The 55,750-nt window shown below is 70.4% G+C and carries 54 protein-coding genes, 2 tRNA genes and 1 riboswitch (2 of these 57 running past the window's edge); of the genes, 25 read left to right on the forward strand and 31 right to left on the reverse strand.

The genetic code is table 11. The features are described from left to right. The 3 genes from GA0070561_RS06415 to GA0070561_RS06425 all read right to left on the reverse strand — a co-directional run. Positions 1–277, reverse strand: the beginning of a protein-coding gene (locus GA0070561_RS06415) for an acyl-CoA dehydrogenase (RefSeq protein ID WP_091396277.1). It extends 1,580 nt beyond the left edge of the window; the window shows 277 of its 1,857 coding nt (coding positions 1–277); it begins with the start codon at positions 275–277; its stop codon lies beyond the left edge, outside the window. Between the two features lie 129 nt (positions 278–406). After that, positions 407–1,531, reverse strand: a complete 1,125-nt coding sequence (locus GA0070561_RS06420) for a PP2C family protein-serine/threonine phosphatase (protein ID WP_091397489.1) — start codon at positions 1,529–1,531, stop codon at positions 407–409. A 104-nt stretch (positions 1,532–1,635) separates the two neighbouring features. Then, positions 1,636–2,274 (reverse strand): septal ring lytic transglycosylase RlpA family protein, encoded by a 639-nt coding sequence (locus GA0070561_RS06425; RefSeq protein ID WP_208603690.1) that lies wholly within the window; start codon positions 2,272–2,274, stop codon positions 1,636–1,638. 187 nt (positions 2,275–2,461) lie between these two features. On the opposite strand from GA0070561_RS06425, the gene GA0070561_RS06430 reads away from it, so the two are divergent. The 3 genes from GA0070561_RS06430 to GA0070561_RS06440 are packed head-to-tail and all read left to right on the forward strand — an operon-like array spanning position 2,462 to position 4,582. Next, positions 2,462–3,013 carry a phosphoribosyltransferase family protein gene (locus GA0070561_RS06430; protein WP_091396280.1) on the forward strand — a complete coding sequence of 184 codons (552 nt, stop codon included), beginning with the start codon at positions 2,462–2,464 and terminating at the stop codon, positions 3,011–3,013. A 33-nt stretch (positions 3,014–3,046) separates the two neighbouring features. Further along, a complete protein-coding gene (locus GA0070561_RS06435; protein WP_091396284.1) occupies positions 3,047–4,093 on the forward strand; it encodes a questin oxidase family protein in 1,047 nt (348 codons plus the stop codon). A gap of 57 nt (positions 4,094–4,150) precedes the next feature. Beyond that, positions 4,151–4,582: an ASCH domain-containing protein gene (locus GA0070561_RS06440; protein WP_091396287.1), complete on the forward strand. Its 432-nt coding sequence runs from the start codon at positions 4,151–4,153 to the stop codon at positions 4,580–4,582. A 19-nt stretch (positions 4,583–4,601) separates the two neighbouring features. On the opposite strand, the gene GA0070561_RS06445 is transcribed toward GA0070561_RS06440, so the two are convergent. Continuing rightward, positions 4,602–5,483 carry an LLM class flavin-dependent oxidoreductase gene (locus GA0070561_RS06445; protein ID WP_091396288.1) on the reverse strand — a complete coding sequence of 294 codons (882 nt, stop codon included), beginning with the start codon at positions 5,481–5,483 and terminating at the stop codon, positions 4,602–4,604. 56 nt (positions 5,484–5,539) lie between these two features. Between GA0070561_RS06445 and GA0070561_RS06450 the strand changes: the two genes are divergently transcribed. The 5 genes from GA0070561_RS06450 (at position 5,540) to GA0070561_RS06470 (ending at position 9,014) form a co-directional block, all read left to right on the forward strand. Then, entirely contained in the window at positions 5,540–5,734 is a 195-nt protein-coding gene (locus GA0070561_RS06450) for a hypothetical protein (protein WP_091396291.1), read from the forward strand. A gap of 34 nt (positions 5,735–5,768) precedes the next feature. Next, complete coding sequence (locus tag GA0070561_RS06455; protein WP_208603691.1) at positions 5,769–6,197, forward strand: hypothetical protein; 429 nt, start codon at positions 5,769–5,771, stop codon at positions 6,195–6,197. Between the two features lie 77 nt (positions 6,198–6,274). Then, positions 6,275–6,979, forward strand: a complete 705-nt coding sequence (locus GA0070561_RS06460) for a dihydrofolate reductase family protein (RefSeq protein ID WP_091396298.1) — start codon at positions 6,275–6,277, stop codon at positions 6,977–6,979. Positions 6,980–7,011: 32 nt separating this feature from the next. Then, positions 7,012–7,656, forward strand: a complete 645-nt coding sequence (locus tag GA0070561_RS06465; RefSeq protein ID WP_091396301.1) for a dihydrofolate reductase family protein — start codon at positions 7,012–7,014, stop codon at positions 7,654–7,656. A gap of 416 nt (positions 7,657–8,072) precedes the next feature. After that, complete coding sequence (locus GA0070561_RS06470) at positions 8,073–9,014, forward strand: hypothetical protein (RefSeq protein WP_091396304.1); 942 nt, start codon at positions 8,073–8,075, stop codon at positions 9,012–9,014. 50 nt (positions 9,015–9,064) lie between these two features. Here GA0070561_RS06470 and GA0070561_RS06475 read toward each other — a convergent pair whose 3' ends face one another. Then, complete coding sequence (locus GA0070561_RS06475) at positions 9,065–9,409, reverse strand: VOC family protein (protein WP_244166075.1); 345 nt, start codon at positions 9,407–9,409, stop codon at positions 9,065–9,067. Positions 9,410–9,946: 537 nt separating this feature from the next. On the opposite strand from GA0070561_RS06475, the gene GA0070561_RS06480 reads away from it, so the two are divergent. After that, the gene (locus GA0070561_RS06480; protein WP_091396306.1) at positions 9,947–10,891 is read left to right on the forward strand and encodes an ATP-binding cassette domain-containing protein; all 945 of its coding nucleotides are present in this window, start codon (positions 9,947–9,949) and stop codon (positions 10,889–10,891) included. Further along, a complete protein-coding gene (locus GA0070561_RS06485) occupies positions 10,888–11,637 on the forward strand; it encodes an ABC transporter permease (protein WP_091396309.1) in 750 nt (249 codons plus the stop codon). The genes GA0070561_RS06480 and GA0070561_RS06485 overlap by 4 nt, the downstream gene beginning before the upstream one ends. Here GA0070561_RS06485 and GA0070561_RS06490 read toward each other — a convergent pair. Next, a complete protein-coding gene (locus tag GA0070561_RS06490; RefSeq protein WP_091396312.1) occupies positions 11,621–14,758 on the reverse strand; it encodes an ATP-binding protein in 3,138 nt (1,045 codons plus the stop codon). The two genes, GA0070561_RS06485 and GA0070561_RS06490, sit on opposite strands and share 17 nt — an antisense overlap. 208 nt (positions 14,759–14,966) lie before the next feature. Here GA0070561_RS06490 and GA0070561_RS06495 point away from each other — a divergent pair, with 208 nt between their 5' ends. Together GA0070561_RS06495 and GA0070561_RS06500 are read left to right on the forward strand one after the other, a co-directional pair. Beyond that, on the forward strand, positions 14,967–15,905 hold the full coding sequence (locus tag GA0070561_RS06495) for an LD-carboxypeptidase (protein WP_244166108.1): 939 nt from the start codon (positions 14,967–14,969) through the stop codon (positions 15,903–15,905). A gap of 13 nt (positions 15,906–15,918) precedes the next feature. Then, on the forward strand, positions 15,919–16,488 hold the full coding sequence (locus GA0070561_RS06500; protein ID WP_091396316.1) for a 2'-5' RNA ligase family protein: 570 nt from the start codon (positions 15,919–15,921) through the stop codon (positions 16,486–16,488). Positions 16,489–16,539: 51 nt separating this feature from the next. Here GA0070561_RS06500 and GA0070561_RS06505 read toward each other — a convergent pair whose 3' ends face one another. From GA0070561_RS06505 to GA0070561_RS06520, 4 genes are all read right to left on the reverse strand, one after another. After that, positions 16,540–17,640, reverse strand: a complete 1,101-nt coding sequence (locus GA0070561_RS06505) for a hypothetical protein (protein WP_141710325.1) — start codon at positions 17,638–17,640, stop codon at positions 16,540–16,542. Continuing rightward, the gene (locus GA0070561_RS06510) at positions 17,630–18,163 is read right to left on the reverse strand and encodes a SigE family RNA polymerase sigma factor (RefSeq protein ID WP_091396323.1); all 534 of its coding nucleotides are present in this window, start codon (positions 18,161–18,163) and stop codon (positions 17,630–17,632) included. The genes GA0070561_RS06505 and GA0070561_RS06510 overlap by 11 nt, the downstream gene beginning before the upstream one ends. A 166-nt stretch (positions 18,164–18,329) precedes the next feature. Next, positions 18,330–18,403, reverse strand: a tRNA-Gly gene (locus tag GA0070561_RS06515). 231 nt (positions 18,404–18,634) lie between these two features. Next, positions 18,635–19,192 carry a pyridoxamine 5'-phosphate oxidase family protein gene (locus GA0070561_RS06520; RefSeq protein ID WP_091396326.1) on the reverse strand — a complete coding sequence of 186 codons (558 nt, stop codon included), beginning with the start codon at positions 19,190–19,192 and terminating at the stop codon, positions 18,635–18,637. 99 nt (positions 19,193–19,291) lie between these two features. Between GA0070561_RS06520 and dcd the strand changes: the two genes are divergently transcribed. Beyond that, the gene (gene dcd / locus GA0070561_RS06525; protein WP_030332009.1) at positions 19,292–19,870 is read left to right on the forward strand and encodes a dCTP deaminase; all 579 of its coding nucleotides are present in this window, start codon (positions 19,292–19,294) and stop codon (positions 19,868–19,870) included. A gap of 73 nt (positions 19,871–19,943) precedes the next feature. Here the strand turns inward: dcd and GA0070561_RS06530 are convergent, their stop codons facing one another. Further along, positions 19,944–20,921 (reverse strand): C40 family peptidase, encoded by a 978-nt coding sequence (locus tag GA0070561_RS06530; RefSeq protein WP_244166076.1) that lies wholly within the window; start codon positions 20,919–20,921, stop codon positions 19,944–19,946. A 76-nt stretch (positions 20,922–20,997) separates the two neighbouring features. Continuing rightward, positions 20,998–21,133: riboswitch (cyclic di-AMP (ydaO/yuaA leader) on the reverse strand. Positions 21,134–21,368: 235 nt separating this feature from the next. On the opposite strand from GA0070561_RS06530, the gene GA0070561_RS06535 reads away from it, so the two are divergent. Beyond that, complete coding sequence (locus tag GA0070561_RS06535; protein WP_091396331.1) at positions 21,369–23,351, forward strand: N-acetylmuramoyl-L-alanine amidase; 1,983 nt, start codon at positions 21,369–21,371, stop codon at positions 23,349–23,351. Positions 23,352–23,406: 55 nt separating this feature from the next. On the opposite strand, the gene GA0070561_RS06540 is transcribed toward GA0070561_RS06535, so the two are convergent. The 5 genes from GA0070561_RS06540 to GA0070561_RS06560 all read right to left on the reverse strand — a co-directional run bounded on the left by GA0070561_RS06540 (position 23,407) and on the right by GA0070561_RS06560 (position 29,682). After that, entirely contained in the window at positions 23,407–24,420 is a 1,014-nt protein-coding gene (locus GA0070561_RS06540; protein ID WP_181539496.1) for a C40 family peptidase, read from the reverse strand. 167 nt (positions 24,421–24,587) lie between these two features. Continuing rightward, entirely contained in the window at positions 24,588–25,589 is a 1,002-nt protein-coding gene (locus tag GA0070561_RS06545; RefSeq protein WP_091396333.1) for a hemolysin family protein, read from the reverse strand. Next, positions 25,582–26,907, reverse strand: coding sequence for a hemolysin family protein (locus tag GA0070561_RS06550; protein ID WP_244166077.1), 1,326 nt, complete (start codon positions 26,905–26,907; stop codon positions 25,582–25,584). The genes GA0070561_RS06545 and GA0070561_RS06550 overlap by 8 nt, the downstream gene beginning before the upstream one ends. Before the next feature lie 103 nt (positions 26,908–27,010). Further along, positions 27,011–29,209, reverse strand: a complete 2,199-nt coding sequence (locus GA0070561_RS06555) for a (Fe-S)-binding protein (RefSeq protein ID WP_091397508.1) — start codon at positions 29,207–29,209, stop codon at positions 27,011–27,013. A 206-nt stretch (positions 29,210–29,415) separates the two neighbouring features. Further along, a complete protein-coding gene (locus GA0070561_RS06560; RefSeq protein ID WP_091396337.1) occupies positions 29,416–29,682 on the reverse strand; it encodes a cell division protein CrgA in 267 nt (88 codons plus the stop codon). 221 nt (positions 29,683–29,903) lie between these two features. On the opposite strand from GA0070561_RS06560, the gene GA0070561_RS06565 reads away from it, so the two are divergent. The 4 genes from GA0070561_RS06565 to GA0070561_RS06580 are packed head-to-tail and all read left to right on the forward strand — an operon-like array spanning position 29,904 to position 33,427. Beyond that, positions 29,904–30,704 carry a DUF881 domain-containing protein gene (locus GA0070561_RS06565; protein WP_091396339.1) on the forward strand — a complete coding sequence of 267 codons (801 nt, stop codon included), beginning with the start codon at positions 29,904–29,906 and terminating at the stop codon, positions 30,702–30,704. Next, the gene (locus GA0070561_RS06570) at positions 30,701–32,488 is read left to right on the forward strand and encodes a class E sortase (protein WP_091396342.1); all 1,788 of its coding nucleotides are present in this window, start codon (positions 30,701–30,703) and stop codon (positions 32,486–32,488) included. Before GA0070561_RS06565 ends, GA0070561_RS06570 begins: the two co-directional genes overlap by 4 nt. A gap of 4 nt (positions 32,489–32,492) precedes the next feature. Further along, the gene (locus GA0070561_RS06575) at positions 32,493–32,774 is read left to right on the forward strand and encodes a hypothetical protein (RefSeq protein ID WP_091396345.1); all 282 of its coding nucleotides are present in this window, start codon (positions 32,493–32,495) and stop codon (positions 32,772–32,774) included. Between the two features lie 2 nt (positions 32,775–32,776). Then, positions 32,777–33,427, forward strand: coding sequence for an aminodeoxychorismate/anthranilate synthase component II (locus tag GA0070561_RS06580; protein ID WP_091397512.1), 651 nt, complete (start codon positions 32,777–32,779; stop codon positions 33,425–33,427). 111 nt (positions 33,428–33,538) lie between these two features. Here GA0070561_RS06580 and GA0070561_RS06585 read toward each other — a convergent pair whose 3' ends face one another. The 8 genes from GA0070561_RS06585 to GA0070561_RS06620 are packed head-to-tail and all read right to left on the reverse strand — an operon-like array spanning position 33,539 to position 43,254. Then, on the reverse strand, positions 33,539–34,234 hold the full coding sequence (locus tag GA0070561_RS06585) for a SanA/YdcF family protein (RefSeq protein ID WP_091396347.1): 696 nt from the start codon (positions 34,232–34,234) through the stop codon (positions 33,539–33,541). Positions 34,235–34,253: 19 nt separating this feature from the next. Continuing rightward, on the reverse strand, positions 34,254–36,068 hold the full coding sequence (pknB, locus tag GA0070561_RS06590; RefSeq protein WP_091396350.1) for a Stk1 family PASTA domain-containing Ser/Thr kinase: 1,815 nt from the start codon (positions 36,066–36,068) through the stop codon (positions 34,254–34,256). Further along, on the reverse strand, positions 36,065–37,474 hold the full coding sequence (locus GA0070561_RS06595) for a serine/threonine-protein kinase (protein ID WP_091396352.1): 1,410 nt from the start codon (positions 37,472–37,474) through the stop codon (positions 36,065–36,067). Before GA0070561_RS06595 ends, pknB begins: the two co-directional genes overlap by 4 nt. A 1-nt stretch (position 37,475) precedes the next feature. Continuing rightward, complete coding sequence (locus GA0070561_RS06600) at positions 37,476–38,981, reverse strand: peptidoglycan D,D-transpeptidase FtsI family protein (protein ID WP_091396354.1); 1,506 nt, start codon at positions 38,979–38,981, stop codon at positions 37,476–37,478. Beyond that, positions 38,978–40,471: an FtsW/RodA/SpoVE family cell cycle protein gene (locus GA0070561_RS06605; protein ID WP_091396356.1), complete on the reverse strand. Its 1,494-nt coding sequence runs from the start codon at positions 40,469–40,471 to the stop codon at positions 38,978–38,980. The genes GA0070561_RS06600 and GA0070561_RS06605 overlap by 4 nt, the downstream gene beginning before the upstream one ends. Positions 40,472–40,501: 30 nt before the next feature. Continuing rightward, positions 40,502–41,977 carry a PP2C family protein-serine/threonine phosphatase gene (locus GA0070561_RS06610; protein ID WP_091396359.1) on the reverse strand — a complete coding sequence of 492 codons (1,476 nt, stop codon included), beginning with the start codon at positions 41,975–41,977 and terminating at the stop codon, positions 40,502–40,504. Further along, positions 41,974–42,459 (reverse strand): FHA domain-containing protein FhaB/FipA, encoded by a 486-nt coding sequence (locus GA0070561_RS06615; protein WP_030487599.1) that lies wholly within the window; start codon positions 42,457–42,459, stop codon positions 41,974–41,976. The genes GA0070561_RS06610 and GA0070561_RS06615 overlap by 4 nt, the downstream gene beginning before the upstream one ends. 6 nt (positions 42,460–42,465) lie before the next feature. After that, a complete protein-coding gene (locus tag GA0070561_RS06620) occupies positions 42,466–43,254 on the reverse strand; it encodes an FhaA domain-containing protein (RefSeq protein WP_007454122.1) in 789 nt (262 codons plus the stop codon). A gap of 206 nt (positions 43,255–43,460) precedes the next feature. Here GA0070561_RS06620 and GA0070561_RS06625 point away from each other — a divergent pair. The 3 genes from GA0070561_RS06625 to GA0070561_RS06635 all read left to right on the forward strand — a co-directional run bounded on the left by GA0070561_RS06625 (position 43,461) and on the right by GA0070561_RS06635 (position 45,529). Then, positions 43,461–43,546: transfer RNA gene (locus tag GA0070561_RS06625), tRNA-Leu, on the forward strand. 64 nt (positions 43,547–43,610) lie between these two features. Then, complete coding sequence (locus tag GA0070561_RS06630; RefSeq protein WP_181539286.1) at positions 43,611–44,726, forward strand: NAD-dependent epimerase/dehydratase family protein; 1,116 nt, start codon at positions 43,611–43,613, stop codon at positions 44,724–44,726. Beyond that, on the forward strand, positions 44,723–45,529 hold the full coding sequence (locus tag GA0070561_RS06635; protein WP_091397518.1) for a WecB/TagA/CpsF family glycosyltransferase: 807 nt from the start codon (positions 44,723–44,725) through the stop codon (positions 45,527–45,529). Before GA0070561_RS06630 ends, GA0070561_RS06635 begins: the two co-directional genes overlap by 4 nt. 67 nt (positions 45,530–45,596) lie before the next feature. On the opposite strand, the gene GA0070561_RS06640 is transcribed toward GA0070561_RS06635, so the two are convergent. Next, positions 45,597–47,153, reverse strand: a complete 1,557-nt coding sequence (locus GA0070561_RS06640) for a S8 family peptidase (RefSeq protein WP_091396362.1) — start codon at positions 47,151–47,153, stop codon at positions 45,597–45,599. 217 nt (positions 47,154–47,370) lie between these two features. On the opposite strand from GA0070561_RS06640, the gene GA0070561_RS06645 reads away from it, so the two are divergent. Next, the gene (locus tag GA0070561_RS06645) at positions 47,371–47,970 is read left to right on the forward strand and encodes a hypothetical protein (RefSeq protein WP_091396364.1); all 600 of its coding nucleotides are present in this window, start codon (positions 47,371–47,373) and stop codon (positions 47,968–47,970) included. Here the strand turns inward: GA0070561_RS06645 and GA0070561_RS06650 are convergent. The 3 genes from GA0070561_RS06650 to GA0070561_RS06660 form a co-directional block, all read right to left on the reverse strand. Next, a complete protein-coding gene (locus GA0070561_RS06650; protein WP_091396368.1) occupies positions 47,938–48,336 on the reverse strand; it encodes a hypothetical protein in 399 nt (132 codons plus the stop codon). The genes GA0070561_RS06645 and GA0070561_RS06650 overlap by 33 nt on opposite strands. A gap of 214 nt (positions 48,337–48,550) precedes the next feature. Next, on the reverse strand, positions 48,551–48,772 hold the full coding sequence (locus tag GA0070561_RS06655; RefSeq protein WP_091396369.1) for a DUF397 domain-containing protein: 222 nt from the start codon (positions 48,770–48,772) through the stop codon (positions 48,551–48,553). Next, positions 48,742–49,623, reverse strand: a complete 882-nt coding sequence (locus tag GA0070561_RS06660; RefSeq protein ID WP_091396372.1) for a helix-turn-helix domain-containing protein — start codon at positions 49,621–49,623, stop codon at positions 48,742–48,744. Before GA0070561_RS06660 ends, GA0070561_RS06655 begins: the two co-directional genes overlap by 31 nt. A gap of 625 nt (positions 49,624–50,248) precedes the next feature. Here GA0070561_RS06660 and GA0070561_RS06665 point away from each other — a divergent pair. Together GA0070561_RS06665 and GA0070561_RS06670 are read left to right on the forward strand one after the other, a co-directional pair. Further along, positions 50,249–50,533, forward strand: coding sequence for a hypothetical protein (locus GA0070561_RS06665; protein ID WP_091396374.1), 285 nt, complete (start codon positions 50,249–50,251; stop codon positions 50,531–50,533). Between the two features lie 104 nt (positions 50,534–50,637). Then, entirely contained in the window at positions 50,638–51,093 is a 456-nt protein-coding gene (locus GA0070561_RS06670) for a hypothetical protein (RefSeq protein WP_244166078.1), read from the forward strand. A gap of 7 nt (positions 51,094–51,100) precedes the next feature. Here GA0070561_RS06670 and GA0070561_RS06675 read toward each other — a convergent pair whose 3' ends face one another. Then, positions 51,101–51,916, reverse strand: coding sequence for a PASTA domain-containing protein (locus tag GA0070561_RS06675; RefSeq protein ID WP_091396381.1), 816 nt, complete (start codon positions 51,914–51,916; stop codon positions 51,101–51,103). A 160-nt stretch (positions 51,917–52,076) separates the two neighbouring features. After that, entirely contained in the window at positions 52,077–52,757 is a 681-nt protein-coding gene (locus tag GA0070561_RS06680; RefSeq protein WP_091396384.1) for a PASTA domain-containing protein, read from the reverse strand. A 123-nt stretch (positions 52,758–52,880) separates the two neighbouring features. Between GA0070561_RS06680 and GA0070561_RS06685 the strand changes: the two genes are divergently transcribed. Further along, positions 52,881–54,305, forward strand: coding sequence for a hypothetical protein (locus tag GA0070561_RS06685; RefSeq protein ID WP_091396387.1), 1,425 nt, complete (start codon positions 52,881–52,883; stop codon positions 54,303–54,305). 147 nt (positions 54,306–54,452) lie between these two features. Here GA0070561_RS06685 and GA0070561_RS06690 read toward each other — a convergent pair whose 3' ends face one another. Beyond that, positions 54,453–55,750 carry the 3' portion of a glutamate-cysteine ligase family protein gene (locus tag GA0070561_RS06690; RefSeq protein WP_091396391.1) on the reverse strand. It continues 181 nt past the right edge of the window, so only the last 1,298 of its 1,479 coding nucleotides appear in the window; its start codon lies beyond the right edge, outside the window; its stop codon occupies positions 54,453–54,455.

Raw genomic sequence — 55,750 nt, forward strand, 5'->3', positions numbered from 1 at the left:
AGAACTCGGAGTCCATGAATGCCTGGTAGGACTTCTTGAACGACTCCGGGAGCGGCGCGGTGTGCGTGGCCGGGTCGAACACCGGCGGGTTGCGGTCGCTGTCCGTGTAGCTGGCGGCCAGGTCCTCGCGAGCGAGGCGATCAAGCTCGGAGAGGAAACTGCGGGCGGTGTCGGCGTCGAGTTCGGAGTACGGTTCCTGGCCGAACGCCTGGTCCGCCCCGAAGACCTCGAACAGGTTGAACTCAAGGTCCCGCAGGTTGCTCTTGTAGTGGGTCATGCTCGCTGGCCCCGCTTCCGGACAGGTGTTACCGATCAGTAACCCCGACTGTATTACTCGCGGGTAGGCAGCGACAAGCGGATCACCCAAGTGACGGCGATTACACACCTGCGGGCGCGGTCGGCCGGCTCAGCTCTCGGCGGCGCCGACCTCCCAGCTCGGGACGGCGACGGCCGCGCCGGTACGGGCACCCACGTACTCCATCAGGACCAGCGCGATGTCGTCGTCGAGCCGACCGTGCACCCACTCGACCAGGGCGGTCTCCAGCGATGCCAGCCCGTCGGCGACCGTGCCGTGGCCGAGCAGTCGCCAGGCCCGGTCGGCGGTCGGGAAGAATTCGCCGTCCCGTCGCGCCTCGCCGAGACCGTCGGTGAACAGCAGCAGCCGGTCCCCGGGCTCCAGTCGTTCGACCCGGGGGCGGACCACCGGCATGAACCCGAGCGGAGGTGCCGGGGCCGGCGGTTCCAACGGGATCACCGCACCCCGGCGTAGCAGCAGCGGTGGAGGATGCCCGCAGTTGACGATCGTGAGGGTGCCGCCACGCTCCTCGACCAGTGCCGCCGTGACGAAGTCCTCGTCGCCGACGTTGCGGGCCACCGCGCGGTCCAGGTCGGCGACGACGGCCCGCAGGTCGGCCCGCTCGTAGGCCACGTGCCGGTAGGAACCGAGGACGATGCTGGCCAGCCGGACCGCGTCCAGGCCCTTGCCCCGCACGTCACCGATGATCATGCGGACGCCGTAGGGCGTGTCGATCGCCTCGTACAGGTCGCCGCCGATCTCGGCCGTCGCGGTGGAGGAGATGTAGCGCCCCGCGACCGAGAGCGTGCCGACCTGCGGCCCGAGCGGGCGCAACACCGCCTGCTGGGCCACCGAGGCGAGCTTGGTCAGCTCCACGATCCGCTCGGCCTGCCGCTGGCGAACCCACGCCACCGCCACGGCCATCCCGGTGGTGAGCGCGACCGCGACAACGTCGACCGAGGTGACCAACGAGACCTTCGGCGCGACCAGTGCGAAGCCCGTGCCGATCACTGTCGCCGCGACGCCCACTCCCAGGACCACCAGCCAGGACGCCAGGGCGGCGGCGAGAACCGGCGCTGCCGCCAGGAGCGCGACGTAGTGCACCTTGCGGCCGTCCGCCGCCTCCACCGCGGTCACGATCGCGAGCAGAACAAGGGCCGCGCCGAGGCCGGCGCGGGATCCGGGGCTCAGCGGGCGACGGCCCGACTGGAGGAGTCGCGTGGGTACGAGGGACAGTTTGCCTGATCCACGTGAACCGGTGAATGAACCTGACCCGTCGTCCGAGGAGGTTCTGTCCGGCCGGCCCAGTCGGCCGGCCGAATCGGCGTCGCCGGCCCCGCTCAGCCGAGGACCTCGTAGCGGACGGTGAGCGCGCCCACGTCGACCGAGGCGATGCTGGCGAAGGCGGCCCGGGAGAGATCCAGGCAGCGGCCGTCGATGAACGGGCCGCGGTCGTTGATCCGCACCGTCACCGACTTGCCGTTGGCCGGGTTGGTCACCCGGACCTTGGTGTTGAACGGCAGTGTCTTGTGCGCGGCGGTCAGCGCGTTGGGGTTGAACGACTCGCCGTTGGCGGTGAGCTGCCCGTCGGAGTAGAACGAGGCGCCGCACGAACCGCTATCCAGCACCTTCGCCGCGGCCGTGGTCTTCTTGACTGTCGGCTTCGGCTTCGGCTTCGGCGACGAGGTGCGCTCCTTGCCCCGGGAGGCGGCCTGCTGCGACCGGGTCGCCGACGGGCTGGCGGTCGCGCTGGGCGAGGCGCTGACGCTCGGGGTGACGGCCGGGGAGCTGGGGGTGAGGCTGCTCGCGGCGGTGGTCGGGGCGAGGTCGAGAGCCACCTGCTCCGACTGGCCGGAGCCGGAGACCAGCTGCACGGCGCCCACCGTGCCTCCGACGGCGAGGGCGACGCCGACCGCCGCGGTGGCCACGATGCCCGCCGGGGAGGACAAGATGCGGGTACGGGAGTGCTTGCCTGCCACCGGCCCGGTCCTTTCGTCGTCTGAACAAACCGGGTCGGACCGTAACGAGAGAAGCACTTCCGAAGTCAACGTGATCATGGTGGTATGCCCGTATTTACCCAGATACGTGTAGCCGATCATCCGACCCGGGGTGGGCCGGGTGGCCCGGGTGCCGCCACGCCCGCCGCCCGTGCCGCAGGATGAGCGGATGCCCGCCGATCTGACCGAACGCCTGGCCGCGCTGTTCCAGTGGATCGACCCCGGCCCGGACACCAGCCACCTGATCAGCGACATCTCCGGTTGGTGGCGGGACCCGGCGGTGCTGGCCGAGCTGGGGCCGGCCCTGGTGGCGCCGTACCGGACCGCCCGGCCCACTGTGGTGCTCGCGCCAGCCGTCACCGGGCTGCTGCTCGGGCCGTTGGCCGCCACCGCCCTCGGGGTCGGCTTCGTGGCCGCCCACAAGCCCGGTGACGGGCGACTGCCGGCCGGGCCACTCACCTGGGCGCAGAGCCCACCGGACTACCGCGGCCGACGGGTGGACCTCGCCGTACGGGACCGACACCTCGGCCCCGACGACCGGGTACTGGTGGTGGACGACTGGGTGCGTACCGGCGCACAGCTACGCGCCCTCTACGACATCTGCGCCGCGCGGGGCGCCGAGGTGCTGGGCACCGCCGTGGTGGCCGTGGACTGCCCGCCCGAGGTCACGGCCGACCTACGGATCACCGGCCTGATCGACGCCGCGGATCTGCCCTCTTGACCTGAAGCGAGGTTCAACACCGACGATCGGCGGATGAGCGACGGAGTTCTCGACGAGGCGTACGAGCGGCTGCACCGCACCGGCCCCGAATATCAGGGCTGGCTGTCCAACCACGGGCCGATGGCCGTCGAGGCGCTGGTCCGACACGGGCACCCGCACCGGGTGCACCGTTGGCTCGACGACTACCTCGGCCGCCTCGACGAGTTGCCCCGAGGGCTGCACCCGATCGACGACTGGCGGTCGGCGCTGGGCGATCCGAAGCGCGCCGGTGACTGGCTGGCCTACTTCGACCGGCAACTGCGCGAACACCCGTGGCGTGCGGTGCTCGGCACCTGGTGGCCCCGGCTGCTGCCAGGCATCGCCGCCGGCGCCACGCACGGGGTGATCCGGGTCGGGCACGCCGTACGCGCACTCGACCCGGACGACGAGAACCGACAGCGGCTCACCGAGTTGGGCCAGGCCCTCGGCTACTGGGCGGCCCGCTGGCAGCCGATCCCCGGCACCGACCGACTGTTCACCGGCGATCCGGACCGGCCAGGCACCGACGACCTTGACGTGGCGGCCGCGCTGGCCGGGCTGCCCCGGATCGACGACCAGACCGGCGGCGTCCGGGATCGGCTGGAGCAGTTGCCGGGCGTACCCCGATGGAAGCCGGCACTCGCGACGCTGCGCCCCGTGCGGAGCCCGGCCGAGGCGGAGCGGGGGCTCACCACGCTGGTGCACCGGGCCGGCCTGGACTACCTGCGCTTCGGGCACGCCGCGCCGGTCATGCTGGTGCACGCGGTCACCGCGCCGACCGCCGTGCTGCGTACCCTGCCGGCACTGGACCGGGACCTGTGGGCGCCGAGCCTCGCCGCGGCCTGGGCCGCGACGGCGGCCATGACCTCGGTGTACGCCCCAGCCAACGGCATCGCGCCACCGACAGTGACCCCCGCGACGCCGGCGGAGGTCTTCGCCCGCGCGGCCCGCCACGGCGACGAGCACGTGGTCAAGCTCGCCGACGCGATCCTCGACGCGTACGCGACCAGTGCCGACGAGCGGCTCCTCACCGCACCCGGCTACGCCGGCCAACTGATCTGAGCGGGGCGACGGGTATTGCGGCGGCGGCCCGGGCCGCCCTGGCCTAGCCTCGGCAGGATGTGGCCTCGGATCGGTGAACTGCGCGCCCTCGCCCTCGGCACCCCCGGCGAGTTGCGGTCGACCCTCAACACTTTGGTGCTGGCCGGTGTGAAGACCGCGACGGCCGGCCGGCTCGCCGAGTACGCGGAGGAAGGCGAGGAGTTGGAGCACGTCGGCGAACGCCTGGCCCTGGTCGACGACGACAACGCACTGGCCGGTGTCGTGGAGATCACCGGAGTCGAGGTGGTCCGCTTCGCCGACGTGCCCTGGGACTTCGCCCGCGCCGAGGGCGAGGGCGACCGCTCGATCGAGGAGTGGCGGGCCGGGCACTCGACCTACTGGGCGCGGCTCGGCACGCCGGTCGACGGCGACACCCCGATCGTCTGCCTGCGCTTCCGCCTGGTTTCCGGCGGCGAGGGCGGTGTGGCCAGCGGTGACCTCGGCACCTGACCGGCTCGGTGTGGCGGCCTCAGCCGCGTAGTTGTGGCAGCAACCGCGTCACCACGTCCACCAGGATGGCCTCGTCACCGGCGTACCAACTGCTGGCGCGCGGCCAGTGCGTCACCACGTCGGTGAAGCCCAGCTCGGCGGCCCGGCCGACCTGATCGGCGAAGAACTGTGCGCTGCTGAGCGAGAAGACCGGCGCCGCGTCCAGCGAGAGGTAGCGGTCCAGGCTGGCCGGGTCGCGGCCGGCCTCGTCCAGGGTCCGGTCCATCCGCGCGGACAGCGCCGACACGCTTGCCCACCAGCCCGCCAGGTCGTCGTCGTCACCGGTGCCGGTGGTCACCCAGCCCTGCCCGAAGCGGGCCACCAACCGCATCGACCGTGGCCCGTTGGCGGCCACCACGAACGGCACCCGAGGCCGCTGCACGCAGCCGGGGTTGTTGCGGGCATCCACCGCCGCGAACCAGTCGCCACGCCAGGTGGTGCCGTCCTCCCGCAGGATCAGGTCCAACAACTCGGTGAACTCGGCGAACCGGTCGACCCGCTGACGCGGCGGCAGCGTCTCACCACCCAGCACCGCCGAGTCGAAGCCGATGCCACCCGCTCCCAGGCCGAGCAGCAGGCGGCCGGCGGAGACGTCGTCCACAGTAGTGATCTGCCGGGCGAACGCGGCCGGGTGCCGGAAGTTCGGCGACGCCACGAGGGTGCCCAGCCGAATCCGCGAGGTCACCGTGGCGGCCGCGGTCAGCGTGGCCATCGAGTCGAACCACGGGCCGTCGACCAGGTCACGCCAGCCCAGGTGGTCGTACGTCCAGGCGTGGTCGAAGCCCCACTCGTCGACCTGCCGCCAGCGACGCTGCGACTCCGCCCACCGCTGGTCCGGCAGGATCACGATGCCAATCCGCATGATCGCCAGCCTAGTCGGGGACACCAGCGGGGTCAGGTTCTCGCTATCGTCCGGCTGTGGACCTACCGGCGCAGCGAGTCGGCACCATACGAGCGTTCGGCACCGTGTCGCTGGTGGCCGGCTTCATGACGACACTGCTCAGCATGATGTCCGATTACGACGGGCTCGAGCCGCACATCCTGGCCGCGTTCCTCATTCTGACCGGTCTCGGTCTACGGATCGAGGCGGCGATCGCCGACCGGAAGTCGTAGGTCCACCGTTGCGGCCAGCCCGTACCCTCCGGGGATGCCCACCGAAGGATCTGCTGACCGCGTATCCCCGGATCGCCGGGCGCGTCGGGTCCGCATGATCCGCACGGTGGCGTTGCTGGTCGGGGTGGTCGTTCCGTCCCTCGTTCTCCGCGAGCTGATCGAGGCCCGGTTCGGTCGCGGACCGCTCGCCGACCTCAGCGCGGTCGCGGTGCCGATGGCGGCGACCGCGTGGTTCGCGCCGTACGCCTCCTATCGGCGACGCGACGCCCTGCTCTGGCTGGTCGGCCCGGGCCTCTACTACTTCGCGGTGATCGCCTGGCGGGTGGCCCTCGCGCCCTACCGGGACTGGAGCCCCCGCCCGGAGGAAAGGGCCCTGATGCGCTGGTCACGGGACCCGGAACACGCCGGGACGTGGTACCTGACCGAGCCCGCGAGTGGCGCGCGTCACACTTCTTCCCGGTAGGGACATCGCGTTCGGCTCCGACCCCTCGGGGAGCGGCACCCAGGCGGGGTGTCGCCCGAGGAGAGGACCAGAGCGCGATGACGAAGGTGACCGCACAACTGTCGGTGTCGGTGGACGGCTTCTACGCCGGCCCGCAGTTCGACGGGAACGGCAACTGGATGGACTCGGCGGAGAGCGCGAAATTCTTCCGGGTCACCCGGTGGGCGACCGAAGCGGCGGCCTGGCGCGAACGGCAGGGCTTCGCCGGCGGAGAGCAGGACACCAACTCCGAGGTGATCGCCGAGTCGTTCGGGGCGGCCGGCGCGTACGTGATGGGGCGCCGGATGGCCGACGGGGGTGAGATCCCCTGGGGTGAGGAGCCGCCGTTTCGCGCGCCGGTCTTCGTCGTCACCCACCGCCCCCGCCAGCGGCTGGTGAAGGGCGGGGGCACCAGCTTCACCTACGTCACCGACGGTGTGGCCAGCGCCGTCGAGCAGGCGCGCGCCGTGGCCGGAGGCAAGGACGTCGCGGTGGCCGGAGGCGGCAGCCTGGTGCGGCAGGTGCTCAAGGCCGGTCTGCTCGACGAGTTGGAGCTGCACGTCGTACCGGTCGTGCTCGGCACCGGCCTGCGGCTCTTCGACGCGGACCTCGACCTGGGCGACCGGGAGGGAATCGAGCTGACGCCGACCCGCGTCCTTGCCACCCCACAGGTGACCCACATCCGGTACGCGGTGCGCGGTCGCGCCCCGCTCGTGCTCGACGACCGGGGCAGCGGAGGCGGCCCGACGGTCACCGCGAACTGAATCACGGCCCATCGGAGGAAGGAGGAGACACCATGGCGCAACTGTTGCGGGTGCAGTGCTTCAACGTTTCGCGCGACGGGTTCGGGACCGGAGAGGGGCAGAGCCTGGAACGGCCCTTCGGTCACGCGGACCCCACCCCGCTGTTCTCCTGGCGTGCCGCCACCGCCAGCTTCGTGTATCGCACCGAGCCGGGCGGCACCCGTGGCCTGGACGACTACCTGACCCGCGACGCCGAGTGCAACATCGGCGCGGAGATCATGGGTCGCAACAAGTTCGGCCCCCAGCGTGGCCCCTGGAAGGACCACGAGTGGCAGGGCTGGTGGGGGGACAACCCGCCGTTCCACACGCCGGTCTTCGTGCTCACCCACCACGTGCGCCCGTCGTTCAGCCTGTCCGACACCACGTTCCACTTCCGCGATGTCAGCCCGGCCGAGGCACTGGCCGAGGCGAAGCAGGCAGCCGCCGGTCGGGACGTACGCCTCGGTGGTGGGGTGGCGGTCATCCGCGAGTTCCTCGAGGCCGACCTGGTCGACACGATGCACATCGCCGTCGCGCCCGTCGACCTGGAACGAGGTGAACGTTTGTGGGAGAGCCCCGACGAACTGCTCGACCGCTTCCACCTCGAGTCGGTGCCCAGCCCCAGTGGGGTCACCCACCTCCTGTTCTGGAGGCGATGACCGCCCTCCTTATCACGGCACGCCGGCCCGGCCCAACCGCACACCCATGGCTGATCGACCAGCGCCCCATGGCCCGTCGACGACCCCGCCACCTCAGATCTTGGACAGTTTCCGTTCTGGCGTAACGGAAACTGTCCAAGATCTGTGGGGTTTCTGCGGTACCGATCGGTGCCGAGCCCTCTTCCATCACCGCTGCGCCCTGAGACGCGACAGCCGCTGTGTTGACGGGTTCGCGCAGCCACGCGGAAGACGGGAACGCCTAGGTCATGCCCTGCCGATCATCGAAGCCAGATCAAAGCCGTGATGAGCAGCGCGGATGAGCGCGCGAGCCTCGCTGTGTTCCCCGCGTGAACCGGCCCAGGTCGCCGTCTAGAATGGAGCAATCCTGAAGAGACAGTGATCAAGACGGGGTATGCGTGAGTCAGCCGACCGGACGGGGCGCCTTCGTCGCGGTCGTCACGTCGGTCGTTTTCGGGGTGATGGCGAATGTCGCGGCGAGCGCGATCGACGTGCCGGACCGGCTCAAACCGTTGGTATTCGGAGCGACCATCGCCCTGGGCATCGCAGTCGTCGCCTTCGAAACCATGAGGGCCCGGACTCCCACCGTCGCAGAACCGGAGAGGAATCCGAAGAAGCCGCAGCCCGTCGCGACCCCGAAGAAGGCCGTGACCTTCGGCAAAGTAGCCGATCCCCGACGCCCGGCAGTAGCGAGAGGGAAGACGACCAGGCCGACTCGATCCGAGTGGGCCCCGCTTCTGGGAGTCGCTTCGGGCCTGCTCGGCATCGCCGCCGCCTTCTACTTCTTCAATCTTTCTCCGGGAGCCCGTCAGCGACTCGACCTGATGTCCGAGGCCATGGAGATAAACACAGGCATGGTCACGACCAGCACGCGGAATCGACATTCCGAGACGCTGACGACGGGCAGCATGGACATGGACGGATCATGTTTCGGCCCGCACGGCGACGCGAAGCTGGAGTTCAAACCGGGAATCGTGTCCAACTACTACACGATCGATCCCGGTGGCGTCGTGACGGCCTTGATTGCGCCCCTTGCCGACGACAATGCGCCGACGGCGATCGAGACGATCAGGAAGGCCTCCGAGGAGTGCGAACTCGCGGGCCACAACGCGAGGCGGGAGGCCACTGACCTCGGCGGGGACGCCTCCGTCAAATACTATTTCTCCGGCACCGGTGGATTCAAGGACAATTACAACGCCTACGTCGTGTGCTCGGGATGGTTCATCCTGTTCAAAACGTACGGCCCAGCCGCAAAGACCGACTTCAGCGCCTTTCACGGCGCGGTGTTCGCCAACCTCGACAAGACGATGAAAACGAAGTGCTACAAAACCATTGAGTGAGAGTCGCCGTCCGTGGGATGGCGGCTCTCATTCGTTCGGCTGCCTGGCGACTAGGCCAGGCGTGACAGCACCAGCAACCGGTTGCCGTCGGGGTCGGTGACCCGCGCGGAGCGCTCACCCCAGGGCTGGTCGACCGGCTCCTCGGTGACTGTCGCTCCACCCGTGCGAAGCGCGCCCACTGCTGCGTCGCAGTCGTCGGCGTAGACGCACAACTCCCAGCGGTGCGAGTCGGCCGGCCCGCCAGCCTCCGGGTTGGCGGCCAGGCCGAGCTCGCTGCTGCCCAGCCGCAGAGCGACGAACTCCGGGGCGCCCTCGTCCGGGAACTGGTAGGTCAGCTCGAAGCCGACCACGTCCCGGTAGAACGCGATGAGTCGTGGCAGGTCAGGTGTCGTCACGATCGGAAACGCTTCGGTGAACACGGGCACCTCCACGCCGGACACTAGCCGGTGCCGAGGGCAAGCAGGAACTACCACTGTCGATCCCCGACGGGTGTCGCCATCTCGCGGAACTCCTGCGCAGAATGATTTGCGATGTGCCTGCCTGCGCGACGCCCTCGAACTCACGCCGGCAACCTCTCCCGACACCTCGCCGTGCTGGAGGAGGCCGACCTGATCCAGATCGAACGGGGCTACCACGCCGCCGGCCCAAGACCTGGGTCAGGATGACCGAGCAGGGCAGACCGCACTGGCTGCCGAGATCAGCGCACTACGGGAACTCCTCCGCCGCCACCAGGACTTTCGGGCCTCCACCTGAGCATCACCGGGCCGGGCTCTGCATCCTGATCGCTGGCATCGTGGCCTACCGCAGTCGTCGAGGGCTGGCGCTCTGGCTCGACGACCGGCGCCTCCGGCGGAGTCGCTGACCCTGCCGTGTCAGTGGCCGTGTCAGGGCCATGACAGGGGGGTGACAGCCCAGCCGCCGATGGTAGTTGCATGACGAGTTCAGCGATTGCAGTCTCCGGGCTGCGAAAGGCCTACAAGGACAAGGTCGTGCTCGACGGCATCGATCTGGATGTCCCTGCGGGCACGATCTTCTCCCTGCTCGGCCCGAACGGGGCGGGTAAGACGACGACGGTGAACGTGCTGACCACGTTGGTGAAGGCCGACGGTGGGACCGTACGCATCGCAGGGCACGACGCCGCCACCCAGGCCAAGGCGGTGCGCGCCGCGATCGGTGTCACCGGTCAGTTCGCGGCGGTGGACGAGCTACTGACCGGCCGAGAGAACCTGCAGCTGATGGTGGATCTCAGTCAGGTTCCCGGCAAGGACGGCAGGCGGGTCGTCACGGAGCTGCTGGAGCGGTTCGATCTGGTGGAGTCAGCACAGAAGCCGGTGTCGACCTATTCCGGCGGTATGCGCCGCAAGCTGGATCTGGCGATGACGCTCGTCGGCGACCCGCGAATCATCTTCCTCGACGAGCCGACCACGGGCCTGGATCCACGTAGCCGCCGCACGATGTGGTCGATCATCCGTGACCTGGTGGCCGACGGCGTGACGATCTTCCTCACCACTCAGTATCTCGAGGAAGCCGATCAGCTCGCCGACCGGATCGCCGTACTCGACCAGGGGCGCCTGGTCGCCCAGGGCACGCCCGACGAGCTCAAACGCCAGATCCCCGGCACTCACGTCCGGCTCCGGTTCGCCACCGTCGCCGAACTCGACGCGGCCGCCCGGGTGCTCACCGACTCCACGCGGGACGACGAGGCACTGGCACTGCGGGTTCCCAGCGACGGCGGAACCGCCTCGCTGCGGGCCCTGCTGGACCGGCTCGACGAGTACGCGATCAGCGCCGAGGGGTTCTCCGTGCAGACGCCGGACCTCGACGACGTTTTCCTCGCCCTGACGGGCAGCCGCACCCAGGAGGTCTCCGCGAAATGAGCACCAAGTCCCACTCGATCGTCATGCTGCGTCGCAACTTCAAGCACATCGCCCGAAACCCGACCTCGGTGTTCAACGCGGTCCTGATGCCCATCGTGATCATGTTGATGTTCGTCTACATGTTCGGTGACGCCTTCAACGTCGGTGTCGACTACATCGACTACGCGACTCCCGGACTGATGCTGCTGGCGGTCTGTTACGGGCTCGGGGCCACCGCGACCGCGGTGAACTCCGACATGACGAAGGGCATCATCAACCGGTTCAAAGTCATGCACGTCTCCCGCGGTGCGGTGCTGACCGGTCACGTCGTCGCCAGCGTGCTGACCAACCTGGTCGCCATCGCGGCCCTTGTCGGGGTGGCCTTCCTGCTCGGATTCAGCCCGTCGGCGAGCCTCCTCGGCTGGCTCGGCGCGCTCGGCATCATCGTGCTGCTCGGCTTCGCCGCCGGCTGGCTCACTGTCGCCCTGGGTCTTTCGGCGAAGTCTCCGGAAACGGCGGGTCTGGCCTCCGTACCGCTGGTCATGCTGCCGTTCTTCAGCAGCGCGATCGTGCCGGCGGACAAGATGGGGCCCGGGCTGCGGGAGTTCGCGCAATACCAGCCCTTCACACCGATCATCGAAACTCTGCGCGGGTTCCTCAACGGGACACCGTCCAGCGGTGACGTGATCCCCGCCCTCGCCTGGTGCGTCGGCATTGCTCTCGTCGGCTACCTGTGGGCACGTTCCACGTTCACGAAGCGAGCGTGACAGCGACCAACCGATTCCAGTCCGTCCGACTGCCTTCTCGCGCCGCCTCTGCGAAGCTCACTTCGCCGAGGCGGCGCCGTACTTCCTGCTCGATTCGGGCCACATCCGGCTGGGAATGATCCTGCCGTCCGCGCACACCGCTGCTGGCCGCGAGCAGCCGGGCGGCGTGCTCGTACTGGTCATGGCGCAGCGCCAGGTCCGCGACGCCGACGAGTACCCGCGCGATCGAGGGTGCGTGCCCTGTCTCGGCGGCCGCCACGCAGGCCGAGGAGTGGTGTCTGCGCGCCTCACCGAGATCGTCCGCGACGTAACCGAGCAGGTCGTGCGTCACCACGCGGATGTGCGCCTGCTTCGCCTCGTCGCGCAACAGGGTCGTCGCGACACCGACCTGCCGGCCCACCTCTTCGGTGTGGCCACGCCAGCGAGCGAGTTCGGCCTGTGACAGAGCCAGCACGGCCAACGCACCCGGCCACGTGACCCGCTCCGCGCATCGCCGCGCCTCGGCCATGGCAGCCGCGCTGGACTCCTCATCGCCAAGCAACCAGTACAGCTGAGCCTGCCGGGACCGCATCCGGATGATGTCCTCGACGGTGCCGACCTCGGTGACGACCGCGGTCGCCTCTTCGTAGAGCTCGCACGCACCGGCGAACTCACCGCGTACGGCAATAAGCTCCGCCAGCTCGGTCAGGGCGAATGAGATCCCGAACCGTTCGCCGAGTGCCCGGAACTCGGCGAGCGCCGCCACGAGATACTCGTCCACCTCCGGACCGTCCTGGCCGAAGATGATCCGCATCTTGCCGAGTTGCAATCGGGCCAGTGCGCGTACCCAGGGATCCTCGTCGTTCAGCAGCGGTTCCCATGCGGGCAGGATCGCGTCCGGGGCTCGCAACATGCGTTCCAGCGGGACGACGAGCGCCATCCCCGGGTGGCCCCCGTTACTGCGCTGGCTGAACTCGTACGCCTTGTGGATCCACTCCGCCGCCTGGTGTTCGTCGCCAGGCCCCGAGTTGATGAAGAGCACGACGAGCGCGTACACCGTGGCCCGGATCTCGTCGCTGACCTCACCAGGCGTCTCGGTGGCCGCTGTGATCAACTCCATGCCTTCGGTCCGGTGGCCACCGAGCCACCAGTACCAGCCGGCACCCGCGGCCAGCCGCATGGCCGCGTGCGCTTCGCCGGCAGCGAGGGCACCGCGCATGGCAGCACCGATGTTGTCGTGCTCGACTTCGAGAGTGGCGAGCCATCTCACCTGGTCCGCGCGGCGAAGCTGCGGCTCTGCGGTCTCGGTCAGTTCAGTGAAGTACGCCAGATGCGCGTGGCGAGCCAGGTCCGATTCCCCCGCCTCGGCGAGGCGGTGCACGGCGTACTCCTTGATCGTGCCGAGCATCCGGTAACGCACTGTCTCGTCGCCCTCGGTAACCAGCAGCGACTTCTCGGCCAGCGCGGTGACCAATTCGAGCACATCCTCCGGCTCGACCTCGTCGCCGGCGCAGACCCGTTCAGCCGCTTCCAGGCTCACCCCGCCCGAGAACACCGACAGCCGGCGCAGGACCGTCCGTTCGGCGTCGGTCAGCAGCTCCCAACTCCAGTCGACCACCGCGCGCAGCGTCCGGTGCCGGGGCAACGCGGTACGGCTGCCGCCGGTCAGCAGGCGGAACCGATCGTCGAGCCGCCTGGCGAGCTGGTCGATGGACATGGTGCGCAACCTGGCGGCGGCCAGTTCGATCGCCAGCGGCATCCCGTCCAGCGCCCGACAGATCCGCGCCATCGTCGACAGCGTGGAGGCGTCGACCGCCAGATCTCGCCGCACCGCGACCGCTCGGTCCCGTAGCAGTCGGACAGCCGGTGAGCTTTCGATCTCGCTGGCGTCGGCGTCGACGTCCGGCAGGGCCAGTGGCGCGACCGGCCAGAGCGCCTCACCAGTGATGCCGAGCGGCTCCCTGCTCGTCGCGAGGATTCGCAGTCGCCGACACTCCCCGAGCAGCCGGTCAGCGAGCACCGCCGCCGATTCGATCACGTGCTCGCAGTTGTCCAGGATCAGCAACGTCTCCCGCTCGCGGATCGCGGCGACGAGCCGGTCGACCAACTCCATGCTCGGTGGCTCGCCGAGCAGAGCGTCCCGGAGTCCGAGCCCTGTGAGCGTCGCCTGGACCACGTCACCGTCCGCGCCGATGGCGGCGAACTCGACCAGCCAGGCGCCGTCCGGCAGGTTGTCGAGCATTCTGCGCGCGGTTTCCGTGGCCAACCGGGTCTTCCCGGAGCCACCCGGCCCGATCAGGGTCGTGAGCCGGTGTTCGGCGACGAGCGCGCCGACCTCGGCGACGGCCTCGTCCTTGCCGATGAAGCTGCTCAACTCGGCGCGAAGGTTGGTCTTCCGGCCCTCCTCCCGCCGTCGCACCTCGCCCCGCAGGAGCGCGACGTGCAACGCCGAGAGTTCCGGCGAGGGGTCGACGCCCAGCGCGTCGGCCAGGGCGTCACTCGTGCGCTGATACACCAGCAGCGCCTCGTTGTCGCGGCCGCTCGCGGCGAGGGCCCGCATCAATGCGAGAACCAGCCGTTCCCGCACCGGGTGCTCGGCCACCAGGTCGGTCAGCTCCGCGACCAGCTCCGGACCGTGGCCGAGGCTGACCTCCACGTCGAAGCGATCCTCCAGGGCGGTGAGGCGCAGCCTTTCGAATCGGGTGACCGCCGCGTCGAGCGCCGTGCTGTCGGCCAGACCGACGTCCTGCATCGCCGCACCGCGCCACAGGTCGAGGGCCTCACGCAGCCGCCGTCCCCGCTGCGGGCCCTCGTCATCGCGAGCCAGGCCGACGAGGCGTTCGAACCGTACGGCGTCGACGACGTCGGGTTCGACCATCAACCGGTAGCCGTCCGCCTGTCCCTCGATCGACCCCTCCGGCAGCGCCTTCCGTAGCCGGGAAACCAGGCGGTGCAGGGCGTTCGCCGCATCGGAGGGCGGACGTTCGCCCCAGATCCAGTCGACGAGGGTCCCCTTCGGGACCACGTGGCCCGGGTGGAGCGCGAGGGCGGTCAACAGCCCGCGCAGCCGCGCACCCGGCACGTCGATGACGGTGCCGACGTCCGTGCGAACCTCGAATGGACCAAGCATCCCGACCTGCACCTGGCAGATCCTGCCATGAACATGAAAAGCATCCGGTTCTCCTGGAGCCTCTACGAAATGAGATGCGCACCGGCTGGCACACCTGTTGGATCTCGACATGGTGCATGAGCTTGTTAGTCCTCGTAAGGCACGCCCGGGGGACCGCCTCGCGGTCCTGTCGCCGTCCTTCGCCGCGGCCGGTGCCTATCCCGAGATCCACGAGCAGGCCATGCGACGGCTCGCTGACCTGACCGGCCTCGTTCCGGTCGAATATCCCACCACCCGCCAGGTGGGCGCGAGCGCCGCAGCGCGGGCGGCGGACATCAACGCCGCCTTCGCGGACCCCCAGGTACGCGGCATTCTCGCCGTCATCGGCGGCGACGACCAGATCACGGTCATCCCCCACCTGGACGCCGACCTGGCCCGAGCCGACCCGAAGCCGTTCCTCGGCACCAGCGACAACACCAACCTGCACCACTGGCTCTGGGGCCTCGGCATCGCCAGCTTCTACGGCGGGTCCTCCCAGGTGCACCTCGGCCCCGGGCCTGCCGTCGATGACATCCACGTCCGGTCGCTGCGAGCGGCGCTACTCACCGGGGAGCGGCTGGAGATCACCGATCCTGGTGAGTCCGAGGACATCGGCATCGACTGGGCAGACCCGCAGGCGTTGAAGTCGTTCGGAGAGCGCGAACCGACGGAGCCGTGGAGCTGGTACGGGCCACCCCGCGCGGTAACCGGCCGCACCTGGGGTGGCTGCCTGGAGGTCATCCAGTGGATCCTGACGGCGGGACGCTTCCCGTTTCCCCCGGAGGCCCTGCACGGCGGAGTGCTGATCATCGAGACGTCGGAGGAGCTTCTCCCCGCCCGCGAGGTCGGCTGGATCGTCCGATCGCTGGGTGAACGCGGTCTCCTCAGCGCCGTCGACGCGGTCCTGGTCGCCCGTCCGCCGGTCTCCGACCACACCCGTCGACCCCCTGCCGCGGATCGGGCACGGCTACGCGAGCAGCAGCGCGACACGGTCGTCGACGTGGTGGCCCATTACAACCCCGAGGCGGTCGTCTGCGTCGGCATCCCATTCGGTCATACCAGACCACAGTGGATCCTTCCCCACGGCGGGCCGGTCACCGTCGATGGCGTGGAGCGTCGAATCTTCGCCGACTACCAGTAGGAGGTCGCAGGGCATGGAACCGACACAGACGGCGCTCATCGTGCCGATACCCGAGGCCGAGGACGCGGTGGGCCGGTTCCGGGCATCGCTCGACCGGGCCGCCTCGTGGGGCGTGCCGGCGCACGTGACAGTCCTCTACCCGTTCCTGCCGCCGCAACAGATCGATGAGCAGGCCCTGGCGGTGCTGCGCGAAGCCTTTGCCGGGATACCACGGTTCGACGTCGTACTGACGCACGTGGACTGGTTCGGTGACTCGGTCGTCTGGCTTGCTCCGCGGCCAGACCGGCCCTTCCGCGACCTCACCGAGGCGGTGTGGCAACGGTTTCCCGAGGCACCCCCGTACGGCGGGGCGCACAGCGAGGTGGTGCCGCACCTGACCATCGGTCACGACGCCGCCAAGCCCGTGCTGAGCCACGCCGCGGAAACCATCTCCGCGCACCTGCCGATCAATGCGGCCATCGACAGGGTGCGGCTCATCGCCGGAACACCTGACGTGAGCCCGTGGCGCACCGTCTGTGAGTTCCCGTTGGGCGCCCGACCACCAACGGCGGCTGGTACGGGGCTCCAGGCGGTTTCGGCATGACCTCCAGGCACGGCCGGTGGCCGGATTTCCCCGGACGCCCCGCCCGACAGGTCACGGCTTGTCGATCAGCTCGATCAGCGCCGCGTCGCCCTGCGCGATGACTCTGCGATGACCTGCGGCTACCACTGTGATTCGGCGGCAGCCGTCGAGTTCGACGTAGGCGCGAGGGTCGCTTCCGGTCATCGGCCTCAGCACCGCGAAGCGACTGGCGCTGGCGTTGCACGGGTTCGCTGGGTCGGACGCCCCCAGAGCATGCTCGACCGCTGCCCGTCGGTCGCCCCGCAACACCGTCCCGTGCGCTAGGACGCCGGCTGCCTTGCCGTTTTCCTGGTCGCTCCTCGGCACGTCGTAGACGCAGAGGCGGACCGTCTGCCCGGCGAGGAACGGCGACCGCAGGGTTCCGGGACGGGCGTCATGGTCGGCCATCGTCCCCACTTCTGCCATGTCGACCCAGCGCTGGCCGCACCCGGCCATGTCCGGCCGCGCCGATTCGATCTCGGCGAGCGGACGGGTCGCCACGGTGGTCAGCGGCAGGGCATCAAGGGCTTCACTGACTGCGTCCGGAAGATGGTTGTGGCAGGAAGCGAGCGGTATGCCGGGCCGTATCCACCGACCCTCCGCGTCGACGAGCGCGAGCCAGGGCGCCATCTGCAGGTCCGCCCTGCACGCAAGGTCTGGATTCGTTTGCGCGTCGGGCAGGCGGAGCACGGTGGCGAGGGCGGTGAGGGCGGCGACGTCGTCGCTACGCCGTTCCGTCACCATCACGTCCTTGCCAACGGGTGGTTCCAGCCCGCAGATGACGGCCGCGGCGGGAACGAAGTCGTCGCCGAGGCGGGGCAGGGCGGCCGCCTCCTCGGTCGGAACCGCGAAGCCGCGCGTGACCATCTCCGGTGCAGCCTCGACGCACGACGTCCACTGCCCCTGACCGGCGGAATCGGCAGCCGTGTGGGGTGAAGGGACGCGGTTGAGTATCTGCACCCCTCCGACGCCCAGCCCCACGACCACGGCCACGGCGAGCGCGGTGCCTCCGATCAGGCGCTGCCGGTGCCGGCGGACCCGCCTCGCCACCTTGACAATCCGATCTGGTGGCGGCGTCAGTGGGGGAACTGCGTTGGTCAACAGGAGCCTGATGTCCTCATCTTCACGCGTCACTTCGCGACCTCCAAGCGGCGAACAGCTCAAGATTCGGATCGGTACGCAGAATCCGTAGGGCACGGAAGGCCTGCACCTTGACCGTGTTGTGCGAGCAGCCGAGCACTTCCGCTGTCCGCTGCACCGTCAGGTCCTCGACGTAGCGGAGCACCACGATCGCCCGCTGCTGCCGGCTGAGCCGGGCCAACGCGCGGCGTACCGCGTCCCGATCGGCGGACTCACCTGCCACGTCGCCACGTGCGGCCTCGTCCGGTGGCTGGCTTGGAATCTCACTGCGCCAGCGCCGCCGCCACCAGGAGACGTAGGTGGTGAACAGCGCCCGGCGCAGGTACGCCTCGGGATGCCCGGCACTCCTGATCGTGGCCCAGCGCCGCCAGACGTCCGCGAGGACCGTCTGCAACAGGTCCTCGGCTCGCCCGGCATCACCGGTAAGCAGCCAGGCCGAACGCAGCAGTGCATCGGAGCGCGCCGCGACGAACTCGGCGAAGCCTTCCGGTGGCGCCAGTTCCCGAGGTCGTTGCATGGTGTGTGTACCTCCCACCACTTGAACGCTCTGGGAGGTCAGCGAGGTTAACGCGGGAACGGCCGGGGTTGGGGGCCTTCATTGTCTTGTCGGCCGCGAGCGCCGCTGGCCGCAACAGCATCGAAGGCCCTGGCTGGGACTCTCGTCCTGGCCAGGGCCTTCGCGTTGGAGCGGGTGACGGGAATCGAACCCGCACTGTCAGCTTGGGAAGCTGATGTTCTGCCATTGAACTACACCCGCAAGCGGCACCACTGTACCCGAGTCGTCGAGCCCGTGCACCCAGGTCCCCCGCCGGCCGCGGCTGTCCGCGTACCGCTCCGTCCGGGGCGACCCCGGGTTGATCCACTCGGCTTTTTGAAAGTCGGGGCATCCGGAGCGCTGGGACACCGCGATTTCACTGAAATCGAGGTGATCATGCGGGTGCCGGCTCCGTTAGGACGGAGCCGGCACCGATGAACCTTCCGGTTGTGGTCAGGCGGCCGTGCACTGGACGTCACGGGTGAGGCGGGTCGGGCGCGCCTGCGGGACGGCGAGGGGCACGGCCCCCGCCGGCGGGGCGTTTGGGTCGAGCCAGACCCGAACGGCCGGCCGACCCGGCGCGAGACCCGGAATGCCCGCGATGTGCTGCTCGCGGCGGGTGAGCATGGCCACGTCGACGGTGAACTCGAAGAGCCGCCAGTCGACCTGCGGCTCGGCCCGGGCGCTGTGCGCCAGTTGCGCCACGAGGACCGGATCGGTCACCGGACGGGCGCGCCCCGCCACGTACGCCTCGTCGTCGCTCTCCTCCGCAGGGAACGAGTGCAGCGCGTAACGGCCGTCACGTTCGAGGTCGCGGCGCTTGGGCGAGTCGATGATGAAGCAGAACAGCCCCTCGGCGGTGATGACCGGGGAGACCGGATGGACGCGGGGCCCGCCGTCGGCACGGACCGTGGCCAGATAGCCGAAGCCCGGCCCGTATTGCTGGAGGAGAACGCGGATCCCGTCGGCGAGTCGGGGCTCGTCGGCGGCGAATTCGGACCAGGAAGCCATGTGGGCATTCTATCGAACAAATGTACGAGCAGCGACCTCGACTCGCTGGTCACCGGCACCGAATCCGGCCACTTTTGGCAGCGCGGCTATGGTGGTCCGATGCTGCTCTCCGACCGCGACCTGGTCTCCGAGATCAAGGCCGGCACGCTGGGCCTGGAGCCGTTCGAGCCCACTCTGGTCCAACCGTCCAGCATCGACGTCCGACTCGACCGGCTGTTCCGGGTCTTCAACAATCACCTCTACACCCACATCGATCCCGCCATGCAGCAGGACGACCTGACCTCGGCGGTCGAGGTCCCCGACGGTGAGCCGTTCGTGCTGCACCCGGGGGAGTTCGTGCTCGCCTCGACGCTGGAGGTCATCTCGCTGGGTGACCAGCTCGCCGGCCGACTGGAGGGCAAGAGCTCCCTGGGCCGGCTCGGACTGCTCACGCACTCCACCGCCGGCTTCATCGACCCGGGCTTCTCCGGTCACGTGACGCTGGAACTCTCGAACGTGGCGAACCTGCCGATCACCCTGTGGCCGGGCATGAAGATCGGGCAGCTCTGCATCTTCCGGCTCTCCTCGCCGGCCGAGCACCCGTACGGCTCGGTGGTCTACGGCTCGCGCTACCAGGGCCAGCGGGGGCCGACACCCAGCCGCGCCTGGCAGCACTGGCGCACCTGGCCCACCCGCTGAGGTTCAGCCGCCAGGACCGGGACGACGAGGGCCCGCCGCGACGGATCGCGACGGGCCCTTCGGTCATCCGGGGTCAGCCTGGACGGCCGTAGCTGTGGATCGGACCGTCGTCGACCTTCTTCATCTTGACCGGCTGACCGGCCTGCGAGGCGTGCACCACCCAGCCGCCGCCGACGTACATGCCGACGTGGTGGATGTCGCTGTAGTAGAAGACCAGGTCGCCGGGGCGCAGGTCGCCCTTGCTGACGTTCTTGGTGACCCGGCTCTGCGCGGCGGCGTTGTGCGGCAGCGACACGCCGGCCTTCGCCCAGGCGGCCAGCATCAGCCCGGAGCAGTCGTACGAGTTCGGGCCTTCGGCACCCCAGACGTAGGGCTTGCCGATCTGCGCGCAGGCGAACTTGACCGCGGTGCCCGCGGCGCCGCCGGGGTAGCTACCCGGGCAGGGCGCCGGGCGCAGCGGACCGCCGCCGCCGCTGCCGTACACCTTGAGGCGCAGCTTCTGCAGGCGGTCGATCTCTTCGTTGATCTGCTTCTTCTTCGCCGCCAGCTGAGCTTCGGTGCGGGTCAGCTGGGCCACCATCTCGTCCAGCGGCGCCTTCTGCGCGGCCAGCTGGTCGCGCAGGTCGGCCACCTGGCGTACGTCCTTCTGCTGGTTGTGCGCGAAGCGGTCGAGCATTTCGAGCTGTCCGACCACCTCGCTGGGCGACCGGCTGCCCAGGACGGCGTTGACGGTCGAGACGTTCTCACCCTTGTAGGCGCGTACGGCCAGGGCGCTGACCTTGTCCATCGCGGCGTCGACCTGGCGCTCCAGCGGGGTGATCCGGGCGGCCAGCGCGTCAGCCTGCTTGCGCTTCGCGGCGAGGTCGGTGCGGGTGGCGTTGTGCCGTTCGATGATCGGTTCGAGCTTGTTCCAGTCGGCGTCGATCTGGCGCTCGATCTCGGCGACGGACGGGTCGGCGTGCGCCGCCGTGGCACTGCCGGTCAGGACGACGGCGATGCCGGCCAGCGCGGCGAGTGCGGTGGTGAAGCGGGACCAGCGTGGGCGCGGCACGATCGACGGCGTGCCGGCTGATGCCGACCGCTCGGACGACGGCCGCGGGGCATGGAGTGCCACCGGGGTTCCGTACTCCTTCTTCCTGACCGCCTACCGGGTTAGCTGACGGGTTCGGGCGGGAAGTCGGCGCCCTACCGCAGTGGCTGCGGATTCACCCCGAGGGACCTGGGTCCCCGGTTCGCTCGGAAACGACTCGGCGGTGTCGGTCCGTTACCGCCCGGGCTGGGCGGAGCTGCTGTCGGGCCGACGAATGACCAGAGTAGAGACGCTTGTTACCGATCCGCAACCCGTGCGGCCGTGACACTCCGTACGGATTGGACGAGGTCACCGACCGTGTGTGAAGAATTCTTTCCGCATCCTTCGATAGATGGAAAGGTATTGACGTGACCTCCCGGACGGCGCGATGGTGACCTGACCTCACTCCGCGAGAATCTAGGGGGTTCGATGCACCATCCAACCCTGTCGACCGGCTGGCGCGCACTGCTCGCCGCCACCGTGGTCGCCGCCGCGACCACGGTGCCGCTCTCCGGCGGCCCGGCCGCCGCCGCGCCCACCACCGACCGCCAGCAGCAGTACACCGCAGCGGCCACCGAGTACGGCGTGCCGGCCGTCGTGCTGCTCGGCGTCTCCTACCTGGAGTCGCGCTGGGACACCAACGCCGGCACACCGAGCACCAGTGGCGGCTACGGCCCGATGCACCTGACCGACGCGCGGCACGTGGCCGCCCTACCCGGGCGCGGCCACCACGACGCCGGCGCCGAGGACCCACGCGGCGACGACTCCCGTCCCGCCCGGGTGCCCGCGACCCGGCCGGTCGAGGCACCCGCGCCGTCCACCGCCGCGTTGCAGACCATGGACGCCGCCGCCACGCTGACCGGCGCCACCCCCGAGGCACTGCGCACCGACGCGGGCCTCAACATCCGGGGTGGGGCCGCGCTGCTGAGCGCGTACCAGAGGGATCTGGGCGCGCCGGTCGGCGCGGACACCGACCCGGCGGCCTGGTACGGCGCGGTGGCCCGTTACTCGGGCGCGGACAGCGCCGACGCCGCGGCGGCCTTCGCCGACGAGGTCTTCACCACCATCGGCGCGGGCGAAGCCCGGGTGACCGACGACGGCCAGCGTGTCACTCTGCCCGCCCGCGTGGTGCGGCCCGAGCGTTCCTGGTTGGACCGGCTGGGCCTGCGCCGCCTGGCCCGCCCGGACGGGGTGGAGTGCCCACGCACCATCTCCTGCGAGTGGATCCCGGCGCCCTACGAGGCGTTCGGCGACGGGGACTACGGCAACCACGACCTCTCCGACCGGCCCGCGCGGCAGAAGATCGAGTACATCGTCATCCACGACACCGAGGCGAGCTGGGCGACGACCCTGAAACTCGTCCAGGACCCGACCTACGTGAGCTGGCACTACTCGCTGCGCTCGGTCGACGGGCACATCGCGCAGCACGTGAAGACCAAGGACGTCGGCTGGCACGCCGGCAACTGGTACGTCAACGCGAAGTCGATCGGGTTGGAACACGAGGGCTTCGCGGCACAGGGCACCTGGTACACCGAGGCGATGTACCGGACCTCGGCGAAGCTGGTCCGGCACCTGGCGCTGCGGCTGGGCATCCCACTGGATCGCCAGCACATCATCGGCCACGACAACGTGCCCGGCACCATCGCCTCGACAGTGCGGGGAATGCACTGGGATCCGGGCCCGTACTGGGACTGGACGCACTACTTCGACCTGCTGCACGCCCCTCGACTGGACACCGGCACCCCGGCCACCGGAATGGTCCGGATCGACCCGGACTACACCACCAACCAGCCGGCGTTCACCGACTGCGTCACCCCGGGCGTGCCCTGCGCGCCACGCGGCTCCTCGTCGGTGGTGCTGCGCAGCGCACCCTCCGCGGACGCGCCGCTGGTCAACGACATCGCGCTCCGCCCGGACGGCAGCCCGAACACGATGGTCGTGTCGGACCACGGGGCCCGGGCGTCCGCCGGGCAGACGTACGCGCTGGCCGGACGGCAGGGCGACTGGACGGCGATCTGGTACCTGGGGCAGCGGGCCTGGTTCCACAACCCGGCGTCCGCAGCGACCGCCAGCTGGACCGTCGGCGTCGTGGCCACGCCGAAGCCCGGACGGACCACCGTTCCGGTCTACGGACGGGCGTACCCGGAGCAGTCCGCGTACCCGGAAGGCGTGCCCTACCAGGCGATCTCGCCGCTCCAGTACACCCTGGCCGCCGGGCAGCGGTACGCCGTCGGCGCGGTGCTGGCCGGCGAGTACTACCGGGCCAGCACGTTCGACGGCTCCTCACCTGGCGACTGGACGGTGATTCGCGGCAAGAACCGCTACGCGCAGATCCAGTTCGGCCATCGGATCATGTACGTCGACCTCGCCGACGTGCAGCTGTTGCCGTCCCCGGTCGGCGCGCCCCGCTGAGAACCACGAAGGCCCCCGGTCGGTGACCGGGGGCCTTCGTGTTGCGCGAGGTGGATCAGCCGGGTCTGCGGAACCCGGCGACGGGCATGGTGTTGATGCTGGACACCTGCACCGGCTTACCGGCACGTGGCGCGTGCACCATCTGGTTGTTACCCAGATACAGCCCGACATGACTCAGACCGGAGAAGAAGAAGACCAGGTCGCCGGGGCGGGCATCGCCTCGCGAGATGGCCTTGCCCTCGTTCCACTGGTCACCGGTGTGGTGCGTGAGGTAGATCCCGGCCGCCTTGTAGGCGTACTGGGTCAGCCCCGAGCAGTCGAACGAGTTCGGGCCGGTGGCACCCCAGACGTACGGCTTGCCGACCTTGCCGCAGGCGGTCTTGATCGCGGTGCGGGCCGCCGCGCTGACCACCCCGTTGATGGTCGGGCAGGCCGCGGTCACCACAGTGGTCTTCGGCATCGACGCCTCGAGCTTCTTGATCTCGCCGTCGATCTGCTTCTTCTTCGCCGCCAGCTCGTTCTGCTGCTTGGTCTGGGTGACGATCAGCGCGTCCAGCTTCTGCTTCTCGCCGTCGTACTTGTCCCGCACTGCCAGCACACCCTCGACCTCCTTGCGCTCCTGCGAAGCGAGCCGGTCGAGGATGGTGAGCTGCTCGGTGAGCGTGTCCGGCTTGGCGCTGACCAGCAGCGCGCCGATGTCGTGCGACGGGCCGGAGATGTAGTAGCGGGAGGCGAGGTCGCCGACCCGGTTGAGCGCCAACTCGCTCTGCAGCGCCAGCGGCTCGATCTTCTTCTGCAGGTCCGCCGACTTCTGCCGGTTGACCTTCAGCTGCGCCCGGACCTTGTTGTACTGCTCGATGGTGGGCTCCAACTGCTCCCACTTCTTGTCGATCTGCGCCTCGATCTCGTCGACCGTGGGCGCGGCATGTGCCGGCGCGGTCAGCAGACCGGCACCAACCGCCGCGGCGGCGACCAGGATCAGCACCCGGTGCGCGACGCGACGCAGGCCACCAGAGCGAGCAGACGCGTTCAGGTCGTGACGATGAGGGGGCATGGTTGCCACCGGCACCGACTCCTTTGCAACCGACCGCCGGGCGCCTCGCGTGAGGGAAGGGCCGAGGCAGACGACCCACAGCGGTCGGTGCCCCACATTAGGGAAGCTGCGGGCGGTAATCAAGGCGAGCGCGGTAACCATCACTGTCGTGCAACCGCTTGCACACCAAGGGTATTGGTCCATCACCCAACGATTGCGGTCAATACATCGTCAAGAGTGACCACACCTAGTGGGCGTCGCCCGTCGCTGACCAGCACCATGTGCCGTCGTTCGCGACGCATCGCCAGCAGCAGGTCGGCCAGCGTACGGTCCGGCGGCACCACCGCCAGCGGCCGGTAGACGTCCGCCGGCACCGGGGACCGGCGACCCTGCCCGGCGTATCCGAGCACGTCCTTGACGTGTACAAATCCGAGCACCCGACGGGTCGACCGCTGCACCACCGGGAACCGGGACCGGCCAGTCCGGGTCGCCAGCACCTCCAGTGACGCCGGCGAGACGTCCTCGGCCACCGTCACCACCGTCGACCACGGTTGCAGCGCGTCCGCCGCCGTACGGGCGTGCAGGGCCAGCGCGCCGGTGATCCGCGCGTGCTGCTCCGCGTCGAGCAGCCCCTCGGTCCGCGCCTGGGAGACCAGGCCCGCCAACTCCTCGGCGGTGAACACCGTCTTCACCGACTCGGACGCCTCGATCCGCCAGAACGCGAGCACCCGCCGGGCCGCCCACTTCATCGCGAGCAACAACGGTTTGGTGGCCACACAGAATGCCAGCATCGCCGGGCCGAGCCAGAGCGCGGAGACCTCCGGACCGGCAAGTGTGATGTTCTTCGGCACCATTTCACCGACGACCGTGTGCAGAAAGACCACCACGCCCAGTGCCAGCACGAACGCCACCGGGTGCACCGCCCGCTCCGGCAGGCCGGCCGCGTGGAACGGCGGCTCCAGCAGGTGAGCCAGCGCCGGTTCGGCGATCGCGCCCAGACCCAGCGAGCAGACCGTGATGCCGAGCTGCGCGCCAGCGATCATCAGCGGGATCTGGTTCATCGCCGACAACGCCCAGCGGGCGCGTTTCGACCCGGCGGCCAGCGGCTCGATCACCGTCCGGCGGGACGCGATGAGCGCGAACTCGCTGCCCACGAAGAACCCGTTGCCGAGCAGCAGCAGCACTGTCACCAGCAGCTCAGTCATCGTCGTCCGGATCCGCCGGGCGCAACACCCGGACCTGCTCGATCCGGTGCCGCTCCACCTCGACCACTGTGAACTCCCAGCCGTCCGTCTCGACCGTCTCGCCGGCGAGCGGGATGTGCCCGAGCTGGGCCATCAGGAACCCGGCCAGGGTCTCGTACGGCCCCTCGGGCAGCCGGAAGCCGGTCTGCTCGGCCAACTCGTCGGAGCGGAGCACACCGTCGACCAGCACGGTGCGCTCACCGCCCGGCACGGTCAGCTCGGCCGACCCGTGGTCGTCCACGCTCGCCGGGTCGAACTCGTCGGCGATCTCTCCGACCAACTCCTCGACGAGGTCCTCGACCGTCACCACGCCGTCCGTGCCGCCGTACTCGTCGACCACGATGGCCAGGTCGGCCCCGGCCGCCTTCAGCGCGGCCAGGACACCGTCCAGGTTCAGGCTCTCCGGCACGTACACCGGCTCGCGGGCCACCGAGCCGACCCGGGTCGACGCGCGGTCGGCCAGCGGCACGCCCAGCGCGTCGGGCACGCCGGCCACACCGGTCACCAGGTCCAGGGTCTCCTCGTACACGGGGAACCGGGTCCGCCCGGTCCGCCGAGACTGCTCCAGCAGCTCCGCCACGGTGGCGGTGGCGCGCAGCGCGACCACGTCCACCCTGGGGGTCATCGCCTCCGCGGCCCGCTTGTCACCGAAGCGGATGGTGCGACGCAGCAGCATCGCGGTGTCCGTGGGCAGCGCGCCGGCCCGCGCCGAGATGCCCGCCAGCAGGCCCAACTCCTCCGGCGAGCGGGCGCTTGCCAACTCCTCCTGCGGCTCCACGCCGAGCGCCCGGACCAGTCGGTTCGCCGAGCCGTTCAACCCCCGGATCACCCAGCCGAACGTCCGGGAGAACGTGTGCATCGGGCCGGCCGTGGCCAGCGCCGCCGGCATGGGCCGGGCCAGCGCCGCGTTCTTCGGCACCAACTCGCCGAAGAGCATGGAGATCAGCGTGGCCAGGGCCAACGCGAGGAACGGGGTGAGCCGCTCGGTGCTGTCTCCGGCCAGCGGGCGCAGCAGCGGGGTGAAGAGCCGGGCCAGGGCCGGCTCGGCCAGGTAGCCGGTGAGCAGCGCGGTGATGGTGATGCCGAGCTGCGCCCCGGAGAGCTGGAAGGAGAGTTCGCGCAGCGCTGTGCGTACCGTCAGGGCGGCCTGATCGCCCGCGGCGGCCCGCCGGTCGATCTCCGCCCGGTCGACAGTGACCAGGGCGAACTCGGCCGCGACGAAGAACGCGTTGCCCGCGGTCAGGGCTACGAAGCCGACCAGGGGCAACAGCGTCGTCAAGAGTAGGCCGTCGATGTCGCCTCACCTCGGCGAGATTCTTGCACGACGGCGGCGGCCCTCAGGGGCCGCCGCCGTCGATGAACAGATCCCGGAGGTACGCGTCTCAGCCGCCGATCGGCGCGGTCTCCTTGCCACCCTGCGGCTGCTCGGGCTTGACCGAGCGGAGCAGCACGCTGGCCACGTCGATCACCTCGACCTGCTCGCCGGCGCCCTTGCCGTTGACCCCGTCGTTGAGCATTGTCGAGCAGAACGGGCAGCCGACCGCTACCGTCTTCGCCCCGGTGGCCATGGCCTCCTCGACGCGATCCACGTTGATCCGCTTGCCGATCTTCTCTTCCATCCACATCCGGGCGCCGCCGGCACCGCAGCAGAAGGAGCGTTCGCTGTTCCGCGGCATCTCGGTCAGGTCGCCCGCGATCGCGTCGCCGAGGACCTCCCGGGGGGCCGCGAAGACGCGGTTGTGCCGACCCAGGTAGCAGGGGTCGTGGTAGGTGACGCCCCCGTCGACCGGCTGCACCGGCGTGAGCTTGCCGGTGGCGACCAGGTGCGCGAGCAGTTGGGTGTGGTGGACCACCTCGAACTCCCCGCCGAGCTGCCCGTACTCGTTGCCCAGGGTGTTGAAGCAGTGCGGGCAGGTCGCCACGATCTTGCGCTTGGCCTTCTCCCGGCCGTCGAACGCCTCGTTCAGCGTCTCGACGTTCTGCTGGGCGAGCATCTGGAAGACGAACTCGTTGCCGATCCGTCGCGCCGGGTCGCCAGAGCAGGTCTCGCCCTCGCCCAGGATCGCGAACTTCACGCCCGCCTCGTTGAGCAGCGTGGCCACCGCGCGGGTGGTCTTCTTCGCCCGGTCCTCGAACGCGCCGGCGCAGCCGACCCAGAACAGGTACTCGAAGTCGTCCACCTCGCCGACCCGGGGCACCTCGAAGTCCAGGCCCTTGGTCCAGTCCTCGCGGGTGTTCTGCGGGGCGCCCCACGGGTTGCCCTTGTTCTCCAGGTTGCGCAGCATCACGCCGGCCTCGGAGGGGAAGCTCGACTCGATCAGCACCTGGTAGCGGCGCATGTCGACGATGTGGTCGACGTGTTCGATGTCCACCGGGCACTGCTCGACGCAGGCACCGCAGGTGGTGCAGGACCAGAGCACGTCCGGGTCGATGACGCCGCCCTCCTCGGCGGTGCCGATCAACGGCTTGTCCGCCTCGGCGAGGGCCAGCACGTCCAGGTGGGCGAGCTGCGCCTGGGTGGCCTTCTCCTCGCCGGTCAGGTCCTTGCCGCCGCCGGCCAGCAGGTAGGGCGCCTTCGCGTACGCGTGGTCGCGCAGGCTCAGGATGAGCAGCTTGGGCGACAGGGGCTTGCCGGTGTTCCAGGCCGGGCACTGCGACTGGCAGCGGCCGCACTCGGTGCAGGTGCTGAAGTCCAGGAGGCCCTTCCAGCTGAACTGCTCGACGTGGGCGACGCCGAACTGGTCCTTCTCCGGGTCCGCCTCCTCGAAGTCGAGCGGCTTGCCCTGGCTCGTCATCGGGCGCAGCGCGCCGAGACCGGAGCCGGCCGGCTTGGCCGGCTCCCGCTTGAAGAAGATGTTGGGGAACGCCAGGAAGCGGTGCCAGGCGACGCCCATCGTGACGTTCAGGGAGATGACGATCAGCCACGTCATCGAAATAATGATCTTGATGACCGCGGCGACGCTGACGCCGTCCGCCCAGTCCGGCAGCACCGCACCGACCGCGTGGCTGACCGGGGTGGCCCAGAACGGGAACTCGAAGTGGTCGGTGGCGACCTTGAAGCCCCGGATCACGAAGCCGAAGATCAGGACCAGCAGCACGATCCACTCGACGAAGTAGCCCTGCCACATGGTCGAGCCGGTGAACCGGGACCGCCCGCCCGGGCGGGTCGGCCGGTTGCGCAGCCGGATCGCCATCAGCACCAGGATGCCGACCAGACCCAGCACCCCGATGATCTCGGTGACGAGACCGAAGATCGTCCAGTGCCCGATGATCGGCAGACCGCCGTCGGTGGTGACCACCTCGAAGTACGCCTCGAGCACCAGCAGCGACAGCACGACGAAGCCGACCATCACGAACCAGTGCGCGGCGCCCACCACGCCCCACTTGAGCATCCGGGTGTGGCCGGCCGTCTCCACCAGCATCGTCCTGGCGCGGGCGACCTTGTCAGAGAACCGCTCCGGCGCGGGTTGCCCGAGCCGGATGACTGCCACCATCTTCAGGACCGCACGCACCGCAAGCCACACCGCCACGGCGGTGATGGCGGCCGCGAGGATCGTGGTGACGATCTGGACGCTGCCCATCGAGTTGGCCTCCCCGGTCTGCTGCCTGATGACCTCGCTCTGCTCGGTCATGCAGTGCAGCCTACGCGAAGGTTACCCAGCGGTAACGTGAGTCATCTCGCAGTAGGCCGCGCTGCCTGCGCACACCATAGGGGGCCCCACCCGATCCTGCCGGGCAGGGGCTCGACGGGGTGACGTGGGACCGCCGACGCGACGGTCTACTCGGATCAGCGCCAGCGAGAGAGCAACGCCAGCGAGGCGACCATCGCACCGAAGCCGACGGCGAGGTTCCAGTAACCCCACGCCATGACCGGGTACTCCTGCTCGGACAGGTAGTAGAGCACCAGCCAGCCGATCCCGACGACGATCAACGCGACCGCGGTGATCGGCAACCACACCGGGCTAGGCTTGCGCGACGACGACGACGTAGTCGTCGGACGGACGTCCGTCGGCGGGGTGTACACCTTCTTCTTACGGACCTGAGACTTGGGCACGGCGCTCTCCAGAGGGGTGACGACCTCGTCCGGCCTGACAACCGGGCGCGGGGGCGACGGTCCATGGCCAATAATGTTCGAGAGCTAGCGTAGTCCCGATTGGCCGCCTGGACCACGAATGGGGTCAGGCCGGTGCACGGAGTGACCGAAAGAGGCGGGACTGTTCGCATCACCGGCCCAGCCGGCACGGACCGATCCCCGACACGCGGAAGGAACGCTCGGTGGAGTACACATCCGGCGCAACCTCCTGGCAGAAGGTCCTCCGACGGGCTGCCGCCGGGCTGCTGCCCCGGCGACCGCGCCAACGCCGTCCGGGCTGGTCGATCGGGGTGCCCCTGATCGCCGCGGCGGCCGGGTTGCTCTTCACCACCACCGCGACCACCGCGGGCGGCACCGCTCTCCGGGAGGACCGGCGCCCCCAGCTCAATCAGCTCATCGAGGACCGCCGCGAACAGGTTGCCGCCAGCGAGCGCCGCGCCGCCACGCTGCGCGGCGAGGTCGAGCAACGGACCAACACGCTGGCCGGCTCGGACGCCCCGATCAAGGCTCAGCAGAATCGCGCCCAGGGCAGCCTCCAGGACGCCGGGTTCACCGCCCTCAGCGGGCCCGGGGTCACCGTCGAGCTGAACGACGCGCCCCAGCTCGACCAGACGCAGTCGGACGCCAGCAACGACGACCTGGTGGTGCACCAGGGGGACGTCCAGGCGGTGGTCAACGCGCTCTGGGCCGGCGGGGCCGAGGCCATGTCAATCATGAATGTCCGCGTGCTCACCACCAGCGCGGTACGCTGCGTCGGTAACACCCTGCTACTTCACGGCCGGGTGTACTCCCCACCGTTCAAGATCGTAGCAATCGGCGATCCCGCTGCCCTCCAGCAGGCCCTCGCCAGCTCTCAGGGAGTCCGGTTGTTCAAGGACGCGGTCGACGACTACCAGCTTGGCTACAAGGAGACGGCCTCCACGGTGCGAGTTCCCGCATTCGAGGACTCCACCGCCCTGCGCTCGGCTACGGTGCCCAAGTGAGCGGGCCGGACGAGCGACGCGACGGGCGACACCGGGACCAGACCGACGAGCCGACCGCCTTCCTGCCCAAGTTCGACCGGTCCGAGTCGGCACCGGGCCGACCGACCCCGGCCAGCAACTGGCCCGAGCCGGTGCTGCACCCGCCGCGAGTCGAGCAGCCACCGCGAGCCGAGCAACCGCCGCCGAGCGCCACTCGACCCGAGCCGACCGGGACCCCGGGCCGCCCGGGTGCGGAAGCGCCGCCGCCCTGGCCGGGCAGTGCAGCTACCGGGCCGGGCTCACACGGCGGAGCCGGGATTCCCCCCGCGACCACCCCCGGCCGACCAACCGTCAGCAACCAGGGCCCGGTTCGGCCCGCTGTCCCCGGCAACGCCCCGACCCGACCCCCCGCGCCCAGCGCCGCGTCCACCCGACCGACCGCGCCCAGCGCCGCACCGACCCGCCCGCCGAGCGCCGGCAACCCACCAGGTGCCGCACCGACCCGCCCCTCGGGCGCCGGCAACCCACCAGGTGCCGCACCAGCCCGCCCCCCGGGCGCCGGCAACCCACCAGGTGCCGCACCGACCCGCCCGGCCACGCCGGGGATGCCGATGCCGACCCGACCGGCGGCCTCCGGCACGCCGAGCCGGCCTGTCTCCTCCGGGCCCTCGACGCCGCCGCTGGCCGACTCGCCGACCGCGTACATTCCGCAGGTCACCGCCCGGCCCGCCCGACCCACCGGCTCCCCGGCCGCCCCGGTTTCCCCGGCCGGCCCCGACCGCGTCGCAGCGGCCGGGCCGGAAGGCTTCCCGTCGACCGGGCCCAGCCGGGTTCCGCCGACCGGGCCGGGCCGGGTCCCGCCGAGCGCTGGCGTGGATCGTGGCGCGGACCCGGCCGCCACCGCGTTGATTCCGGCAGTGCCCGCCACTCCTGCCACCAGGCCACCGACCATGGACTCGACCGCGTTGATGGGTGCCGTCCCCCGCACCGCCGTCCCGGATGAGCCTGCCGGTGCCAACCCCACCGACCCTCCCCAACCCCGACGCGGCGAGCGGGTGGTGCAACTCCGGCCGCACCAGACCGGCGAGGGCTACAAGAGCGTCTACTCCGAGCTGACCCGACCGTCGTTCGGCTCGCGACTGCGTACCGGTATCCGCGTCACCGGCGAAATCCTGATCACCTTCGGTCTGGTGGTCCTGCTCTTCGCCGGCTACGAGGTCTGGGGCAAGTCGGCCATCGTCGACGCCCACCAGAACGACCTCAACAACGAGCTGGCTCAGGCGTGGGGCCCGACCGACGACCCCACTGTCGCCCCGTCGGTGGGCCCGAGCGTCAAACCCTCCCCACCGGTACGCGGCAAGCCGCTCGCGGGCCTCTACATCCCCAAGCTCGACAAGAACTGGGTCGTCGTCGAGGGGGTCACCCAGCAGGACATCCGGTTCGCCCCCGGCCACTACCCGACCAGCGCGCTCCCCGGTCAGGTCGGCAACTTCTCCGTCGCCGGCCACCGCAACCGGGCCACCTTCTGGCGGCTGGACGAGCTGGACGAGGGCGACCCGATCGTGGTCGAGAGCAAGACCGACTGGTACGTCTACCGGGTGTCGCAGTCCCGCATCGTCCGGCCGACCCAGGTCGAGGTGGTGGCGCCGGTGCCCGGCGAGCCGGACAAGAAGGCGACCAAGCGGATGCTCACCCTCACCACGTGCAACCCGAAGTTCGACAACTACCAGCGGCTGATCATCCACGCCGAGCTGGACCGCACCCAACCCAAGTCCGCTGGCCGCCCGGCGGAGCTGGGAGGCTGACCCGATGTACGCGTTCATCTGGCGCAAGCTGCCGTTCGGCGTGGTCGGGAAGTTGACCGGCTCGGTGCTGCTGGTCGCCGCCACTGTGGCCCTGCTCTGGTACGTCGCCTTCCCGTGGGCCGAGCCCCTGCTGCCCTTCGACGACGTGCAGGTCGAGTCCGGCGTACCCGCCGAGACGGGTGGCGGCGGCGACCCGGTGACCGGGGAGACCCCGACCGGCGACGAGCACGAACTGCCGTACGACACCGACCAGAACAACCCAGCGCCTCCCTCCCCGAGCAGGTGACCATGCGCGTCCTGGTGATCGACAACTACGACTCCTTCGTCTTCAACCTCGTGCAGTACCTGGGCCAGCTCGGCGTGGACTGCGAGGTCCGCCGCAACGACGAGATCGACGTCGCCGAGGTGGGCACTGTTGGCGCCGACGGCATCCTGCTGTCGCCCGGGCCGGGCAGCCCGGACCGGGCCGGCATCTGCCTGGACGTCATCCGGGAGTACGCGGGCCAGCTGCCGATCTTCGGCGTCTGCCTCGGCCACCAGGCGATCGGCGAAGCCTTCGGGGCGACCGTGACACGCGCCCCCGAGCTGCTGCACGGCAAGACCTCCGAGGTGCGACACCACTCGGTCGGCGTACTCGCCGGTCTGCCCGACCCGTTCACCGCCACCCGGTACCACTCGCTCGCAGTGCTGCCCGAGACGCTCCCCGACGAGCTGGAGGTCACCGGCTGGACCGGCTCCGGCGTGGTGATGGCGATGCGGCACCGGACGCTGCCCATCGAGGGCGTCCAGTTCCACCCGGAGTCGGTGCTCACCGAGGGCGGTCACCTGATGCTGGCCAACTGGCTGGCCAGTTGCGGTCACCCCGAGGCGCTGGAGCGGGCACCCGCGCTGGCCGCCGAGGTGGACGCGCGTCGTCTGGCGGCCTTCGCCACCGCCTGAGGCCCCACCCCACCCCACCCCGCCGATCTTGCAGTTTCGGTCGTCGATATGGCTGGGATGCCCTATGTGTCGCGACAGTAAGTGCAAGATCGCGGAGTAGGGGCTGGTAGGTCAGCCCCGCAGCGCCTTCTGGATCGCGGGGTCCGCTGGCGAGCGCACCGCGGGCGGTCGGTCGCGCACCGCGTCCCACGCCGCCTTGCCACTGGCGAAGTAGTCCCGAACCGACTTCTCGGCGAGCAGGGCAGCGCTGCAACCGTCGCAGCGGGCGGTCACCCCGTCGACGTCGAGGCCGAACTGCCGGCACAGCGTCACCGCCCGGGACAGGTGGTACGACTGGGTGACGATCAGGGCCCGCTCGACGCCGTAGACCTCCCGCGCTCTCGCGCAGCTGTCGTAGGTGTCCAGGCCGAACGGGTCGGCCACCACCCGACGCCTGTCGACACCCCGCTCGGCCAGGTACGTCGTCATCACCGCCGGCTCGTCGCCAGACGCGCCACCGCCGTCGCCCGACACCAGGACCACCTTGGCCCGCCCGCTGGTCACCAACTCGGCGGCGGTGTCCAGGCGGCCAGCGAGGCGGTCCCCCGGCCGCCGCCGATCGGCCGCCACCTCGGTGCCGAGCACGATCACCACGTCGGCGGCCGGCGCGTCGGCGGCGGCGTACAGGTGGCCGCGTGCGGCGAGCGTCGTCCACAGCCATGGCGAACTGGCGAGCACCAGCACGACGAGGCCCGCGACGGCCAGCCGGCGGAGGCGTCGTGGCCACCGCCGCACCGGCCCGGCCGGGGACGCTTCCGCCTCGGTCATGCCGATGCCCGGAGGTGGCCTAGTCCTGGGGCCGGCTGGGCGGGGGTGGGAATGGCAGACCGATGCCGCCCCCGTTACCGGGAGTGGTCGGCGTGCCCGTCGGTGTGGTCGTCGGCGTGATCGTCGGCGTCGGGTCGGTCTCCGGTTCCGGTTGACTCACCTTGATGGTCACCTTCGTGCCGGTGGGCTTCTTGTCGTTGCCGTTCGGGCTCTGGTCGGTGACCTTCCCCGCCTGGGCGGCGGGCACCTCCGGCCCGTTCTGTACGACAACAGTGAAGCCGGCGTTCTTGAGGACGCGGGTGGCCTCCTCCTGGCCCAGTCCGACGACGTCCGGCACCTTCTGCACCTTGCCGTTCGAGACCGTAAGCGTGACTATCGTGCCCTCGGGAACGCTCTCGCCCGAGGGCGGGTCGACCTCCAGGACCTCGTCCTCGCTCGCCTCGGCGTTCACCGTCTTGACGTCGAACTTGAGCTTCGCCTCGGTGAGCCGGGCGATGGCGCTCTCCCGCTTGCTGCCCTTGAGCCCGGCGGGGACACGCACCTCGGGCTTGCCGCCACAAATTTGAATGGTGACAGTGCGGTTCTGCTCCACCTGGGTGGTCGGCGGCGGGTTCTGCTGAACGACGGTGCCCACCGTGCAGTCACTGGCCAACACCGGGTCGCCGACCTGTGCGGACAGGCCGGCTTTCTGGATCTCGGCGATCGCCACGTCCCGGGCCTTGCCGGTGAGGGTGGGCACCGACTTCAGGTCCTTGCCCTGCATGTTCCAGAGCAGGGCGGCGACCAGGGCGATCACCGCCAGTACGCCGACCGCGCTGAACATCGCGATCAGCCAGGAGGACGCCTTGCGCTGACGGGGGTCGCCCACCCGGGCCGGGATCTGCCCGGTCTGCGGCCCACGGCCGGAAGGCGGATAGCCGCCCCCACCGCCGGCCGGGGCCATCGCCACCGTCTCCGCCTCGCGCAGCACCGGGGTGGCCAGCACGGGCCGGCCGGCGGCGGCGCGAAGCAGGTCGGCCCGCATCTCGCCGGCACTCTGGTAGCGGTTGAGCGGGTTCTTCGACAGCGCCTTGAGCACGATCGCGTCGACGGCCGGGGTGACGTCCGGGTTGATGTCGCTCGGCGTCGGCGGCGTCTCCCGTACGTGCTGGTAGGCGACGCTGACCGGGCTGTCCCCGACGAACGGCGGGTGCCCGCAGACCAGCTCGAAGAGCACGCAACCGGCCGCGTACACGTCGGAGCGGGCGTCGACGGCCTCGCCGCGTGCCTGCTCCGGGGACAGATATTGCGCCGTGCCGATGACCGCGCTGGTCTGCGTCATGGTGGTCGCGCCGCTGGCCAGAGCCCGGGCGATGCCGAAGTCCATCACCTTGACCTGGCCGGTCTGGGTGAGCATCACGTTGCCGGGCTTGATGTCCCGGTGGATGATGCCGTGCCGGTGGCTGAACTCCAGTGCGGCGCACATGTCGGCGCAGATCTCCAGCGCGCGGCGCGGCTGGAGTCGCCCCTCGGCCCCGAGGACCTCCTTCAAGGTCCGCCCGTTGACGAACTCCATGACGATGAACGGCAGCGTCTCACCGGTTGGCGCGGTCTCCTCGCCCGTGTCGTAGACCGCCACGATGGCCGGGTGGTTGAGCGAGGCGGCGTTCTGCGCCTCCCGGCGGAACCGCATCTGGAACGTCGCGTCCCGGGCGAGGTCGGTGCGGAGCATCTTGATCGCGACGTCCCGACCGAGCCGGAGATCGCGACCACGGTGCACCTCGGCCATGCCGCCATAGCCGAGCAGCTCGCCGACCTGGTACCTGCCACCGAGCAGGCGGGCCTGCGCTGTCATCGCGTCTGTCGTCCTTCGCTCGTCGTCGTCCCGCCGTCGTCCGGCTGGAGTCGTACCTCCCGACGGTACGACGTCCAGGTCGGATCGTCGCGTCCGTCGAGTCGTAGCGCGCCGGACGCCACGGTGCGCGGCGCCAGCCCGGCGGATACACCGGCCTGCGACTGCTTCCGTAGGTTGTAGGAAATCACGCCAGAGCAGAGCAGGACCAGTACGGCCAGCAGGATGGCGAGAAGCACCATCCCAGGCCGCGACCGCTGGGGCTGGGGTGACGGTGTCGCCGGGCCGGCCTGCCGGACGTACGCCGGCGGGTGTTCCTGCCGGGGTGGTCCGGACGGCACCGCTGCCGCACCGCGTGGGTAGCCGTTCGGTGCGCTCTGCGGCCGGACGGGCTGGACGGCCGGCGCGACGGCGGTGGGGCGTGGCTGTTGGGCGGGTGCGATAGCTGTCGGCCTCGCTCCGGCCACCGGCGGGCGGGCAGCCGGCGGACGCATCTGGTGCGCCTGCGGCACCTGGGCCCGGCCGGGTGCCGCGGGTGAGGCGGGCGCCGCGGAGACCGGCCCGGAGTTGGCGCCGGCCCGAGCCTGCTGGGAGAGCGCGGCCTTGAGCTGACGGGCGACCCCGGCGAGTGCGGCGGCGCTCGGCCAGCGGGCGGCCGGGTCCTTGGCCAACGCCCGTTCGACCAGGGCGCGCACCTGCGGAGGAATGTCGGCCGGCAGTGGCCGGGGCGTCTCCCGGACGTGCCGCATCGCGATGTCGAGGGGGTTGTCGCCCTCGAACGGCCGCCGACCGGCCAGGCACTGGTAGGCGACCACGCCGAGGGCGTACACGTCGGACGCCGGGGTGGCCACGCCGCCGGTGGCCTGCTCCGGCGAGATGTACGAGGCGGTGCCGAGCACCGAACCGGCGGCGGTGAGCTGGCCGACCATGTCGGAGCGGGCGATGCCGAAGTCGGTCAGCACCAGCGTGCCGTTCGGCCGGACCAGCAGATTGCCCGGCTTCACGTCACGGTGCACGATGCCCTTCTCGTGCGCGGCGTGCAGCGCGTCGGCGGCCTGCGCGACGAGGGCCATCGTCCGCGCCGGAGTGAGCCGGCCGACCCGACTCAACGTGGACGACAGGGCGTCACCCTCGACGTACTCCATGACCAGGAAGGCGATCTGCTGGTCGTTGCCGAAGTCGTAGACGTCCACCACGCCGGGATGGTTGATGGTGGCCATGGTGCGGGCCTCGCCGCGGAACCGCTCACCGAAGTCGGGGTCGTCGAGCAGGGCGGGGAGCAGGCTCTTCACCGCGACCGTCCGGCCGAGCACCTGGTCGGTGCCACGCCAGACGTCGCCCATGCCGCCGCTGGCGATCCGCTCGTCGAGACGGTAGCGGTTGCCGAGCTGCACGCCGGGGCTGAGCATGTCAGCGACCCCCTGGGTCGGCGATGGCGGCCTTCATGATCTGACCGGCGATCCGAGCGGCCTCGGCGCTACCACCGGGGCCGGCCTGCTCCAGCATCACGCAGACCGCGGAGACGGGGTTGCCGTTCTTGTCCAGGGCGAAGCCGATGAACCAGCCGTGGTCGGGTCGGTCCGGGGCGGACTGGGCGGTGCCGGTCTTGCCGCCGACCGTGTAGCCATTGATCGCGGCAGTCTTGCCGGTGCCGTTCCGGACCACGCTCACCATCATCTCGCGCAGGTCGGAGGCGACCTGCGGCTCGACGGGCTGGCGCAGCTCCCGCGCCTTCGCGCTGTAGTAGCTGGTGGTCCGGTCCGGAGCGAGCAGCTGCCGCACCAGGTACGGCCGCATCTGACTGCCGTTGTTGGCGATCGCGCCGGCGATCATGGCGCCTTCGAGGGGCGTCATCCGGACGTTGTTCTGGCCGATCGAGGACTGGGCCAGTGCGGCCTGGTCGGTGCTGCCGTCCGGGTTCTGGATATCCCCGGTCCGGCTGGCCGCCGTGGGCAGGCCGCCCTCACCGAGCTGACCGACGGTCAGGTCCTCCTGCTCGAAGCCGAACTGCCGGGCCTTCTCCTTGACGGTCTCCGCGCCGAGCCGCACACCGAGCTGGGCGAAGCCGGTGTTGCACGAGTAGGTGACCGCATCCAGCAGGGTGACCTTCGGATCGGGGCAGATCGAGGCGGCGGCGTTACGGATCGGGGTGCCCGACGTAGGTGGTGTCCAGCTGGAACCGGCCGGGATCTGGGTGGTCTTGGTGACCCCGTTCTCCAGCGCCGCCGCCGCAACCACGATCTTGAAGGTGGAGCCCGGCGGCAGTGTCTCGGAAAGCGCGCGGTTCTTCAGGGGACCTTCCGGGTCCCGCTCCAGCTTGTTGTGCGCCGCCGCTGCCTCGTTGGTGTCGTGGCTGGCCAGCGGGTTCGGGTCGAAGCTCGGCATGGAGACCAGCGCCTGGACGGCACCGGTACGCGGGTCGATGGCGATCGCCGCGCCGCGCTTCGCGCCCACCTCGTTGTTGCGCAGCTGGTCGTACGCCACGTCCTGGGCCCGCTTGGAGAGCGTGAGCAGCACGTTGCCGCCGCCGGTGTCGTCCCCGGTGAACATGTCCTTCAACCGGTCACCGATCAGCTGGTCGCTGGTGCCGGCCAGGAAGTCGTTCTCCACCCGCTCGATGCCCTGGTCGGCCAGGTTGACCGGCTTGTAGCCGAGCACGTGGGCGTACTTGGCGCCGCTGGGATAGGTGCGCAGGAACTTCAGGTTGCCGGTGGTTTCCTTGCTCGTGGCCACGGCCGTGCCGCCGGCCTCGATATTGCCGCGCTTGCGGTCGTACTCGGCGACCTGGACCCGACCGTTGTAGTCGCTGGTCCGGTATTCGTCCGCCTTGTAGGCCTGGATCCAGTTGAGGTTGGCGAAGAGCAGACCGAACAGGACCATGACGACGACGCCAACGCGGCGCAGGGGTGCGTTCACGGCTTGATCACCTCCGTGGGAGCACCGTGCAGCTGCTCGGGCGGGCCGCCGCTGGGACGAGCCGCCTTACCGCCGCCTCCTCCGGTCACCGGTCGGCGGGCGCCGTCGGAGACCCGCAGCAGCACCGCGATGAGCAGCCAGTTGGCCATCAGCGACGACCCGCCGGCGGACAGGAACGGGGTGGTCTGACCGGTCAGCGGGATGAGCTTGCTGATCCCGCCGACGATCACGAAGACCTGGAGGCCGAGGGTGAACGCGAGACCGCCGGCCAGCAGCTTGCCGAACGAGTCCCGTACCGCGAGCGCGGCACGCAGCCCGCGCTCCACGATGAGCAGGTAGACGACCAGCAGCGCGGACAGGCCGAAGAGGCCGATCTCCTCACCGATGCCGGCGAAGATGAAGTCGTTCTGCACCTCGGGCAGGATCTCCGGCTGACCGCCGCCCGGCCCCGCACCGAAGAGCCCGCCTGTGCCCAGGGCGAGCAGGCCCTGGACGAGTTGGTAGCCCTTGTCGGTCGGGTCGGCGAATGGGTCGAGCCAGATCTCCGCCCGCACGTAGAAGTTGGCGAACGGTCCGCCGACAGTCGAGCCGAGGACGTAGGCGAGGTACGCGCCGCCGAAGAAGAGGACCAGGCCGATCAGCAGCCAGCTGACCCGTTCGGTGGCGATGTAGAGCGTCACCACGAACATGCCGAAGTAGAGCAGCGAGGTGCCCAGGTCCTTCTCGAAGACCAGCACCAGGACGCTGATCAGCCAGACGCCGACCACCGGCCCGAGGTCGCGACCACGCGGAAAGTCGATGCCGAGGAAACGCCGGCTGGCCAGCGAGAGCACCTCACGCTTGCGCACCAGGTAGTAGGCGAAGAAGACCAGCAGCGCCAGCTTGGCGAACTCACCCGGCTGGATGGAGAAGCTGCCGACGCGGATCCACAGCTTCGCGCCGTTGATCTCGGAGATGCTCGACGGCAGCACCGCCGGGATCATCACCAGCACGATGCCGGCCAACCCCAGGGTGTACGCGTACCGCGAGATCGACCGGTGGTCGCGCATGATCGCGAGCAGGGCGGCGGCGAGGATCACCGCACCGAGCGTCCAGGCGAGCTGACGCCCGCCCTGCCCCGCGAAGACGGCCAGGCTCTCCCGCTCGGCCACCGGGGCGTCGCCCAGGTCGATCCGGCGCAGGAAGCCCACCCCGAGCCCGTTGAGCAGGGCCACCGCCGGCAGCAGCGCCGGGTCGGCGAACGGGGCGAGGAACCGGATGACCAGGTGCAGGCCGAGGAAGACCGCGCCGAGCGCGGCGGCCGGCATCCAGAAGTCCGGGGTGACCGTGTCCAGCAGGTTCGCCTCGACGGTCGCCCCGTACGCGGCCACCAGCACCATCGCGAGCAACAACAGGTACAGCTCGGCGTTGCGGCGCGACCGCGCCAGGCGTACGCCGGATTGCTCGCCCGCAGTGGCGGGCGAGGGTGCCGGTGTGGCCGCTACGGTCACGGGTGGGGTCCTCAGGATCTCAGCCGACGCTCACTCAGGAGACCGGCAGCCGGCCGGGTCGAGCGCCGGCGTGGCCGAGTCGGAGGGCGTGACGTCGGGTGTGGTGGTCGCGCCGGCCCCACCGAGAGCGGTGGTGGCACCGGCGGTCGGGCTTGCGCTGACGACCCCGTTGGGGGTCGGCGACGCGTTGACGCTCGGGCTGCCGTTCGGGGTCGGCGTCGTACCGACCGGAGTCGGCGTCGGCGTCGGCGTGTTGACCCCGGCGGCGGTCGGGTCGAGCGGGCAGAGCGGCTTCAGGTTGGGGTTGCTCGGCGTGTCGCTGGTCAGCTCGGCGAGCTGACGCTCGGCGTCCGGCTCACTCTTGGCCCGGATGCCGACCTTGACGGTGTCCTGTGCGGCGACCGTGAGGTCGTCCAGGCGGGTGCCGCTGCGGCGGTGCACGCTGGACAGGTCCATCCCCGCGATCTGACCCTGGACACCGCGGAAGACGGCAACCTGGCCCTCTTCGGTGGCTCCCACGTAGTACTGCCGCTGGGTGTAGGTCCAACCACCGAACGCCGCACCGCCGACGATCACCAGCAGGGCCAGCGCCATGGCGGCGGTCCGGACCGGGCGTCGCTTCGGCCGGTCGGCGTCATCGTCGGAGGCCGCCGGCTCCTCGGGCGCGGCCGGACGCGGCGCGGAGAGCGCCGAGGCTCGGGCGGCCGGAGTCGAGTCGTCGGCGGAGGTCGCCATGCCCCGGTCCCGGGCGGCGGCGCCGCCCACGATCGGGGTCGCCTCGACGATGTCCTGATCCGTGGCGTCGGCGATGATCACCGTGATGTTGTCCGGCCCACCGCCGCGCAGCGCGAGCTGCACCAGCCGCTCGACGCACTGCTGCGGGTCGGTGTACTCCCGCAGGGTCTCGCCGATGGTTTCGGCGCTCACCACGCCCGAGAGGCCGTCGCTGCAGATCAGGTACCGGTCGCCGGGCATGACCTGGCGGACCGAGTATTCCGGGTCGATGTCCCGACCGTCGAGGGCACGGGTGAGCAGCGACCGCTGCGGGTGACTGCTCGCCTCCTCGGCGCTGATCCGGCCTTCGTCGACCAGCATCTGGACGTAGGTGTCGTCCTTGGTGATCTGCGCGAACTCGCCATTGCGCAGCAGGTAGGCCCGCGAGTCGCCAATGTGGACCATCCCCAGCTTGCTGCCGGTGAAGAGGGTCGCCGTCAGCGTGGTGCCCATCCCCTCCAGCTGTGGGTTGGCGTCCACCGTGTCGCGGAGTTGTTGGTTGGCGGTGCCCACGGCCGAACGCAACGCATCGACGAGAGCGTCCCCCGGGACGTCCTCGTCGAGCGGCGCCATGGCACCGATGACGATGTTGCTGGCGACGTCACCGGCGGCCATACCGCCCATGCCGTCGGCAACGGCGAGTAACCGCGGCCCGGCGTAGACGGAGTCTTGATTGCCGTCTCGGATCAGACCGCGGTCGCTGTGGGCCGCATAGCGCAGGGTCAGAGTCATGGCCGTAATTCGAGGGAAGTGCGGCCGATCCGGATCGGCACGCCGAGGGGGACGGGGGTTGGTCCGGAGACCTTAGCGCGATCGAGGTACGTGCCGTTAGTCGAGCCGAGGTCCTCGACGTACCACTGCCCTTCACGCGGCACGAGCCGGGCGTGTCGCGCTGAGGCGTAGTCGTCGGTGATGACCAGGGTGGAGTCCTCAGCCCGACCGATGGTGATCTGCGCTTCACCGAGAGTGATTTTGGTGCCGGCCAGCTGACCGGCCGTCACCACGAGCTGGTGCGCCGCTCTGCCCCGTTTCACCTTCGCTGGCTTGGCCGCCTGCCCCGTCGAGGCGCCCACCGCGCGTGGCGCGGCCACCAGGCGACCGGACCGGGCGCCCGCGAAGAGGTCCCGGCGGATCACGCCGACCACCGTGAACACGAAGATCCACAGCAGGATCAGGAACCCGAACCGGGCAACGGTGATGACCAGTTCCGGCAAGGCGGGTCAGCCGTCCACGCGGAAGGTCAGCGTCGTCGTCCCGAGTTGGACCATGTCACCGGGGTTGAGCGCGACGGCGGAGACCCGCTGCCCGTTCACCATGGTGCCGTTGGTCGAACCCAGGTCGGTCAGCACGACCTGGCCCCCGTCGAAATCCAGCCGGGCGTGTCGCCGGGAGATGCCGACGTCGGGCAGACGCAGGTTGGCCTGGTCGCCGCGACCGATCACCGTCGACCCCATCTGGAGGGGGTAGGTGCGCCCGTCGCCGGAGACCAGCCGCACGTTGCGACCGCCACCGTGCCCGGGCGGCGGGCCGTAGCCACCGCCCTGGTCGTACGCGGGGTAGGCGGGCGGGCCGGCGTCGTAGCCGGGTGCCGACACCGGGGCGACCTCGCCGCCGGTGTAGACCTCGGCCGTGACACGGAACATGCCCGTGTCCAGGCCCTCGCCTCGCTCGATCTCGACGATCACGTCGCCGTAGACCGTCCACGCCTGCTCGCCGATGAACTCCGCCTGCGACTGGGCCAACTCCTGGGCCAGCGCGGCGGCGTACGGCGCCAGCCGACTGTGGTCGAACGGCGAGAGATCGATCACGTAGCGGTTGGGCACCAACGTGCGCCCACCGGCCAGGATCGCCTTGTGCGCCTCGGCCTCCCGCTGCATGGCGTTGAGGATCTCCACGGGGTGGACCACCCCTTTGAAGACCTTGGCGAAGGCCCCTTCGACCAGGCCTTCCAGACGCTTCTCGAAGCGTTGCAGCACGCTCACCGGCTCCTCCTCGGGTCCCGAGGACATGATGGTATCCGGCCGGCGCGCGCGCAGCTCACACGCCGCTCGGCCGGCTGCTCTCGACCCGTTCGGAAGGGCCGGGACTGTCGTGCTAATCTTTCGTCCGCCACGAACGGTAATCGCTCGTGGCGAGCGCCAGGGACAGCGTAGTATTCCCGAGGCCCGTTGGAGACAGCGGGGCCGGGCGGCTAGAGTGTTCCGGGTTGTGCCACGGGGATGTGGCGGAATGGCAGACGCGCACGGTTCAGGTCCGTGTGCCCGAAAGGGCGTGGGGGTTCAACTCCCCCCATCCCCACCACCGACGAGGGCTCCGCTTCATGCGGGGCCCTTCCGTCATATCGGGGCGTGCTGGACGTCACGCTATGCTCCGATGGATTCTGCCTCCGATGGACCAGGAGTGGCGTGTGAGTGTCGCGTTGGTGACAGGGTCGGGTGGTCTGATCGGCTCCGAGGCGGTCCGGCATTTCGCCGGCCTCGGTCTGGATGTCGTCGGCATCGACAACGACATGCGCCGGTACTTCTTCGGCGAGGACGGCTCCACCTCGTGGAGCCTGGAACGGCTCGGCCGTGACCTGGGTAACGCCTACACCCACTTCGCGGTGGACATCCGGGACCGGGACGGCCTGGAGCAGGTGTTCAAGAAGTACGGCTCGGACATCGCCGTGGTGATCCACAGCGCTGCCCAGCCGAGCCATGACTGGGCAGCCAAGGAGCCGTACACGGACTTCGACGTGAACGCCGGCGGCACGCTCAACATCCTGGAGAACACCCGCCGGCACGCGATCGACGCGCCGTTCATCCACTGCTCGACCAACAAGGTCTACGGCGACCGGCCCAACAGCCTGCCGCTCATCGAGCTGGAGACCCGGTACGAGCTGCCCGAGGACCACCGCTGGTACCAGGGCATCACCGAAGAGATGTCGATCGACCACTCGCTGCACTCGGTCTTCGGCGCCTCCAAGGTCGCCGCGGACGTGATGGTCCAGGAGTACGGGCGCTACTTCGACATGAAGACCGCCTGCTTCCGGGGCGGCACGCTGACCGGCCCGGCGCACTCCGCGGCCGAGCTGCACGGGTTCCTGGCCTATCTGATGCGCTGCGTCATGGAGGGCCGGACGTACAACCTCTTCGGCTACAAGGGCAAGATGGTCCGGGACGCGATCCACTCGCGCGACGTGCTGACCGCGTTCGAGGCGTTCTTCCGGGCCCCGCGGTCCGCGGAGGTCTACAACCTCGGTGGCGGCCGGCACTCCAACACCTCACACATCGAGGCGTTCCGGATCGCCGAGGAGATCGCCGGCCGCGAGGCGCGGATCAACTACGTCGAGCAGAACCGCACCGGCGACCACCAGTGGTACGTGAGCAGCATGGCCCGGTTCGAGGCGCAGTATCCGGACTGGAAGATCACCTACGACGTGCCGATGATCCTGCGGGAAATCTACGAGGCCAACGTGGACAAGTGGGTGGCCCAGCCATGAGCGCCCGGACGAAGCGCAACGTGCTCGGCGTCCTGGTCGACGCCACCGACTACGCCACGGCGACCGACGCGGTGGTGACCGCGGCACACGAGCGTCGTCCCCTCGCGCTGACCGCGTTGGCCGTGCACGGTGTGATGACCGGGGTGCTCGACCCGGCGCACAACGCGCGGCTCAACTCCTTCGACGTGGTCACGCCGGATGGGCAGCCGGTGCGATGGGCGCTCAACCTGCTGCACCACGCCGGGCTCAGCGACCGGGTGTACGGGCCGACCCTCACCCTGCACGTGCTGTCGCGCTTCGCCGACGAAGGGCTGCCGGTCTACCTGTACGGCTCGACCGAGGAGACCCTCGCCCGGTTGATCCCGGCCCTGGAGCGGATGTTCCCCGCGCTGAAGATCGCCGGGGTGGAGCCGTCCAAGTTCCGTGCCGTCCAGCCCGGTGAGGACGCCGAGATCGCCGACCGGATCCGGTCCAGTGGCGCCCGGTTGGTCCTGGTCGGGCTCGGCTGCCCGCGCCAGGAGGTCTTCGCGTACGCCATGCGGCCGCTGCTCGACATGCCGCTGATGGCGGTCGGCGCGGCCTTCGACTACCACGCCGGGCTGCTGCGCCAGCCCCCGCCGTGGATGCAGCGTGTCGGCCTTGAGTGGTTCTGGCGCCTCGGTCTGGAGCCGAAGCGGCTCTGGCGCCGCTACGTCATCCTCAACCCGGCCTACCTGAGCCGGCTCGCTGCGCAGAAGATCGGCCTGTGGAAGGCCCGCCCGCCGGCCCCGGCCACCGAACGGCCGGCCACCTTCTCGGTCTGACCCCGATCCGTACGACGCGAGGCCCCACCCGGCGTGCCCGGGTGGGGCCTCGGTCGTGGAAGACCGGTCAGACGGTCAGGGTCCAGGTGTTGATGTAGCCGGTGTCGGCCGAGTAGGTGTCCCGCACCTGGAGTCGCCAGATGCCGTCGGCGGCCTCACCGGACACGTTGGCCGTGTACGTGGCGTTCACGTTGTCGGCGCTGTCCGAGGTGCTGCTGTTCTTCAGCCGGTACGAGCTGCCGTCCGGGGCGAGCAGGTCGATGACCAGGTCACCGCGGTAGGTGTGCACGATGTTCACCGCCACGGTGGAGGCCGAGGAGGCGTTGCGACCGCAGCCGGAGATGGTGATCGAGCTGGTCACCGCCGAGCCGGCGTCCGGGATCGACACGTCGGTGCCGTTGGTGCCGGTGCAGCCGGTGGGCGGCGGCGGGGTGCTGCCGGTGCCCACGTAGAGCAAGAGGTTCGGCGAGCCCGAGCCGGGGTTGCCCACCACGTTGGGGGTGGCGTTGGCCACCAGTTGGTTGCGGACCTGAGCCGGGGTCCAGCTCGGGTTGGCGCTGGCCACCAGGGCCGCCGCTCCGACCACGTGCGGGGTGGCCATCGAGGTGCCGCTGATCGTGTTGGTAGCGGTGTTGCTGTTGTACCAGGCCGAGGTGATCGACGAGCCGGGCGCGAAGATGTCCAGGCAGGTGCCGACGTTGGAGAACGACGACCGGGCGTCCGAGCTGGTCGTCGAGCCCACCGTGATGGCTTCCGTGGTACGCGCCGGCGAGGTGTTGCAGGCGTTCGCGCCGTTGTCGTTGCCGGCCGCCAGCCCATACGTGACACCCGAGGCGATCGAGTTGCGGACGGCGTTGTCCAGTGAGCTGTTCGCGCCGCCGCCGAGGCTCATGTTCGCCACCGCCGGCTTGATCGCGTTCGCGGTGACCCAGTCGACGCCGCCGATCACACCGGCGTTGGTGCCACTGCCGGAGCAGTTCAGCACCCGTACGCCGACGAGCTGGACGGCCTTGGCCACCCCGTACGCGGATCCGCCGACAGTGCCGGCCACGTGCGTGCCGTGCCCGTTGCAGTCGTCGGCCGACCCGCCGTCCACCGCGTCGTAGCCGGAGGTGGCCCGGCCGCCGAAGTCGTTGTGGGAGAACCGGATGCCGGTGTCGATGATGTAGGCGTGCACGTTGCTCGCCGTGTTCGGGTAGGTGTAGGAGCTGTTCAACGGCAGGTTGCGCTGGTCGATCCGGTCGAGGCCCCAGGACGGCGGGTTGGCCTGCGTGCCGGAGATCGAGACGGTGTGGTTCTGCTCGACGTACGCCACCGCCGGGTCGGCCGCGATCCGCGCCGCCGCGCTGGCGCTGACCTTGACCTCGAAGCCGCGCAGCGCCGCGCCGTAGGTGCGGGCCACAGTGCCGCCGTGGCGGCCGGAGAGCCGCTTCGCGGTGTCGCCGACCCGGTCCCGGGCCACGGCGCTGTCCTTGAGTACGACGATGTAGCTGTCCGGCACGGCGGTGGCTCCGCCGGCGGCCCGAACCACACCCACGGGTTCGGCGGCCAGGGCTGGGGTACCGACGGCCAGCACGGTCGCCGCAGCCACCCCGATCAGTACGGACCTTCGTGGAAGACCCATTTCCTACCTCCCTCTGACCGGCAGTGGAACGTGACCACCGGTCCCAACATCAATCGACACTCGCCGATCTAGCTGAGGGTAAGTCAGGCGTCGGGCAGTTGAACATGTCGAAACGGCCATAACCTTCGAGTGATGACCCCCTACGGGCCCGGCGTCCGGGGCGAACGGGGGACAGGCCCGGATTCGCCTCGCCGGGATTCGGGAAAGACTCTCGAACATGGAGAGCCAGCTCACCATCCTGCTTCCGGTCGCCGCCGTCTGGCTGGCCGCCGGCGTTGTTGCCGACGGCCTTCCCCGGCTGCGCAACACCCGCATGCTGCGTCGGCGTACCGGATGGTTGCTGGTGCTGGCCCTCACCGGCGTGGCGCTCACCGCGGCCGTGCTCGGTGGCGGGCTGCTCAGCGCCGGCACCGCGCCGGTAGACCGGGCCGCCGCCGGGCTCACCCTGGCCGCCGGCCCGGCGCTCGTGGCGGCGGTCTGCTCGGTACGACGGATCCGCCGGCTGTGGGCCGGTGCGGGCGCGTTCGCCAGTGCCCCCGCCACCCCCGCGCCGCACGGGCTGCGCGCTGCCGCGGCCCACCCGCTCGTCGGGCTGCCCCTACAGGTCACCGCCCTGGCCACGGTGCCGGCGTTGATCGCCGCCGCCGGCGCCGACCTTGGAGCCGATCCCGGCGTCACCGGGCCGGCGATCACCGTGGGCGCGCTCGCGGTGATCGCCATCGGGGTCCGGCACGCGCTGCGCCACAACCGCTTCGCGGAGCGGGCCCAGCCCGCCGTCGCAGGGTCAACGCGGGCGGCTGGCGCTCTGCACGTATAGCAGCTCCAGGATCGACCTGGTCGCCTCGAACCAGCGGTCCAGCCAGTCCTGCGAGGGCACGGTGCCCTTCGGCGGCAACTCCATCAGCAGACCACGCAGCAACGGGTGGTCCGCGAGGGACTCGGGCGGCTCCATCGGCCAGCCCGTGGGCGGGAACGACGGCTCGATCAGCGGGTTCGGGTCCAGTGAGGGGAGCGAGAGCGGGGGATCCGTCGTCTCGGAGGCACCCTCCCGCCCGCTCAACTCCTGGTCGGTCGAGACCACCTCGGTCAGAACCGTGTCCCGACGAGCGCCGCGGTACTTGCCACCGAACCGCTCCGGTTTGGCCGGACCGGTGGTGAGGTTGTCTGAACCGATCGTCGTCATCCGTCTCGCCTACTCGCTCGGTTGCGGGTCGGTGCGGCGGGTCGTCGACCAGCGCCGTACCGACCGGTTCAACGAGACGGGGACGCTCTGGCGACGGGAATCCCGACGGAACCTCGCCGACCCCAGGCCGCGACGCGACCGTCAGCCGCTCCTACCGCGGACACGCCAGAGTCCCCGTCCGGCGAACCGAACGGGGACTCCATTGACCAGTCGGTCAGACCGCGCCGAACACACCACCCCTGGTGCCGGCAACGAAGGAGTGCCAGTCACCCGGTGCGAAGACCAGGGCGGGGCCCGCCTTGTCCTTCGAGTCCCGCACTCCGACCGCCCCCGTCACGTACGCCACCTCCACGCAGTTGTCACAGTTCGGCCCGCTCTTCGAGCTCTTGAACCATGCTGCCTGCGTCAGGTCCACGGGGAACCCTTTGGTCGCCATTTCCACAACGGCTCCTCTGCCAGTTTTGCGATGTGTGCGACGGACTCCTCCGGACGTATGGCCGCAGCGCGGATGTGATCGAAGATGAAGCTGTACTTCTGTAGTTCGTCGCTCTTCTCGAGGAAAAGCCCACCCGTGGCGTTCTCCGCGTACACAACATCCGGATCACCGGGCTCAGGGAAGCTGAGGATCGTGAAAGTGCCGTCCATGCCGGCATGCGCACCCACCTCGAAGGGCAGGATCTGCAGCGTCACGTTCGGCAACTCGGCCACCTCGACCAACCGCTTGAGTTGGCCGCGCATCACCTCGTCCCCGCCCACCGGCCGACTTACCACCGCCTCATCGAGCACCACCCACAGATCGACCGGATCGTCCTGGGTCAATAACGACTGACGGCCCAAACGGACACGCACTCTTTGGTGCACCTGATCGGCCGTGAAGTCCGGCCGAGCGGCACGGATCATGGCCCCGGCGTACTCCTCGGTCTCCAGAAGACCCGGAACGACCTGCTGTTCGTACGCCCGGATCGAACTGGCCGCCGCCTCCAGCCCGACGTACGCGCCGACGAGCACCGTGCTGTAGGGGTGCCACCAGCCCTTCTGGCGGGCCTCCCGGGCGATCTGCACGAGCTCGTCGCTCTCGGCGCCGACCACGCCGTAGATCCGCAGCATGTCCCGCACGTCGCGTGGTGTGGCAGTGGTGTGCCCGGTCTCGATCCGGGAGACCTTCGACGCCGAGCACTCCAACTGTTCGGCGACCACCTCGATGGTGATCCCGGCGGACTCCCGCTGGCGGCGCAGCTCGGCCCCGAGCCGCCGCCGTCTGATGGTGGGACTGCGCCGCTCACTCATCGCGCAACCCGTGAGTCACTGGTCCCCGCCGCTGGCTGCTCGACCCCACTCGGGCTACCTCCGGTAACGCGCCACTGGGTGACACCCGCCGGGGGCGCGACCGTCAACCGGCGAGCGTTCGCGACGAAGGGGGTGGTGCCGGTCCTCGGCCGGCCGCGACGGGCGAAACCGGCCCCCAGTCTGCCGCCCGGACGCGGATGGCTTCAATAGGCCTTTCGCGCGACACGCTCACGTATCGGCAAAAGTCGACGTGCAACTTGCATGAAGCACGTCCCTGATGCACTCTGTCCGTATGGCACGGATCACTCAGCGTCTCCGCTCGGTCCCTCGGAGTGGTGACCCCACCGCTCTGGGGAAGCCGGGCACGGCGCCGGCCCGGCCGACGACAACGAGACCTGCTCCGGGGTAAGGACCCCGCCGCTGCAAGCCGGCAAGCTGCGGCGGCGGGCGCGTTCCCGGAAGCAACCGGGTGGTGGTCGGGTGGCGGCACGTCACCAGCGGGGTACGGCCCGACCACCGCCATCCGCACCACCGGTTCACGAGGCACGACCCCGTCACCGGCCGAGACGTCCCCCGTTCAGGCACCGCCGGCGCAACCGCCGGCCGATCCTCCCCAGGAGCCCATGTGCTTCCCCGCACCGGTGACGTACTGCACGTGACACGCGCGGCGAGTGTCCAGTTCCTCAGGCCGATCAAGTTCCGGGTGATCCGGGTGCTCGACTGGCCGACCTATGACGGCTGGCTCTGGCTCGACGGCTACGAGTTGAACGCCGCGGGCGACGCGGTCACCCGACGGTCGATCTTCGTCCAGCGGGAAGGGCTGCAGCAACTGCAGGCCGCCCCCGAACCCCGCCCGCACACCGTGCGGGCCCGCCGCCCGGTCGCGCGTACCCCGCTCCGGGTGGGCTGACCGACCCGAACCGCCGCCGGTGGGCGTGCCGTCGCCATAGAATTGGTACGCCCACCCCGGCACCGTTCCACCCGCTCGTCCAGGACCCTGACCCTGGGATGGTCATGGTCAATCAGCCCGCCCTGCGGCGGCACCACCGCTCCCGTATCGCCTATGCCTTCGGACTCCTCGCCCTCCTCGGGGCGATGGCGACACTCCTGGTCCTCGTCCGCGACCCGGCGATGTCGTCCACCCGGCTGACCGCACCGGTGCCCGCACCAGAGATCACCGTGCTCGACTCCGACCCGCCGACGGGCGACGGTCAGTCGGTCTACGAGGAACCCGGTTGGATCGACACCGGCTCCCCGGCCGACCACGCTGGTGGTGCCGACCCGACCGGACCGGTGTCCGGTCTGGGTGCCGGCAGCCAGTCCGACGGCCGTCAGGAACTCACCGAAGCCGCTTCGGCCGGGCACAGCGCCACGGACATCCGCCGCTCCCTCTTCTGGTCCGGCATCTTCGGCCTCGCCATCTCGCTGGCCGGCATCGGCCTCGTCGGCACCCGCCGCCGGATGTGGTGACCAGCGGTCACGGCGTGCTCGTCACCGTAGGGCTCGGCGTGGTCGGACTCGCCCCGGTCGGTGGCTCGGCCTGCGAAATGATCAACAACACCTCGTCGTCGGTCGACACCGACGTGCCCGCCTCCGGCTCGGTCCCCACCACCGTCCCCGGCGGCAGCTCCGACGGGCGGTACACCACCCGGTAGGGCAGGCCGAGCCCGGTCAACAGCCCCTCGGCGGTGGCCTGCGGCAGCCCAGCGAGCGGTGGCACCGGCAGTTCCTCCGGCGCGTCAGTAGTCGGCGGGCTGCTCGGCGACTCACTGGTGGGCGCCGCCGACGTGGGGGCTGCGCTGGTCGGCGGGGTGCTGGGGGCACTGGTCGGCGGAGGGGACGGGGTGGGCCCCGGATCGTTGCGGTCGTCCTCCTGCTGGGCACGCACCAACCACAGCGCACCCCCGAGCAGGCCTGCGAGCAACAGCGCCAGTACGCCCCAGAGGATCGGCAGCCACCACCGCCGACCACCCTGTTCCTCGACGTACCACTCGCCCGCGGGGTCATCAGGTCGGGGCGAGCGCACCTCGGCCCGACCGGACCACGACGGCGGTATCGGCGCTGTCCGGTCGGCCGCCGGACCCGGCCTGGTGCCGGCGGACTGGTCAATCGGCATGGTCTGGTCGGGCGACAGGTCGGGACGAGCCGGGACGGTCCGGTCGATCGGTGCCGTCTCGTCCGGTCCGTCGGCGGCGGGCCCGGCCGGGGCCGGCCGATCAGCGGCGGAGGGCAGGGGGCGGGTCCGGTCGTCGTCGTGCTCGCCGGCGGGAGGCTCCTGGCGGTCGTCGCTCATCGCACGTCCTTTCCCGAACCCGGACGGGCGTCATGGCCCTCGACCGCCAACCTAGTCGCCCACACCGCCATCGGTGGGGATCAGCGTGCCGAGCCGCGCCGGCTGTCCGCGAGACAGGACGCAGGTAGGGGCCGGGAGGCTCGAACCCGCCGGCCTTGAATCAGGGCGTGGGTTTCGTGGTCGGCTGGCCGTCGGAGCCACACCAGATGCTGACCTGGTCGTTCCACCGGGCCGGGCCGTCCTCGGCGGGCTCCTGCCGGCTGACCTTCCCAGTGCGTCCGCTGACGTAGCGCGGGTAGAGGCCCTCGTCGACCAACTCGTCGGCGGCGTCGGCGCAACTCTTGCCGACCACGTCCGGCACCTCGGCGGCCGGCGCCGGCCCGGCGACCTGTAGTTGCACGGTCGTCCCCCGGGCGACCTCGGTGCCCACGTCCGGTGTGGTGCTCTCGACCGTACGGCCGACGCCGCCACCGAAGACCAGCCGCCAACCCAGCCGCTGCTTGCGCAGCGTCTCCCGGGCCTGCTCGAAGTCGGTGCCGATCACCGGCGGCACGGTCAGGCCGGCCCCCTTGGTCGAGGTGGCGGAGGTCTGGACCGCCGACGGTGTCGGCCGGCCGCTGCTCGGTCGGGGTGCGGTGGCCCTACTGGTCGACGCGCCAGCCGTGGTCGCAACGGCCAGCGGATCACCAGAGGGCGCGTCGTCCTCGCCGGCCAGCAACCAGCCGCCGGTCGCGCCCACGGCGGCGAGCAGCACCGCCGCCAACCCACCACCGAGCACGACGCTGGCCCGGCCCGCACCGCCACCGGCGGCATTCTGCTGGCCCGTGTTCGTGTCCGTCATAACGCCCACCGCCTCATCACCGGCGACCGTACCGCCCGCCGCCCAACCCGCCCGCACCGGCGGTCCACACCGGCGGGTCTCTGCGACTCGCCGCGCCGACGACGGGACGTTACGCTGCCCGGCATGGCCAGACAGGGCTGGGGAGTATCGATCGCAACGGCGATCGGGGTCGCTGCCGGCGCGGGTGCCGCACAACTGGGCTTCGGCTACGGGCTCGGCGTCATCACCTGGACGCCCACCGATGCCGGTGCGACCGACACGGCCTGGGCGGACGGCCTCGCCTGGGCCACGTGGCTCGCCGCCAGTTCGACGGTCCTCGGCGCGGTCTGCGCGCAGCGGCTGCACCAACGGAACGCCCCGGCCAAGGCCGTGGTCTCTTCGGAGACGTCTCCCGACGGTGGTGGTGCCCGCCACGAGGGCCCGCACCTCGACGATCGGGCACCGGAGCACGAGAGCCCGGCCGACGGGCCTCCTCCGGCCGTCGACACCGCGCGGCCGGAGGCGGTGGACACGCCGCCACCGGTGGCTGATCCGCCGGTCCACGACAGCGGTGGCCTGCTGCGCCGGGTGGCCCTGGCGCTTGGCGCCGGGCTGGGCGGGCTGGTCACGGTGCTGTTGATCGCGGTACCCGCGCGGGTCGCGACCGGCGCGGACACCGGCGCTCCGCAACGGACGGCCGCCGTACAGGCGACGCTGGGCATCCTGATCGGCGTCCTCGTCGCGATCTGGGCGCTTCGCTCCCGAGCCGCCGCGGTGAACGTGACCGCGACGGCCGCCTGGCTCTGGCTGCTCGCGGTGATCTCCGTGATCGACGGGGTACGCGTCGGACGAGGGCTGACCGGCGCGCAACTCGGCACCTGGCAGTTCGACCCGGACCACGCCCGGTACTGGATCGGGGGCCAGATCTACTGGCCCGGCGCGTTGCTGGCACTGGTGCCCGCGCTGCTGATCGGCGTACTGGCCGCCCGGCGGTCCGCCCGCTCCGGCGGGCACCGCGTGGGTGCGGCAGCCTCCGGCGCGGCAGGCCCGGTGCTCGTCGCGCTCGCCTACCTGACCACGCTGCCGCACTGGTCGACGCTGGGTCCCGCGCAGCTGTCCACCCAGCTGATCGCCCCGTACGCGGTGATCGCCGGTATCGGCGGCTCGGTGCTGGCCGCCCGCCTCGGCGAGCGAAGCGAACGGAACCGCCCGGCTAAACAGAGCCGCTCGACCAAGCCGGGTGCGGTGCCTCGGGACACGGTGGCCGACCCGGCCCCGATCGCCGAGAGCGAGCCCCCACCGCCGGTCTCCGGCTCGACGACCACAACCTCAGGCTCGACCGCCGGAACCGCAGCGCGGCGCAGGAGGGCCGACGCCCCACCGCAGACGCCCCGGACGGGCTCACTGCCGGGCGACGCCACCGCCGCACCGCAGGTTCCCGCCCCGCGTACGGACCCAGACCTCGCGAAGCCGGCCGGTCCCATCGAAGCAACAGCGGCAGAGGACCTGACCCCCACCAGCCGGCGCACCCGAGCAGCCCGCCGCACCACCCGCCCCACCACCGACTAACCGCCCACCCCACCCGGGCCCCCACCCACCCTGTTGATCATGAAGTTATTGCCACCTCGCTCGGCGTGTCATGGCAATAACTTCATGATCAACGCGTTCATCGCGGGGGGTGGGGCGGGTGGGTCAGGTGGGGTGGGGCGGGGTGGGTCAGGTGGTAGGCCAGGTGTGGACGGGTTGGTTGGTGCGCTGGAGTTCGGCGTAGCGCTGGACCATGTGGTGCAGCGCGGCCGTGCGATCCATGCCGTGGTGCCGCTCCGCCGCCCAGACCACCTCGGTCTGCCAGGCGGCGCCGTTGCGGCCGGTACGGCAGCGCTGCTCGATGATGTCGAGCAGCCGGTCCCGCTGCGCCGGGGCGACACCGAACCCGTCCAGGCCGGTGGCGGCGGTGGGCAGCAGTTGGTCCAGGACCAGCTTGGTGACCGGCACGTCGCCAAGCCCGGGCCAGTGCAGCACGGCGTCGAGGCCACGTCGGGCGGCGGCGTGGAAGTTCTCCTCGGCGGAGCTGAAGGTGAGTTGACTCCAGATCGGTCGGTCGGCCTCGGCCAGACCGCGTACCAGCCCGAAGTAGAAGGCGGCGTTGGCCAGCATGTCCACCACCGTCGGACCAGCCGGCAGCACCCGGTTCTCCACCCGCAGGTGGGGGCGGCCGTTCATGATGTCGTAGACCGGACGGTTCCACCGGTAGACGGTGCCGTTGTGCAACCGCAGCTCCCCGAGCTGTGGCACACCGCCGGCGTGCAGGACCTCCACCGGGTCCTCGTCCTCGCAGATCGGCAGCAGCGGCGGGAAGTACCGGACGTTCTCCTCGAACAGGTCGAAGATCGAGGTGATCCACCGTTCGCCGAACCACACCCGCGGCCGTACGCCCTGGGCCTTCAGCTCGTCCGGGCGGGTGTCGGTGGCCTGCTGGAACAGGGCGATCCGCGTTTCGGCCCACAGTTGGCGGCCGTACAGGAAGGGGCTGTTCGCCCCGACCGCCACCTGCACCCCGGCGATGGCCTGGGACGCGTTCCAGTAGTCGGCGAAGCTGTCCGGGGCGACCTGGAGGTGGAACTGGAGGCTCGTGCAGGCGGCCTCCGGGGCGATCGAGTCGGTGTGTGTGCGCAACTGCTCGACGCCGCGAATGTCCAGCTCGATGTCCTCGCCCCGGGCGCCGACGATCTGGTCGTTGAGCACCCGGTAACGCTCGTTGGTGGAGAGGTTGTCCTCGACCAGGTGCCCCTCGGTGAGGGTGGGCAGGATGCCGACCAGGACGATCTTCGCGTCGGACCTGGCGGCACGCTCGTCGGCCCGCGAGAGGCTACCGCGCAGGTCGTGCTCGTAGTCGGCGAAGCCGGTGCCCTCGATCAGTCGGGGCTCGGCGTTGAGTTCCAGGTTGAACTGCCCCAACTCGGTCTGGAAGAGGGGGTCCGCGATGTCGGCGAGGATCTCCTCGTTGCGCATCG

Source organism: Micromonospora saelicesensis (assembly GCF_900091575.1).
In the GTDB taxonomy this organism is placed as follows: Bacteria; Actinomycetota; Actinomycetes; order Mycobacteriales; family Micromonosporaceae; genus Micromonospora; species Micromonospora saelicesensis.

Excerpts from the sequence above, each read along its gene's own strand:
- GA0070561_RS06670 (WP_244166078.1), top strand. The coding sequence starts at position 50,638 with ATGGTCAATCAGCCCGCCCTGCGGCGGCACCACCGCTCCCGTATCGCC.
- GA0070561_RS06435 (WP_091396284.1), top strand. The coding sequence starts at position 3,047 with ATGAGCGACGGAGTTCTCGACGAGGCGTACGAGCGGCTGCACCGCACC.
- GA0070561_RS06485 (WP_091396309.1), top strand. The coding sequence starts at position 10,888 with ATGAGCACCAAGTCCCACTCGATCGTCATGCTGCGTCGCAACTTCAAG.
- GA0070561_RS06520 (WP_091396326.1), bottom strand. The coding sequence starts at position 19,192 with ATGGCTTCCTGGTCCGAATTCGCCGCCGACGAGCCCCGACTCGCCGAC.
- GA0070561_RS06555 (WP_091397508.1), bottom strand. The coding sequence starts at position 29,209 with ATGGGCAGCGTCCAGATCGTCACCACGATCCTCGCGGCCGCCATCACC.
- GA0070561_RS06535 (WP_091396331.1), top strand. The coding sequence starts at position 21,369 with ATGCACCATCCAACCCTGTCGACCGGCTGGCGCGCACTGCTCGCCGCC.
- GA0070561_RS06595 (WP_091396352.1), bottom strand. The coding sequence starts at position 37,474 with ATGCTCAGCCCCGGCGTGCAGCTCGGCAACCGCTACCGTCTCGACGAG.
- GA0070561_RS06680 (WP_091396384.1), bottom strand. The coding sequence starts at position 52,757 with ATGACGGACACGAACACGGGCCAGCAGAATGCCGCCGGTGGCGGTGCG.
- GA0070561_RS06510 (WP_091396323.1), bottom strand. The coding sequence starts at position 18,163 with ATGCAACGACCTCGGGAACTGGCGCCACCGGAAGGCTTCGCCGAGTTC.
- GA0070561_RS06575 (WP_091396345.1), top strand. The coding sequence starts at position 32,493 with ATGTACGCGTTCATCTGGCGCAAGCTGCCGTTCGGCGTGGTCGGGAAG.
- GA0070561_RS06640 (WP_091396362.1), bottom strand. The coding sequence starts at position 47,153 with ATGGGTCTTCCACGAAGGTCCGTACTGATCGGGGTGGCTGCGGCGACC.
- GA0070561_RS06545 (WP_091396333.1), bottom strand. The coding sequence starts at position 25,589 with ATGACTGAGCTGCTGGTGACAGTGCTGCTGCTGCTCGGCAACGGGTTC.
- GA0070561_RS06445 (WP_091396288.1), bottom strand. The coding sequence starts at position 5,483 with ATGCGGATTGGCATCGTGATCCTGCCGGACCAGCGGTGGGCGGAGTCG.
- GA0070561_RS06610 (WP_091396359.1), bottom strand. The coding sequence starts at position 41,977 with ATGACTCTGACCCTGCGCTATGCGGCCCACAGCGACCGCGGTCTGATC.
- pknB (WP_091396350.1), bottom strand. The coding sequence starts at position 36,068 with ATGACAGCGCAGGCCCGCCTGCTCGGTGGCAGGTACCAGGTCGGCGAG.
- GA0070561_RS06480 (WP_091396306.1), top strand. The coding sequence starts at position 9,947 with ATGACGAGTTCAGCGATTGCAGTCTCCGGGCTGCGAAAGGCCTACAAG.
- GA0070561_RS06655 (WP_091396369.1), bottom strand. The coding sequence starts at position 48,772 with ATGGCGACCAAAGGGTTCCCCGTGGACCTGACGCAGGCAGCATGGTTC.
- GA0070561_RS06455 (WP_208603691.1), top strand. The coding sequence starts at position 5,769 with ATGCCCACCGAAGGATCTGCTGACCGCGTATCCCCGGATCGCCGGGCG.
- GA0070561_RS06500 (WP_091396316.1), top strand. The coding sequence starts at position 15,919 with ATGGAACCGACACAGACGGCGCTCATCGTGCCGATACCCGAGGCCGAG.
- GA0070561_RS06675 (WP_091396381.1), bottom strand. The coding sequence starts at position 51,916 with ATGAGCGACGACCGCCAGGAGCCTCCCGCCGGCGAGCACGACGACGAC.
- GA0070561_RS06630 (WP_181539286.1), top strand. The coding sequence starts at position 43,611 with ATGCTCCGATGGATTCTGCCTCCGATGGACCAGGAGTGGCGTGTGAGT.
- dcd (WP_030332009.1), top strand. The coding sequence starts at position 19,292 with ATGCTGCTCTCCGACCGCGACCTGGTCTCCGAGATCAAGGCCGGCACG.
- GA0070561_RS06620 (WP_007454122.1), bottom strand. The coding sequence starts at position 43,254 with ATGTCCTCGGGACCCGAGGAGGAGCCGGTGAGCGTGCTGCAACGCTTC.
- GA0070561_RS06465 (WP_091396301.1), top strand. The coding sequence starts at position 7,012 with ATGGCGCAACTGTTGCGGGTGCAGTGCTTCAACGTTTCGCGCGACGGG.
- GA0070561_RS06580 (WP_091397512.1), top strand. The coding sequence starts at position 32,777 with ATGCGCGTCCTGGTGATCGACAACTACGACTCCTTCGTCTTCAACCTC.
- GA0070561_RS06650 (WP_091396368.1), bottom strand. The coding sequence starts at position 48,336 with ATGACGACGATCGGTTCAGACAACCTCACCACCGGTCCGGCCAAACCG.
- GA0070561_RS06495 (WP_244166108.1), top strand. The coding sequence starts at position 14,967 with ATGCGACGGCTCGCTGACCTGACCGGCCTCGTTCCGGTCGAATATCCC.
- GA0070561_RS06585 (WP_091396347.1), bottom strand. The coding sequence starts at position 34,234 with ATGACCGAGGCGGAAGCGTCCCCGGCCGGGCCGGTGCGGCGGTGGCCA.
- GA0070561_RS06645 (WP_091396364.1), top strand. The coding sequence starts at position 47,371 with ATGGAGAGCCAGCTCACCATCCTGCTTCCGGTCGCCGCCGTCTGGCTG.
- GA0070561_RS06685 (WP_091396387.1), top strand. The coding sequence starts at position 52,881 with ATGGCCAGACAGGGCTGGGGAGTATCGATCGCAACGGCGATCGGGGTC.
- GA0070561_RS06460 (WP_091396298.1), top strand. The coding sequence starts at position 6,275 with ATGACGAAGGTGACCGCACAACTGTCGGTGTCGGTGGACGGCTTCTAC.
- GA0070561_RS06635 (WP_091397518.1), top strand. The coding sequence starts at position 44,723 with ATGAGCGCCCGGACGAAGCGCAACGTGCTCGGCGTCCTGGTCGACGCC.
- GA0070561_RS06430 (WP_091396280.1), top strand. The coding sequence starts at position 2,462 with ATGCCCGCCGATCTGACCGAACGCCTGGCCGCGCTGTTCCAGTGGATC.
- GA0070561_RS06660 (WP_091396372.1), bottom strand. The coding sequence starts at position 49,623 with ATGAGTGAGCGGCGCAGTCCCACCATCAGACGGCGGCGGCTCGGGGCC.
- GA0070561_RS06440 (WP_091396287.1), top strand. The coding sequence starts at position 4,151 with ATGTGGCCTCGGATCGGTGAACTGCGCGCCCTCGCCCTCGGCACCCCC.